This window comes from Luteimonas flava (assembly GCF_036584485.1).
GTDB lineage: Bacteria > Pseudomonadota > Gammaproteobacteria > Xanthomonadales > Xanthomonadaceae > Luteimonas > Luteimonas flava.
The window spans coordinates 1,084,662-1,140,571 of sequence record NZ_JAZHBM010000002.1; the positions used below are offsets into that span (position 1 = coordinate 1,084,662).

The window sequence follows — 55,910 nt, forward strand, 5'->3', positions numbered from 1 at the left end:
CCTGATGAGCGACCTGATCTGCGGGCTACCGCCGCGCTTCGACCCCGCGCCCTACGCGCCGGCGCGGTTCGCATGAGCGCTGCGCGACACGACGATTCCGCGCTGCTGCACTTCGACCTCATCGTCCTCGGCGGCGGCTCCGGTGGTCTCGCCGCGGCATTCCGCGCGGCCGAGCACGGCCAGCGCGTCGCGGTGCTAGAACCGCAGCCGCTCGGCGGCACCTGCGTCAACGTGGGCTGCGTGCCGAAGAAGGCGATGTGGCTCGCCGCCGACCTGCGCCTGCGCATGGGGCAGGCCGCGCGGTTCGGGTTCGATCTGCCGATTGACACGCAGGTCGCGTTCGACTGGCCGTCCTTCATCACCGATCGGCAGCGATACATCCACATGATCCACGAGAGCTACCGCACGCGACTCGATCGCGACGGCATTCTCGTGCTGCCTTCGCGCGGACGGCTGGCCGGGCGCGATCGCGTCGAGTGCGAAGACGGCACCTGCCTCACCGCGCCACACATCGTGCTGGCCGCAGGCTCGCATCCGCAGCGTCCCGACATTCCGGGCGCCGCGCTGGGCGCGATTTCCGATGACTTCTTCCGCTGGTGCGAAGCGCCGCCGCGCGTGGCGATCATCGGTGGCGGCTACATCGCCATCGAACTCGCGGGCGTGCTGCAGGCGCTCGGCAGCCAGGTCGACGTGTTCGTGCGCGAGCAGCGGCTGTTGCGCCAGGCCGACGCCGAACTCGTCGCGCAGCTGCAGGAGAACTATTGCCAGCAGGGTATCGATCTGGTGTTCGGCTACGGGCTCAAGGCCCTGCATCGCGACGACGACGGCCTGCGTCTCGAAGCCGAAGACGGCACGTCGCGCGGTGGCTACGACGAGGTCATGTTCGCGACCGGTCGCCGCCCCAATACCGCCGATCTCGGACTCGACACCGTCGGCATCACGCCCGATGCCGCCGGCAACATCCCGGTCGACGCCTGGCAGGCCACGCCCGCGCCGGGCGTGTACGCAGTCGGCGACATCTGCGGCTGCGGGCCGACCTTGACGCCGGTCGCGATCGCCGCCGCGCGCCGTCTGTGCGATCGCCTGTTCGGCGGCAAGCCGGACGCGAAGCTCGATGCCGACAACGTGCCGTCGGTGGTGTTCTCGCATCCGCCGCTGGCGATGGTCGGAATGACCGAAGCCCAGGCGCGCGCGCAGTACGGCGCCGACGTGCACATCTACCGCAGCAATTTCCGTCCGATGCGGGAGGCGCTGGCCGAATCGAGCCAGCGCAGCCTGTTCAAGCTGGTCTGCACCGGCGACGAGCGTCGCGTGCGCGGCATCCACCTGCTCGGCGATGCGGCCGACGAGATCCTGCAGGGCTTCGCGGTCGCCTTGAAGATGGGCGCGACCCTCGACGACCTGCACGACACGATCGCGATCCATCCCACCAGCGCAGAGGAAGTGGTGCTGATGCGCTGAGCGCCGGCGCGACCGGACCGCGCCTACAATGCGCCGATGCGCACCGACCTCTTCGACCTCCATCGCGGCGACGCGCCGCTGCTGATCAGCATCCCGCACAACGGCACGCACGTGCCCGATGCGATCGCCTCGCAATTGACGGACGAGGCACGTCGCGTGCCCGACACCGACTGGCACGTCGCCGATCTCTACGCGTTCGCACGCGAACTCGGCGCTTCGATGCTGGTGCCCACGCATTCGCGTTACGTCGTCGACCTCAACCGGTCCGAGGACGACGTCTCGCTGTATCCCGGCCAGAACACGACCGGTCTGTGCCCGGTGGTGCGTTTCGACGGCGGCCCGGTGTACCTGCCGGATGCAGCGCCGACGCCCGACGAGGTCACCGCGCGCGTCGACACCTACTGGCGCCCGTACCATGCCGCGCTCAGAGAGGAGATCGCGCGCCTGCGCGCCGCGCATGGCCGGGTCGTGCTGTGGGAAGCGCATTCGATCCGCGGCACCTTGCCGTTCCTGTTCGAAGGTCCGCTGCCTGATCTCAATCTCGGCACCGCCAGCGGCGCGAGCTGCAGACCGGAACTCGAAGCACGGATGACCGCGCGATTGCAGGCGCAGTCGACGTTCGGCTTCGTCGCCAACGGCCGCTTCAAGGGCGGCCACATCACCCGGCATTACGGACGACCGGAGACCGGCGTCGAAGCCGTGCAGTTGGAAATCAGCCAGCGCTGCTACATGGACGAGGACACCTTCGCCTGGGACGCGGCGCGCGCCGGCCGGCTGCAGCCAATTCTGCGCACGCTGATCGAAGATGCGATCGGCTATGCAACCGGAGATTCCCGCCGCGCATGAGCGCCACACGCGCCAGCGATGCCGAGTTGCTGCGTCCGTTCAAGCCGATGCTGTGGCTGGTCGCCGCCGCGGTGTTCATGCAGATGCTGGACACCACGATCGTCAATACCGCGCTGCCGTCGATGGCAGTCGATCTGGGCCAGTCGCCGCTGCGCATGCAGTCGGTCGTGGTCGCCTACGCGCTGACGGTCGCGATGCTGATTCCGGCATCGGGCTGGCTCGCCGACCGCTTCGGCACGCGGCGCCTGTTTGTCGCGGCGATCGTGCTGTTCTCCGCCGGCTCGCTGGCCTGCGCGCTGTCGCAGAATCTCGATGCGCTGGTGGCCTCGCGCGTGCTGCAGGGCGTCGGCGGCGCGATGATGATGCCGGTCGGGCGACTGGCGGTGCTGCGCGCGGTGCCGCGCACGGCGTTCCTCGCGGCGATGAGTTTCGTCACCGTGCCCGGCCTGATCGGCCCGCTGATTGGGCCCGCGCTCGGTGGCTGGCTGGCCGATGTCGCGTCCTGGCACTGGATCTTCCTGATCAATCTGCCGCTGGGTGTACTGGGCGCAATCGCGGCGCTGAAGTGGATGCCCGACCTGCGCGCACCGGTGTCGCGGTTCGACCTGCCGGGCTACGCGATGCTCGCGTTCGGCATGATCGCGATCTCGCTGTCGGTCGAAGCGCTGTCGGGCCACGCGGCGCGACATGCGGCCCTGGTCGTGCTGCTGGTCACCGGGCTCGCGGCGCTGGTCGCGTACTGGCTGCACGCCGCGCGCTCGGTCGCGCCGCTGTTTCCGTTGACGCTGTTCCGTACCCGCACCTTCAGCGTCGGCCTGCTCGGCAATCTGTTCGCACGCCTCGGCAGCAGCGGCATGCCGTACATGATTCCGTTGCTGCTGCAGGTCGCGCTCGGCTACCCGCCGACCCACGCCGGACTGATGATGATTCCCGTCGCGCTGGCCGGCATGTTCTCCAAGCGCATCGTCGTGCCGCTGGTGCAGCGCTTCGGCTACCGCAATGTGCTGGTGGTCAACACCGTATTGACCGGTCTGACGATGGCGAGCTTCGCGCTGGTCGACGTGGACCAGCCGACGTGGTTGCACATCGTCCAGTTCGCGATCTTCGGCGCGGTCAATTCGCTGCAGTTCACCGCGATGAACACCCTGGCGCTGCGTGATCTCGGCGGCCCGGAGGCGAGCGCCGGCAACAGTCTGCTGTCGATGGTGATGATGCTGGCGATGAGCCTGGGTGTGGCGACCGCGGGCGGGTTGCTCGGTGCCTTCAGTGGCGAGCCGGCCGGCGATGCGCCGGTGCTCGCGGCCTTCCGCTGGACCTTCGTCTGCGTCGGCGCGCTGACGCTGGCCTCGGCGGCGATCTTCGCCCAGCTCGGCCGCACCCATCGCATTCCCGGGCGCGTCGTCGAGACCAGCGATCAGGCCTGACGCGTTTCAGCGGTCGGCTTTGACCGCGCGCAGTTCCCACAGCAGATACGGCGCGCGCGGCGTGAACGCGCGACCGCGCAGCCAGCGCATCCAGCGGCGCAGGGCGCGCGCAGCGAGTTTGCGCGGGCCGTGATTCTGCGGCGAGCCGGGCAGGGCGCTGTAGGCCGCGCCGCGCTCGGTGCGGATCACCCGCACGATCTCGAAATGCCCATGGAAGCCGTACATCCGTCCGTCGGGCGCGGGCCCGCAGAAATACGCGTGGCTGTCGTCGGTGATGATGTTGACGTGGGTCGGGTCGACGAACGCATCTGTATGCGGGAACGCCGGCGTCAGCGCGTACAGCCGGCCGTCATGCGCGAGCACGCGCCAGATCTCGTTCATCAGCTCGATGAAAGGAAACCGCGTGCCGCCGTTCGCGTCGGGGAAGATCCGTGGCACGTGCTCGATGAAATCGTAGGCCGACACCGAGCCGAAGCTGCCGTCGGGATACGGAATCGGCGCGACGACCAGGTTCGCGGTGCGGTGTTCGTGGGCGACATCGCCGTCGGGCGCACGGATGTCGATGCCGCAGAGCTGGGCACGTCCGTAGGGATTGCGCGGGGCGTCGCCGCAGCCGAGATCGAGGTGTCGGTCGGGGACTGGCATCGGGTCAGTCTGCCGTCAGACGCGCATTCAGGCGTTACAGAACCGTTACCCGGGCATCCGGCGATGTCAGCCGGATCAGGCCGGCCACCACACCAGCAGCTGCAGCGCGAGCGGCACGGTGACGATCGCGAGCAGCGTCTGCAGCGTGATCAGCGAGGCCATCAACGGCGCATCGCCGCCCATCTGCCGCGCCATGATGTAGGCGTTGGATGCGGTCGGCAGCGCGGCGTAGAAGCAGGCGGCGCGGGTGACGTCGTCGTCGGCGCCCAGCACGCGGCAGGTCGCGACCGCGATCAGCGGCAGGGCCAGCAGTTTCAGTGTCGAGGTGATGCCGAGCGCCAGCGGGCGCGCCGCCGACCAGTTGAAATCGAGTCCGCCGCCGACGCAGATCAGACCCAGCGCAAGCGACGCGCTGCCGAGGATGTCGAGCCCGTTGCCGAGCGGTGCCGGCACCTGCAGGCCGACGAGATTCACCAGCGCGCCGGCGACCGTGGCGACGATGATCGGATTCTTCGCCAGCATCATCGCGATGCGCGCGGCGCTCACGCGCGTGCCGCCCCACCATGCCAGCGCGACGACGGCGACCACGTTGACCACCGGCAGGCAGATCGCCAGCGCCAGCATCACCAGTGCGGCCGTGGCGTCCTCGAACAGCAGGGACGCGACCGCGAGCCCGAAATAGGTGCTCGGACGCACGGCGCCCTGGATGATCGACGAGCGGCTCGGGTCGGGCAGGCGCGGGGCGAAGCGCAGGGCGATGACCAGCATTGCAACCATCGCCAGCGTCGGCAGCAGGGTCGCTGCGGTGAGATCGCGCAGCGCGCCTCCGGTGAATTCCAGCCGCGCAGTGTTGATGAAGAGCAGCGCCGGAAACGCGACGTAGAACGAGAACCACTCGATCGCCGGAAAGAACCCCTCGGGCGTCCAGCGGCTGCGTCGCAGCCAGACGCCGAGCAGGACGATCAGCAGAACCGGGATGGTGTAGTCGAGCATCGGTCAGGAGTGGCGATTGGACGTGGCAGCGTGATCCGTTGCCACGTCGCGGCGCGCCATCAGACTTCCAGTGTCGCCAGGTCGCCCTTGGTTTCCAGCCAGGCCTTGCGATCGCCCGCACGCTTCTTCGCCAGCAGCATGTCGACCAGCGAGCGCGTCTGCAGATCGTCGTCGATCGTCAGCTGCACCAGGCGGCGCGTGTCGGGATGGATCGCCGACTCACGCAGCTGCGAGGGGTTCATCTCGCCCAGACCCTTGAAGCGGGTCACGTTGATCTGGCCCTTGAGCTTCTCGCGCGCGATCTTCTCCAGCAGCAGGCGCTTCTCTTCTTCGTCGAGCGCGTAGAACACCTGCTTGCCCACGTCGACGCGGAACAGCGGCGGCATCGCGACGAAGATGTTGCCGGCCGCGACCAGCGCCGGGAAATGGCGCAGGAACAGCGCGCACAACAGCGTCGCGATGTGCAGGCCGTCGGAGTCGGCGTCGGCCAGGATCACGACCTTGCCGTAGCGCAGGCCGGAGATGTCCTCCTTGCCCGGATCGCAGCCGATCGCGATCGCCAGGTTGTGCACTTCCTCCGAGCCCAGCACCGAGGTGCTGGCGACCTCCCAGGTGTTGAGGATCTTGCCGCGCAGCGGGAGGATCGCCTGGAAGTCCTTGTCGCGCGCCTGCTTGGCGCTGCCGCCCGCCGAGTCGCCCTCGACGAGGAACAGTTCGGTGCGCGAGAGATCCTGGCTGATGCAGTCGGCCAGCTTGCCCGGCAGCGCCGGCCCCTGGGTGACCTTCTTGCGGACGATCTGCTTCTCGGTCTTGAGCCGCGCGCTGGCGCGGTCGATCGCGAGCTGGGCGATCTTCTCGCCCAGATCCGTGTGCTGGTTGAGCCACAGGCTGAAGGCATCGTGCGCGGCGCCCTCGACGAAGCCCGCGGCCTGGCGCGACGACAGCCGCTCCTTGGTCTGGCCGGAGAACTGCGGGTCGGTCATCTTCATCGACAACACGAAGGCGACGCGGTCCCAGACGTCTTCCGGCGCCAGCTTGACGCCGCGCGGCAACAGATTGCGGAAGTCGCAGAACTCGCGCAGCGCGTCGGTGAAGCCGGTGCGCAGGCCGTTGACGTGGGTGCCGTGCTGCGCGGTCGGGATCAGGTTGACGTAGCTCTCCTGCACCAGCTCGCCATCGACCACCCAGGCGACCGCCCAGTCGACGGTCTCGGTGTCCTTCTTCAGCGCGCCGACGAACAGCTCCGGCGGCAGCAGTTCGCGCTCGGCCAGTTCGCCCTTGAGGTAATCGCGCAGGCCATCCTCGAACAGCCACTGGTCGCGTTCGCCGGTCGCTTCATCCAGCAGCGTTACGGTCAGGCCCGGGCACAGCACGGCCTTGGCGCGCAGCAGATGCCGCAGTGCACGCACGCTGAACTTCGGGCTGTCGAAATACTTCGGGTCGGCCCAGAAGCGCACGCGGGTGCCGGTGTTCTTCTTGCCGACCGTGCCGACCACTTCCAGCGGCGACGCGCGGTCGCCATTTCGGAAAGTGATGCGGTGCTCGCTGCCGTCGCGCTTGATGTGCACTTCCACCAGCGTCGACAGCGCATTGACCACGCTGACACCCACGCCGTGCAGGCCGCCGCTGAAGGTGTAGTTCTTGTTGCTGAACTTTCCGCCGGCGTGCAGGCGCGTGAGGATCAGCTCGACGCCCGGGATCTTTTCTTCCGGGTGGATGTCGACCGGCATGCCGCGGCCGTCGTCGGACACTTCGCAGCTGCCGTCCTTGAACAGCGTGACGGCGATCTCGCGGGCGTGCCCGGCGAGCGCTTCGTCGACGGCGTTGTCGATGACTTCCTGCGCCAGATGGTTCGGGCGCGTGGTGTCGGTGTACATGCCGGGACGGCGCTTGACCGGATCCAGGCCGGAGAGGACTTCGATGTCGGCGGCGTTGTAGCGGGTGTTCATTCGATGCTGCGCGGCGGGAATCGGCGCATGTTAAAGGAATTGCCGATCCGCCGATTCCGGAGCGTGTCGCGGCGGGAAACAGCGCGATCCGCGCCACCGCCGCATGTAAGCGGTTGCAATGAAGTTAGCGCCGTGTGGACCCCCTGTAAGCAGGCCGTTGTTCAGTTGCGGGCCGGGTCGCGGTGGCTAGGTTCGAACCGTCGAGCAGAACCCGCCGACACCCTTCATCCGCCGCTCCGCGGCGGATGGTTTGCAAGACGCAACGCTGCTCCACTTTCGAATTCAAATCCGGAGAGTCCAATGAAGACCCGCAACGTACTGTTCGCCGCCATCGTCGCCACCGCCTTCGCCGCCCCCGCGTTCGCCCAGGATGCCTCGGTCGAGCAGCAGGCTCGCGACGCCCAGATCGCCGCGCAGCAGGCCGAGCAGGCGGCCCAGACCGCCGAGGCATCGGCGCAGGCCGCCGAAACCGCCGCCACCGAAGCCGACTACGCGACCGACGCCGTGAACGAGGCCTACGACGCGCAGGCCGACGCCGCCGTGCAGACCGCCGAGGAGCCGGTGCCGCAGGTCGAGGAAGAAGAGGAAGATCCGGCCTGATCCACGCGCCCGGCATCACCCACGGAACGCCCCGGTCAGCCGGGGCGTTCTGCTGTGCGGGCAGGCGTCGATGTGACGGGCCGGTGCGCAGGACCGGGCGCGGTTCGGCCGCAGCCTGTAGAATGGGGCTTTCCAGCGACCTGCTGTGCCCATGACGCCTCCTTCCAGTTCCATCACTCCGCTCGTGTTCGTGACCGGCGGCGTGGTCTCTTCCCTCGGGAAGGGCATCGCGGCCGCCTCGCTGGCGGCCATTCTCGAAGCCCGCGGCCTGCGGGTGACGATGATGAAGCTCGATCCCTACATCAACGTCGACCCCGGCACGATGAGCCCGTTCCAGCACGGCGAGGTCTACGTGACCGACGACGGCGCGGAAACCGATCTCGATCTCGGCCACTACGAGCGCTTCATCAATGTGCGCCTGTCGGGCAAGAACTCGATCACGACCGGCAAGATCTACGAGAGCGTGATCCGCAAGGAACGTCGCGGCGATTACCTCGGCGCGACCGTGCAGGTCATCCCGCACATCACCGACGCGATCAAGCGCGCCATCGACGAGGCCACGCAGGGTTACGACGTGGCCCTGGTCGAAATCGGCGGCACCGTCGGCGACATCGAATCGCTGCCGTTCCTCGAGGCGATCCGCCAGATCCGCACCGACCGCGGCAGCGACAAGGCCGTCTTCATGCATCTGACCCTGGTGCCGTACATCGCGGCCGCCGGCGAGCTGAAGACCAAGCCGACGCAGCACTCGGTCAAGGAACTGCGCTCGATCGGCATCCAGCCCGACATCCTGCTGTGCCGCAGCGAGCAGCCGCTGCCCGACGGCGAGCGCCGCAAGATCGCCTCGTTCACCAACGTGTCGGAGAAGGCGGTGATCTCGGCCGTCGATCTCGACAACATCCACAAGATTCCGATGTGGCTGCATGCGCAGGGCCTGGACGAGATCGTCGTCGAGCGCCTGCGCCTGGGCGACAAGGCCAAGCCGACTGCGGATCTTTCCGAGTGGATCGACGTGGTCAATGCGGTCGAACACCCGATCGACGAAGTGGTGATCGGCGTCGTCGGCAAGTACGTCGACCACAAGGACGCCTACAAGTCGGTCGGCGAAGCACTCAAGCATGGCGGCGTGCGCCAGCGCACCCGCGTCAGCCTGAAGTGGATCGAATCCCAGGACATCGAGCGCGACGGCGCCGCCGCGTGGCTCGGCGACGTGGACGGCGTGCTGGTGCCCGGCGGCTTCGGCGACCGTGGTTTCGAAGGCAAGGTGCTGGCCTCGCAGTACTCGCGCGAAACCGGCCTGCCGTATTTCGGCATCTGCTACGGCATGCAGGCCGCCGTCGTCGACGTGGCGCGCAACGTCGCCGGTCTCGAAGGCGCCAACAGCACCGAGAACGACAAGCAGTCGCCGCATCCGGTCATCGGCCTGATCACCGAATGGCGCACGCAGTCGGGCGATGTCGAGCGTCGCAGCGAAGACAGCGATCTGGGCGGCACGATGCGCCTGGGCCTGCAGGAACAGCGCCTCAAGCCCGGCACGAAGTCGCGCGAGGTCTACGGCCAGGATGTCGTCGGCGAGCGCCACCGCCACCGCTACGAATTCAACAACCGCTACCGCACCCAGCTCGAGGACGCCGGCCTGGTGATCGCCGCCAAGTCGATGGACGACCTGCTGGTGGAGATGGTCGAACTGCCGCAGCATCCGTGGTTCATCGCCTGCCAGGCGCATCCCGAATTCCTGTCCACGCCGCGCGGCGGCCATCCGCTGTTCATCGGCTTCGTGCGCGCCGCGCGCGAGAACAAGGCCGGCGGCGCGCTGCTCAAGGAGGCACACGCATGAAGCTCTGTGGATTCGAGGTCGGTCTCGACCAGCCGTTCTTTCTGATCGCCGGCCCCTGCGTCATCGAGTCGGAGCAGCTGCAGCTCGACGTCGCCGGCCAGTTGAAGGAGATCACGTCCGAGCTCGGCATCAATTTCATCTTCAAGTCGAGCTTCGACAAGGCCAACCGCACGTCCGGCACCAGCTTCCGCGGCCCGGGCATGGAAGAGGGCCTGCGCGTGCTGGCGGAAGTGAAGCGCCAGCTCGGCGTGCCGGTGCTGACCGACGTGCACGAATACACGCCGATGGACGAGGTCGCTTCGGTCGTCGATGTGCTGCAGACGCCGGCCTTCCTCGTGCGCCAGACCGACTTCATCAAGAAGGTCTGCGCGGCCGGCAAGCCGGTCAACATCAAGAAGGGCCAGTTCCTGTCGCCGTGGGACATGAAGCCCGTCGTCGAGAAGGCCAAGTCCACCGGCAACGACCAGATCATGGTCTGCGAGCGCGGCGCGAGCTTCGGCTACAACAACTTGGTCAGCGACATGCGCTCGCTGGCGGTGATGCGCGAGACGAATTGCCCGGTCGTGTTCGACGCGACCCACTCGGTGCAGCTGCCGGGCGGGCAGGGCAATTCCAGCGGCGGTCAGCGCGAGTTCGTGCCGGTCTTGGCGCGCGCTGCCATTGCGGTTGGCGTGGCCGGTGTGTTCATGGAAACGCACCCCAGGCCCGAAGAAGCGCTCAGCGACGGCCCGAACGCGTGGCCGCTGGGGCGCATGCGCGCGTTGCTGGAAACGATGCTGGAACTCGACGCCGTCACCAAGCGTGCCGGCTTCGCGGAAGCCGACCTCTGACCGGCTGGTGGCCCTGGCTGATCGCCTTGCTGTCTTGCGCGGCAGCGGTCGCCTTGGCCGTGCGCAGTGCCCGCAAGATCGCGGAGTCGGCCGTACCGGTCGCACGTGACGAGCCCTTGCTGCACACGGCGCGTGCGCGCGCCCAGGCGTCGATCGATGAGCTGCGTCCGCATGTCGGTTCGCCGCTGCAGGTCGGGGTGAAGATCCCGCTGCGTAACGCGGCCGGCGAGATCGAACACGTCTGGGGCACGCCTGAATCGCTCGATGCCGCATCGGTGACGCTGCGCATCGTCACGCCCTTCGTCGATGGCGCCCTGCCGTCCGAGCCGGTAACCGTTGCGGTCGCCGAGATCGAGGATTGGCAGGTGTTCCTCGACGACGGCCGTATCCTCGGTGGCTTCGGCACCCGTGCGCAGATGGCCGTGGCCCGCCGCGACGGCCATCCGATTCCCGAACACGTCCTGGCCCAGGAAGCGCGCTTCGTCGACGCCTGAGCACTCCCATTTTCCCGAACGAGACTTTCGACCCGACCATGACCGCCATCGCCAAGATCCACGCCCGCGAGATCCTCGACTCCCGCGGCAATCCGACCCTCGAAGCCGAAGTGACGCTGGAAGACGGCAGCTTCGGCCGTGCGATGGTGCCGTCCGGCGCCTCGACCGGCGCCCGTGAGGCGGTGGAACTGCGCGATGGCGACAAGACGCGCTATCTCGGCAAGGGCGTGCAGAAGGCCGTCGGCAACGTCAACGGCGCGATCGCCGAGGCGCTGAAGGGTTTCGATGCCGCCGACCAGGCGGGCCTCGACAAGCGCCTGATCGATCTCGACGGCACCGAAAACAAGGGCCGCCTCGGCGCCAACGCGCTGCTCGGCGTCTCGATGGCGAACGCGCATGCGCTGGCCGCGTCGAAGAAGATTCCGCTGTGGAAGCTGCTCGGCGGCGACCGCGCGCCGGTGCTGCCGGTGCCGATGATGAACATCATCAACGGCGGCGCGCATGCCGACAACAACGTCGATTTCCAGGAATTCATGGTGCTGCCGGTCGGCTTCTCGAGCTTCTCCGAGTCGCTGCGCGCGGGCACCGAAATTTTCCACGCCCTCAAGTCCGTGCTCAAGAGCCACGGCCTGAGCACGGCGGTCGGCGACGAAGGCGGCTTCGCGCCGGATTTCCGCAGCAACGTCGAAGCGCTCGACACGATCCTCGAGGCGATCGGCAAGGCCGGTTACGCCGCGGGCGACGACGTGCTGCTGGGTCTGGACGTCGCATCGAGCGAGTTCCACGACAACGGCAAGTACCACCTGGTCGGCGAGAACAAGCGCCTGACCGGCGAGCAGTTCGTCGACTTCCTCGCCGACTGGGCCGCGCAGTACCCGATCGTCACGATCGAGGACGGCATGGCCGAGGACGACTGGACCGGCTGGAAGCAGCTGACCGACCGCATCGGCGACAAGGTGCAGCTGGTCGGCGACGACCTGTTCGTCACCAACCCGAAGATCTTCAAGGAAGGCATCGATTCGAAGACCGCGAACGCGATCCTGATCAAGGTCAACCAGATCGGCACGCTGACCGAGACACTCGAAGCCATCGCGATGGCGGATGCGGCGGGTTACGCCGCGGTCGTGTCGCACCGTTCCGGCGAGACCGAGGACACGACGATCGCCGACATCGCGGTCGCCACCACGGCCACGCAGATCAAGACCGGTTCGCTGTGCCGCAGCGATCGCGTCGCCAAGTACAACCAGCTGCTGCGCATCGAAGAGGCTCTGGGCAGTGCTGCCCGGTACGCCGGCCGCGATGCGTTCGTGTCGCTGAAGCGCTGATTCCACAGGACATCGTCAATGCGCGCGTTGCTCGTCGTGCTGCTGGTGCTCGCCACGCTGCTGGCCTGGTTGCAGTACCGGCTGTGGTTCGGCGTGGGCGGGACCGAGCAGGTCGAGGAGCTGCGTGCCCGCGTCGAGACGCAGGCACGCCAGAACGAAGGCCTGGAGCAACGCAACGCCGCACTCGCGGCCGAAGTCGCCGACCTCAAATCCGGTGAGGCGGCGATCGAGGAACGCGCGCGTGGCGAGCTCGGCATGATCAAGCCGGGCGAAACCTTCTACCGCGTCGTCGACGATGCCCGCATTGCGCCGCTGCCGGCCGAGCACGCGCTCGATCCGGACGCGCAGCGCCGCGCGCAGGACCAGACGCCGTGAGCAACTGGGTGATCGTGCCGGCCGCCGGTCGCGGCAGCCGGTTCGGCGGCGCGGTGCCGAAACAGTTTCTCGAGGTGGGCGGGCGCAGCGTTCTGGCGCACACGCTCGACGCGCTCGCCGGGCATTCCGGCATCGGCGGCGTCGTGCTGGTGCTCGGTGCCGACGACGCACCGCTGCTGCCCGACGCCGTGCTGCACGGCAAGCCGCTGGTCCGCGCACCGGGCGGCGACAAGCGTGCGGCATCGGTGCTCGCCGGTCTGCATGCATTGCCCGAATCGGTCCGTCCCGACGACTTCGTGCTGGTGCACGATGCCGCGCGTCCGAACCTGCACGCCGACGATCTCGATGCGCTGCTCGAACGCGGCCGCATGGATCCGGTCGGCGCGATTCTCGCCGCACCCGTGCGCGACACGCTCAAGCGGGCAGGCGACGACGGCGGCATCGACGGTACCGAACCCCGCGAACGCCTGTGGCGCGCGCTGACCCCGCAGCTTTTCCGCCGCCTGCAACTGGGCCGCGCACTCGAAGCCGCCGACGTCGACGGCATCGCGGTCACCGACGAAGCCATGGCCATGGAGCGCCAGGGCGCGCGCCCGCTGCTGGTCGAAGGCCGCGAGGACAATTTCAAGATCACGACGCCGGCGGATTTCGCGCGCTTCGAGTTCGAGCTGTCGCGACGCAGATAAGGACTGGCCACGGATCTACGCAGATGCGCGCGGATCGAAGCGAAGCCTTCGTAGGTGCATCAGCCGCACCTGTGACTTGCCCACGTCCCAATCCGTGGCAAGCTGCCGTCCCGTTTTTCCCGCAGGTTTACCGACATGACCGCCACGCCTGATTTCCGCATCGGCCAGGGCTTCGACGTCCATGCCTTCGGCGATGGCGACCACGTGATGGTCGGCGGCGTCCGCATCCCGTTCGAACGCGGCGTACTCGCGCACAGCGATGGCGACGTCGCGCTGCACGCGCTGTGCGACGCGATGCTCGGCGCGCTCGCGCTCGGTGACATCGGCGTGCATTTCCCGCCGTCCGACGACCGCTGGAAGGGCGCCGACAGCCGTGCGCTGCTGCGGCATTGCAACGGGTTGCTCGCGGAGCGCGGCTGGCGCGTCGGCAATGCCGACGTCACCGTGATCTGCGAGCGGCCGAAGATCGGCCCGCACGCGTCGGCGATGCGCACGGCGATCGCCGACGATCTCGGCATCGCGCTCGACTGCATGTCGATCAAGGCGACCACCAGCGAACGCCTCGGCTTCACCGGTCGCGGCGAAGGCATCGCCGCGCAGGCGGTGTGCCTGCTGGTGCGCGATGGCGGCTGAGCCGGACGAGAGCGCCGATCGCGCGGCCGGCATGCTAACCGCGCACGGCGCGCCGGTGCTGTCGGCGACGATCCGCCAGCATCCGTCGGATTTCCGCGTCGACGAGATCGACGGCTTCGAGGCCAGCGGCGCGGGCGAACATCTGCTGCTGACGATCGAGAAGACCGGCATGAACACCGCATTCGTCGCGCGCCTGCTCGCGCAGTGGGCGGATGTCGACGGCCGTGCGGTCGGCTACGCCGGCCTGAAGGATCGGCACGCACTGACGACGCAGCGCTTCACCGTGCAGCTGCCGGGCCGCGACGCACCCGATAGCGCCGCGCTCGAAGCCATGGCCACGGGTCACGGCCAGTCGCTGCGCGTGCTTGCGCAGGCACGCCATGCGCGCAAGCTGCCGCGCGGCGCGCTGGCGGGCAACCGCTTCGTGCTGACGCTGCGCGATGTCGTCGGCGATGTCGCGGCGATCGAGGCGCGTCTGCAGACGATCGCCACGCGCGGCGTGCCGAACTATTTCGGCGAACAACGCTTCGGTCACGACGGCGGCAACATCGACAAGGCGCTGCGCATGTTCGCTGCGCCGCGCCGGCGCATGGACCGCGACCAGCGCGCGATGCTGCTGTCGGCCGCACGCTCGGCGCTGTACAACCGCGTGCTCGCGGCGCGCGTCGATGCCGGCGACTGGAACACCGGTCTCGATGGCGAGGTGTGGATGCTCGACGGCAGCCGCAGCGTGTTCGGTCCCGAACCGGTCAGCGCCGAGCTCGACGCACGCGTCGCCGCGCAGGACATCCATCCCACCGCGCCGCTGTGGGGCCGCGGCGCGCTGCGCAGCACGGGCGACGCACTCGCACGCGAAACCGCGGCGCTCGACGATCCGCAGTCGCTGGCATTGCGCGAGGGTCTGGAAACCGCCGGCCTGTCGCAGGAACGTCGCGCGACACGCCTGCAGCCGGGCGAACTGCAGTGGCGCTGGCAGGCGCCGGACCAGCTGCAGCTGTCGTTCGTGTTGCCGGCCGGCTGCTACGCGACCTCGGTGCTCGCCGAACTCGGCACCATCGGCAATGCCGCCGCCCGTCGGCCGGCACCGGACGCGCCGACCGGCGGTTGATCGGCCCGCGCGGCGCGGGTGTATAGCGCAGGGGCAGGTACCGCAACGGCGGCGCGCCTGCGCCGAGCCAGTCGCCGCGGAGTCCGACCATGCCGTCCTTCCTCCGAACCACACTCGTCCTGTCGGCCTGCGCGCTGGCGGCCTGCGCCAGCAGTTCGCCACGCCTGGCGGATGCACCGCCCCTTGAGGTGCGGATGCAATCCGTGGAGCCGCTGCGGATCACGACCGACGATGCCTACATCGCCAAGGTCAACCGCGAGGCGCAGCGCCGCGGCCTGCAGGTGCAATGGATCAATCCGCCGGTGCGGCGGAACGACTGATCGCCGTCAACCGGCGACGCGCAGCGCGGGATCGCTGATTTCCAGACCGCGCAGGATCACGCCGGCGTGGGTGCGGTTGCGCGCGCCGAGTTTCTCGAAGATCGCCGACATGTGCGCCTTGATCGTGCGTTCCTGCACGTCGAGGCGATCGGCGATCTGCTTGTTGAGCAGCCCCTCGGCGACCAGACGCAGCACCCGGAACTGCTGCGGCGTCAGGCTCGCGAAGCGCGCGGCGAGATCCATGTCCGCAGGCGCCGACTGCGCGCGTGCGACCGCGCCGCGCAGCGCAGGCGGCAGCCACTGCTCGCAATCGAGCACCGCGCGGATCGCTGCGCGCAGTTCGTCGAGGCCGGCGCTCTTGGGGATGTAGCCGGCGACGCCGTGATCGAGCGCGCGGCGCACCACCAGCGGGTCTTCGTTCGCCGACACCAGCACCACCGCCACGGCCGGGAACTGCGCGCGGATCGCGGCCAGCCCGGCCAGTCCGTGGTTGCCGGGCATGTGCAGGTCCAGCAGCACGAGGTCGATGTCGTCCTCGTGCTCCAGCGCTTCGAGCACGCCGTCGAGCGTCTCGGCCTCGCGCGTGGTGACGTCGGGCGCCGCATCGGCTGCCGCGCCGCGCAGGGCGGCGCGGAACAGCGGGTGGTCGTCGGCGATCAGCAGCTTGGGCATTCGGGGGCCGGATGGAATTCGGAATCGGGATTCGGGCGCGGTGGCTGCCAACGATGGCGTCGAATCCGTGCCCGGATGCGAGCGCCACACTAGCAAGCCCGGGCGGGGCGCGCGGCTGGTACCAAAGTACGATGGCCGCTGGCGAACGCGCTGCTACGGTGCCTGCATGACCAAGATCCGCATGCTCCGGCCGCTGTGCCTCGCCACCCTCGCGCTTTCGCTCGCCGCCTGTGCCGGCAGTGCGACGCGCACCGATCCTGCCTCGATGCGCGGAGACGACGCCACGATGTTCAGCGCCCAGCGCACCAGCCTCCACCGGGGCGACGACGATCTGCTGACCGCCGGCCTCGGACCGGCAGGCCTGCAGGCGATGACGCCGCCGACCTTCGCCGATCCCGAGCATCCGCGCGCCGACGAAGCACGGCGTCGTGCGCTCTGGGCGAACTGGCGCGGCATCGCCGATCTCGCGCCGGGCGGCGGCTACGGCACGCTCTACGGCAGTCTGGCGCCCGTACCGGGTCGCGAGTTCCACGCGCTGGCCACCGTGCCCGGTGCGTCGCAGCCGCATCGCGTGCTGGTGCAGGTCCCCGACGACTTCGACCGCACGCGCCGCTGCATCGTGGTCACGGCGTCGTCCGGTTCGCGCGGCATCTACGGCGCGATCGCCGTCGCCGGCGCCTGGGGCCTGCCGAAGGGCTGCGCCGTGGCCTACACCGACAAGGGCGCCGGCACCGATTACTTCGATGCCGATGCGGGCATCGGCGTCTCGACCGACGGCACGCCATCCACCGATCGCACGCAGGCCGTCTTTGCGCCGGAAGGCGCGGGGCAGGGCGTCGCGTTCAAGCATGCGCATTCCGGCGACAACCCCGAGGCCGACTGGGGCCGCCACGTCCGCCAGGCCGCCGAATTCGCACTGCAGGCGCTGGGCGAGGCGTATCCGGACGATGTGCCGTTCGATTTCGACAGCACCCGCGTCATCGCGGTCGGCATCTCCAATGGCGGTGGCGCGGTACTGCGCGCGGCCGAACTCGAAGGCGACTGGCTCGATGCCGTGGTCGCCGGCGAGCCCAGCATCCACGTCGACGCGCCGGGCGCGCGTTCGCTCTACGACTACACCACCGAAGCCGCGTTGCTGATGCCCTGCGCGCTGCTCGCCGTCGACAACCTGCCGCAGCCGCCATTGACCGCGCAGGTCGCGCCGCTGTGGACCGCGCGCTGCGCCTCGCTGCGCGCGGTCGGTCTGGTCGAAGGCGACGACGCTGCGGCGCAGTCGCGCTCGGCACTGGAAATCCTGCGCACCCACGGCTGGACCGACGGTGCGCTGCGCGCGGGCGCCCTGTCGGCGGGCTTCGACCTGTGGCGCGCGATCGCCGCGACCTACGCTTCCGCGTATGGACGCTTCAATGCGGACGCGCATCCCTGCGGATTTCGCTACGCGGCGCAGGGCCCGGACGGCAGTCCGCGTCCGGCGACCGCGACCGAACGCGCGACCTGGTGGAGCGACGGCAGCGGCATTCCGCCGGGCGCGGGTGTCGGCCTCGTCGACACGCGCATGGCGGGTGCCGATCCGCTGCTGCCCGGTCTGCAATGCCTGCGCGCGCTCAACGACGGTGACGATGCGGCCGCGAAGCGGGTGCAGGCCGGCATCGCCGAGACGCAGGTCGGCCTGCCGCGCGCAGGTCTGCCGGTCGTGGTGGTCCATGGCACCGACGACGGCCTGATCCCCATGGCGTTCACCAGCACGCCGTATGTCGGCTGGGCGCAAGCGGCCGGGCGCGACGTGCGCCTGTGGCAGGTTGCCAATGCGCAGCACTTCGACGGGTTCCTCGGCCTGCCGGACTACGCCGCGCGCTATGTGCCGCTGCTGCCATACGTGTACGCCGCGCTCGACCGCGTCGACGCGCATCTCGACGGCAAGAGCGCACTGCCGGGGGACGCCGCGATTCAGACCACGGCGCGTGGCGCAGGCAAGCCGCTTGACGCCGCCCACCTCGCGATCCCCCGCTGACGATCCCCCGCTGACGGACTGACGTCTGACGCCCTTTCCCGACGGCAAATGCTTGCAGCGTTCATGCGTTAGTAGTAATACTACTCATCATGGACCTGACCCAGACCCAGCACGCGATTCTCGAAATGATCGGCGAGCGCATCGCGGCCGAAGGCATGCCGCCTTCGCAGACCGAGATTGCCCGCGCGTTCGGCTTCAGCGGCGTGCGCGCCGCGCAATACCACCTCGATGCCCTGGAAGCCGCCGGCGCGATCGAGCGGGTGCCGGGCCGGGCACGTGGCATCCGCGTGCTGGTCCCGGTGCAGCAGGCGCAGCACGCGCTGGCCCTGGGCGCCACGCCCGGCGATGCGCTCCGCCTGCCGGTCCTCGGGCAGGTCGCCGCCGGTGCGCCGATCGGTGCCGACATCGGTTCCGACGATTACCTCGTCCTCGACCGCGTGCTGTTTTCGCCGTCGCCCGACTATCTGCTCAAGGTCAAGGGCGATTCGATGCGCGACGAGGGCATCTTCGAAGGCGACTTGATCGGCGTGCACCGCACCCGCGATGCGCGCTCGGGCCAGATCGTCGTCGCCCGTGTCGATGACGCGATCACGGTCAAGCTGCTGAAGATCGGCAAGGACCGCATCCGGCTGATGCCGCGCAATCCCGATTACGCACCCATCGAGGTGCTGCCCGACCAGGACTTCGCGATCGAAGGCCTGTACTGCGGGCTGGTCAGGCCGAACCGTTGAGCGCCTTGCCACGGCGGCGCACGGGATGCGGGGTGTTTCCCGACCGGCATCCGCGTCGCGCGCCGCTGACCGGCGCGCATCCACCCACTTAATTTGATGTCCTCCCTGCAGCGTCGCAGCCTGTGCGACCTGCGATTGCGAGGATGCATCCACCAGACCGGAACACGAATGACGAGGACCACCACGATGGACGAGAACAAGAAGCGCGCGCTCTCCGCAGCCCTGAGCCAGATCGAGAAGCAGTTCGGCAAGGGCTCGGTGATCCGCATGGGCGACCGCGTGTCGGAAGTGGTCCCGGTGATCCCGACCGGTTCGCTGCAGCTTGATCTCGCACTCGGCATCGGCGGCCTGCCGCGCGGCCGCGTCATCGAGGTCTACGGCCCGGAATCGTCGGGCAAGACCACGCTGACCCTGCAGACGATCGCGCAGTGCCAGAAGATGGGCGGCGTCGCGGCGTTCATCGACGCCGAGCATGCGCTGGATCCCACGTACGCCGCGAAGCTCGGCGTCAACGTCGAGGATCTGCTGGTCTCCCAGCCCGACACCGGCGAGCAGGCGCTCGAGATCGCCGACATGCTGGTGCGCTCGAACTCGGTCGACATGGTCGTCATCGACTCGGTCGCCGCACTGACCCCGCGCGCCGAAATCGAAGGCGAGATGGGCGACCAGCTGCCGGGCCTGCAGGCCCGTCTGATGAGCCAGGCGCTGCGCAAGCTGACCGGCAACATCAAGCGCAGCAACTGCATGGTGTTCTTCATCAACCAGCTGCGCATGAAGATCGGCATCATGATGCCGGGCCAGAGCCCCGAGACCACGACCGGCGGCAACGCGCTGAAGTTCTACGCCTCGGTCCGCCTCGACATCCGCCGCATCGGCGCGATCAAGAAGGGCGACGAGATCATCGGCAACCAGACCCGCATCAAGGTTGTCAAGAACAAGATGGCGCCCCCGTTCAAGCAGGTCATCACCGAAATCCTCTACGGCGAGGGCATCAGCCGCGAGGGCGAGCTGATCGACATGGGCGTCGAGGCCAAGCTGATCGAGAAGGCGGGTGCTTGGTACAGCGCGGGTGACGAGCGGATCGGACAGGGCAAGGAAAACGCCCGCCAGTACCTCAAGGACAACCCGGAAGTGGCCGCGCGCATCGAGGCGGGCATTCGCGAGAAGCTGCTGCCGGCAGCCGTGCTGGCGGCCGCAGCGGCGGGCAATGAAGAAAACGACGACGACTGAGCCGGTCGCGTCGGGCCTGCCCGGCGGCGGCGAACCGCATGACACGGACCTGCCGGCTGGCGGGTCCGTGGAACGCCTCGACGCGGCCGCGTCCGGGTCGACTGTCGAGGGTGACGCGCCTGCCACGGGCAGGCGCAGGAAACGCCGCGAACTGACGCCCGCCCAGCGGGCGTTGTCGTTGCTGGTACGGCGTGAGCATTCGCAACCCGAACTCCTGCGCAAGCTCGCCGCGCGCGGCATCGAGCCCGAGGCCGCCGCCGATGCCGTCGAACGCATGCGCGAGGCCGGCTGGCAGGACGACGGCCGCTTCGCCGCGAGCCTCGCCCGCAGCCGGGCCACGGGCGGCCACGGCCCGTTGCGGATCGAGGCCGAACTGGCCACGCATCGGCTCGATGCGGGCAGCATCGCTGCCGCCTTTGAATCGCTGGCCGCCGACGGCGAGGCCGACTGGCCGCAGCGCGCACGCGATCTGCTCGAACGCCGTTACGACGTGGCCGGGTTCGCGGACGATCCGGCACTGCGGCGCAAGGCCGTGGATTTCCTGCTGCGTCGCGGGTTCGACGGCGAGACCGCCTATGGCGCGGTCCGCGCGTTGCGGGACGATCGAGGCGCCGTGTAGCACGCGCGCGGGTTGCGCCGGTCCAGCGGCGCGCGTGGCCCCCGGACGGCCTGCTACCCTTTGCGGCTGTGGGCACCGCTCCGGACCTGCACCCGTTTACTAGCGGGCGCGCACGGCTGCCGGGGATGCCCTTACTCCCTCCAGCACGTCCGTCACGCCAGGCCCATGACCACGCAGACCCCCACCAGCACCGCCCAGATCCGCAGCGACTTCCTCGAGTTCTTCAAGGGCAAGGGCCACACCATCGTGCCGTCGGCGCCGCTGGTGCCCGGCAACGATCCCACGCTGCTGTTCACCAACTCCGGCATGGTGCAGTTCAAGGACGTGTTCCTGGGCGCCGAAAAGCGCAGCTACGTGCGCGCGGCCGACGTCCAGCGCTGCCTGCGCGCGGGCGGCAAGCACAACGATCTCGACGTCGTCGGCTACACCGCGCGTCACCACACGTTCTTCGAGATGCTCGGCAACTGGTCGTTCGGCGACTACTTCAAGAAAGACGCCATCGCCTGGGCGTGGGAACTGCTGACGCAGGTCTGGAAGCTGCCGGCCGATCGTTTGCTGGTCACCGTCTACCAGACCGACGACGAAGCCTACGCGCTGTGGCGCGACATGATCGGCATTCCGGAAGACCGCATCGTCCGCATCGGCGACAACAAGGGTGCGCCGTTTGCCTCCGACAATTTCTGGCAGATGGCCGACACCGGTCCCTGCGGCCCCTGCACCGAGATCTTCTATGACCACGGCCCCGCGCACTTCGGCGGCCCGCCGGGCTCGCCCGACGAGGACGGCGACCGCTTCATCGAAATCTGGAATCTGGTCTTCATGCAGTTCGACAAGCAGTCCGACGGCACGCTGGTGCCGCTGCCTGCGCCGTGCGTCGACACCGGCATGGGGTTGGAACGCCTTGCTGCGATCCTGCAGGGCGTGCACAGCAACTACGAGATCGACCTGTTCCAGGCCCTGATCCGTAAGGCCGGTGAACTCACCGGCACGCAGGATCTCGAAAACAAGTCGCTGCGCGTGATCGCCGACCACATCCGTGCCTGCAGCTTCCTGATCGTCGACGGCGTACTGCCGTCCAACGAAGGTCGCGGTTACGTGCTGCGCCGGATCATCCGCCGCGCACTGCGCCACGGCTGGATGCTCGGCGTGCGCCAGCCGTTCTTCAGCGCGATGGTCGCCACGCTCGACGACGTGATGGGCGAGGCGTATCCGGAACTGCGTGAGAAGCGCGACCTGGTCGAGCGCGCGCTCAAGGCCGAAGAGGAGCGCTTCGCCGAGACGCTCGACGCCGGCATGCGCATCTTCGACGACGTCGCTTCGCGCAGCAGCGGCGCGATTCCGGGCGAGGATGCGTTCCGCCTGTACGACACCTATGGCTTCCCGCTCGATCTCACCCAGGACATCGCGCGCGAGCGCGGCCTCGAGGTCGACATGCCGGGCTTCGACGCCGCCATGCAGCGCCAGCGCGAGACCGCGCGCGCGGCCGGCAAGTTCACCTCGAGCGCCGGCCTGTCGGCCGATCTCGTCGCCCAGCTGTCGCCGACCGTGTTCGTCGGCGACGACCAGAACGAAGCCGATGGCCTGCAAATTCTTGCGCTGCTCGTCGACGGGCGTCCGGTCGAGTCCGCATCGGCCGGCGACGAGGTCGTTGTGATCCTCGACCGCACGCCGTTCTACGGCGAGTCCGGCGGCCAGGTCGGTGATACCGGCGTGCTCGAAGCCGGCGGTGTGCGTTTCGAAGTCGACGACACGCAGAAATTCGCGGGCCAGTTCCACGGCCACGTCGGCCGCCTGGTGTCGGGCACGCTGCAGCGCGGTGGTCAGGTGCGCGGCGCGATCGATGCCGCACGCCGCGGCACCATCGTGCTCAACCACAGCGCGACGCATCTGCTGCACGGCGCGCTGCGCGATCTGCTCGGCACGCACGTCGCGCAGAAGGGCTCGCTGGTCGCGCCCGAGCGCCTGCGTTTCGACTTCTCGCATTTCCAGCAGGTGACGACCGACGAACTCGCCGAGATCGAACGTCGCGTCAACGTCGAAGTGCGCGCCAACCATCCGGTCAGCATCGAGCAGATGGACATGCAGTCCGCGCTCGATTCCGGCGCGATGGCGCTGTTCGGCGAGAAGTACGGCGAGCGCGTGCGCGTGGTGACGATGGGCGAATCGGTCGAGTTGTGCGGCGGTACGCACGTCGACCGCACGGGCCGCATCGGCCTGTTCAAGCTCGTGTCCGAAGGCGGCGTGTCGTCCGGCGTGCGCCGTATCGAAGCGCTGACCGGCCAGGCCGCACTCGATCATGTGCGCAGCGACGAAGAGCGCATGCGTCAGGCGGCCGGTCTGCTCGGCGGCACTGCCGGCGAAGTCGGCGAGCGTCTGCGTGCGCTGCTCGATCGCCAGAAGCAGCTCGAGCGCGAGCTCGAATCGCTGAAGGCCAAGGCCGCCAGCGGCGCGACCGCCGACCTCGGCGCGTCGGCTGTCGACGTCGACGGCATCAAGGTCGTCGCCGCGCGCATCGAAGGCCTCGATGCCAAGGCACTGCGGGATGCGGTGGATCGCCTCAAGCAGCAGCTCGGTGACGTCGTCGTGCTGCTGGCCGGCACGAGCGACGGCAAGGCGGCGCTGGTCGCCGGCGTCGGCGGCGCCGCGACCGGTCGCGTCAAGGCGGGCGAGCTGCTGTCGCACGTCGCGGCGAAAACCGGCGGCAAGGGCGGCGGTCGACCCGACATGGCACAGGGCGGCGGCGAAGACGGTCCTGCGTTGCTCGCGGCGCTCGGCGACGTCCGCCAGTGGGTCGCCGAACGCCTCGGCTAAGCGGGCGCTAAACGCCCGTCCCCGGTTGTTGACCGGCCGCCCGGCAGGGGACATGCTTCACGGCCTAACGAGGTCTGTAATCGGTTTCCAAGGTCGAGAACGGTCCGAATACAGTCCACGCCGGCGCGTCGAAACGGGCCGGTTCCAGGAGATTGCTATGCTGATTTTGACCCGCCGCGTCGGGGAGACGCTGATGATTGGTGACCAGGTGTCGGTCACCGTATTGGGCGTCAAGGGCAACCAGGTGCGCATCGGTATCACCGCACCCAAGGACGTCGCCGTGCACCGCGAGGAGATCTATCAGCGCATCCATCGCGAAGGCGATGGTGTCGACGCGCAAGAAGATTTGCCGCAGACGCCCTGAGCCGTTATCCTTCGCACCGCGTTCGGCGCTTGCGTCGAACGTGTTGCTTCGGAGAGTTGCCCGAGTGGCTGAAGGGGCTCCCCTGCTAAGGGAGTATGGGGCTTAAAACTCCATCGAGGGTTCGAATCCCTCACTCTCCGCCACTGCTCGAATTTGATCGGATTTCTTCGGAAATCGCAGAGAAAAATTCTGGATAGTGGTTGACGAAGCAAACGTTTTGCTAGAAAATTCCGCTTCTGTTCAAGGCGCCCGTAGCTCAGTTGGATAGAGCACCAGGCTACGAACTTGGGGGTCGGAGGTTCGAATCCTTCCGGGCGCACCAGAACAACGAAGAGGCCAGCGAGCGATCGCTGGCTTTTTTGTTGCGCGCGTGTTTTTGCCGGGACGTGTGCGTCGGTTTCGATCCACTACGCATCTCGCGATTGGCGGACGCCGCACGGTGCATTGGCCTGCGACCGCGGCGGCGCGATGCATCTTCGAGGGCATGGATCACGTGCCGTACGCGGCGCTCCCGTCGACGAGTGGCGGGCGCGACGAAATATGCGCGCGCGTTGCATGTCGGTGCAGAGGCGGGTCTCGATGCGTCGTGGTGAACATGCATCGCTGACGCCACCGCATGCGAAGCGCGTCAGCTCGCCGGAATTGAGCGTCGGACACCGGGATTGCGGACGCGACGCTGCGACGCGATCGACCCGCTCCAGGCGGGCACCGCTTTACGACAGCCTGGAGGGCGGGTCATCCATGCACGCCGCGCATCCGGGCGCAGCGCAGCGACGCGCTAGAGTCGCGCGTCCACCGCGTCCGCAGGCAGCACGGCCTTGACGTCGAAGAGCACCGCGCCCGGTTTGCCGAACGCGCGCATGCCATCCGCGCCCAGATCGCGGAACTGGGTGTGTGCGACCGCGAGGATGATCGCGTCGTAGGCGCCGGTCTCCGGCGTGCCGATCGGCGTGAGCCCGTACTCGTGCTGCGCGTACGCCGCCGCGACCCACGGGTCGTGCACGTCGACGTCGATGCTGTAGCTCTGCAGTTCGCGCACCACGTCGATCACGCGCGTGTTGCGCAGGTCCGGGCAGTTCTCCTTGAACGCCAGGCCCAGCACCAGCACGCGTGCGCCGGCGGTCTGGATGCCGCGCTGTTGCATCAGCTTCACCACGCGCTGGGCGACGTGCAGGCCCATGCTGTCGTTGATGCGGCGGCCGGCGAGGATCACTTCGGGGTGGTAACCGATCTCCTGCGCCTTGTGCGTCAGGTAATACGGATCGACGCCGATGCAGTGTCCGCCGACGAGACCCGGGCGGAACGGCAGGAAATTCCACTTCGTGCCCGCGGCTTCGAGCACTTCGTGCGTGTCGATGCCGAGGCGGTCGAAGATCAGCGCGAGCTCGTTGACCAGGGCGATGTTGACGTCGCGCTGGGTGTTCTCGATGACCTTGGCCGCTTCTGCCACGCGGATGCTCGACACGCGATGCGTGCCGGCTTCGACGATGTCGCGATACAGCGCGTCGACGAAACCGGCTGCCGCGTCGCTGGAACCGGCGGTGACCTTGAGCGTGTTCTCCAGCCGGTGCTGCTTGTCGCCGGGATTGATGCGTTCGGGGCTGTAGCCGACGTGGAAATCGTCGCGATACCGCAGGCCCGACACGGCTTCGAGAATCGGCACGCAGATCTCTTCCGTCGCGCCCGGATACACGGTCGACTCGAAGATCACCACGCCACCGCGCTGCAGGGCGGCGCCGACCGCGCGACTCGAGGCTTCCAGAGCCGACAGGTCGGGCCGCTTGTAGGCATCGACCGGCGTCGGCACGGTGACGATGTGTACGTTGCAGCTTGCGAGATCGGTCGCGTCGGCGCTGTAGCGCAGACGCGCGGCCGCGCGCAGTTCGTCGGGCGACAGTTCGCGGGTGTGGTCGTCGCCGCGCTGCAGACCGGCCACACGCGTCTGGTCGATGTCGAAGCCCAGCGTCGCGTGGCGGCGGCCGAATGCGACCGCGAGCGGCAGGCCCACGTAGCCGAGGCCGATGACGGCGATGCGGATGTCGTCGCGTGCGGGCAGCGGTGCGGTCATGCAGGAGAGGCTCGTTGGTCGATCGACGCAGTGTAGCGGACGCTTGCGCGCGGCCTCAGGTGTCGGCGAGCCAGGCGGCGATCGCGTCCGGCGTGCGCATCCACGCGAAATGGTCGGCCCTCGCGCTCAGGCGCGCGGCGTCGAACCCCTCGATCGCGACATCCGCGCTGCCGAGCTTGCCGAGCAGGAAACGCAGCGACGACGGCGGGCCGAGCCAGTCGTCGCCGAGCCAAGCCGCGCGGACGGGCACCTCGACACGCGCCATCGACGTATCGATATCGACATCGATGCCGGCTGCCCCATAACGCCCGCGCAATCCGCTGCGCGTCCAGTCGGCGATCACGCCGCGTGATTCGTTGCCGGCGAAACGCAGCCGGCGGCCCGGCAGCACACCGCGCGTGCGCGCGAGCCACGCCATGAAGCGGTACAGCGGCGGCAGCATGTAGCGCACACGCGGCGGAAACGCGCGCCAGTAGGGCGCGCCGCTGGCGACCAGCCATAGCGCGTCGGCCGCATCGGGCTGCAGCGCGAGATGACAACAGGCGAGCTGACCACCGAGGCTGTGCCCGCCGACGATGCGCGACGCACCCGGCACGGCGGCGTCCAGCGCCGCTTCGCTGCGTGCGATGTCCCCCAGCAGTTCGCGGTAGCCCCAGTCGTGCGCGCGGCCGGCGCGCAGGCTGCTCGAGCCGATGCCGCGCCATTCGTGCAGGCCGACGGCGATGCCGCGCGCCGCCAGCGCATCGGCGAACGGCAGGTAATGCTTCGCCGGCACGCCCATCGCCGGCAGCCACAACAGCCGGCGCGTCGGGGCATCGGGCACGCGCAGGATCAGTTCGAAGCGATGGCCATCGCCGCTGTCGAGCGGCTCGACGCGCGCGGCCGCCGTGCTCACGACGCGAGCGGGCCCAGATGGCCGAGCACGCTGACCGCGCTGCGTCCGGGGCGGTAGGCGTCGCGCATCGCGCGGTGCACGTAGTCGATGCCGGCGCGGCACGCAGTCGCGGCGTCGTCACCCAGCGCGAGGCGCGCGGCGATCGCCGACGACAGCGTGCAGCCGGTGCCGTGGCCGTCGATGTCGAGCCGCGGCGCGCGATGCGCGAAGGTCGTGTCTGCATCGGCGTAGCGATCCACGACCTCGTCGCCCTCGTCGAGATGGCCGCCCTTGAGCAGCACACCGTGCGCGCCGAGCGCGCGTAGTGCCGCGAGTGCGGCTTCGGCGTCGGCGCCTGCAGCGATGCGGCGGCCGAGCAGCAGCTCGGCTTCCGGCAGGTTCGGCGTCAGCACGCGAGCGCGTGGAATCAAACGCGTGCGCAGCGCGCCGAGCGCGTCGTCGTCGAGCAGCTTCGCGCCCGAGGTCGCGATCATTACCGGGTCCAGCACCACCGGCACGTTAGGAAACAGCGCCAGCGCGTCGGCCACGGCGTCGACGATCTCCGCGGTCGCGAGCATGCCGATCTTGACGCTGCGCACGTCGAAGTCGTCGAAGCACGCATCGAGTTGCGCGCGCAGGAACGCGACCGGCGGCGCATGCACTGCGGTGACGCTGCGGGTGTGCTGCGCGGTGAGCGCGGCGATCGCGGACAGGCCGTGCACGCCGTGCGCGGCGAAGGTCTTGAGGTCGGCCTGGATGCCGGCGCCACCGCCGGAATCGGAACCGGCGATCGTGAGCACGGACGGCGGGCGGGGCGCGGACGGTTTGGTCATGCGCACATTGTGCAACAGCGATCGGCGCGGAACGCGGCGCACACGCATCGACCGGCCGCGTGTGCGGCCGGCCGTGCGCGGGTCAGAGCACTTCGGACGCGAAGTCGGCCAGGCGCGAACGCTCGCCCCGACGCAGCGTGACGTGCGCGCTGTGCGCCCAGTTCTTGAAACGGTCGACCGCGTAGGTCAGGCCCGATGTCGTCTCGGTGAGGTAGGGCGTGTCGATCTGTTCGACGTTGCCCAGGCACACGATCTTGGTGCCGGGACCGGCGCGGGTGATCAGCGTCTTCATCTGCTTGGGCGTGAGGTTCTGCGCCTCGTCGAGGATCAGATACCTCGACAGGAACGTGCGCCCGCGCATAAAGTTCATCGAGCGGATCTTGATGCGCGAGGCCAGCAGATCATTGGTCGCCGCGCGGCCCCAGCTGCCGCCTTCCTGGTTGTGCGTGAGCACTTCGAGGTTGTCGGTCAGGGCGCCCATCCAGGGCGTCATCTTTTCTTCTTCCGTGCCTGGCAGGAAGCCGATGTCCTCGCCCACGCTGACCGTTGCGCGGGTCATGATGATCTCGCGGTAGCGCTGCTGGTCCATCGTCTGCGCCAGCCCTGCCGCGAGTGCGAGCAGCGTCTTGCCGGTACCGGCAGTGCCGAGCAGGGTGACGAAGTCGACTTCGGGATCCATCAACGCGTTGAGCGCGAAATTCTGCTCGCGGTTGCGCGCGTTGATGCCCCACACCGCGTGCTGGCTGTGGCGGAAGTCGTCGACGATCTGCAGCGTCGCGCGGCCGTCCTCCACCCGGGTTACGCGGAATTCGGATTCCTCGTCGCCCGGCAGGTACAGGAACTGGTTCGCGTACCAGCCGTCGTCTTCCGACACGGCGAGGTCGTAGTACGTGCGGCCCTTGTCGGTCCACGACCGCAGATCCTTGCCGTGGATCGTCCAGAAATCCGCGGGCAGCGCGGTCGCGCCGGTGTAGAGCAGGCTGAAATCGTCGAGCGCGCGGTCGTTCTCGTAGTCCTCGTTCGGAATGCCGGCGATCGCCGCCTTGATCCGAAGGTTGATGTCCTTGGAGACGAACACCACCGGGTAGTCAGGCTCGGTGCGCACCAGATCGAGGATCGCGCCGAGAATGCGGTTGTCGGGCGCGGCGGCGCCGAACGAGGTCGGATCCTCGGTCGGCGTGGTGGTCTGGAAGCGCAGCTTGCCGACGCTCTGTGCACCCCGCAGTTGCAGGCCCTGGGGGCGCAGCAGCGGCAGGCCGGTGGCGATCTGGTCGCTGCCTGCCGCTTCGATCAGTTCATTGAGGAACCGGCTGACCTGGCGCGCGTTGCGGCTGGCTTCGCTGGTGCCCTTCTTGCCGTTGTCCAGCTCTTCGATCACCTGCATCGGCAGGTAGACATCGTGCTCCTCGAACTTGAACAGCGCCGTGGGGTCGTGCATGAGCACGTTGGTGTCGAGAACGTAGACGCGCTTGCCTTTGGTCATCATCGTCAGTCGGCGTTCCGTGTTGGAGAAGGGATGACGGAAGTGGAGCCTGTGTCGCACACGCACGGCCGCGCCGCCGTGACCCGCGATGCGGGACGGCGAGCGGCAAGTTCGGAAATACCCGTCACTGCGACTGCGCAGCCTGCAGTGCGTCGAGGACGGCCTGCGCATGGCCCGGCACGCGGACCTTGCGCCACTCGACCGCGATACGGCCGTCGGGATCGATCAGGAACGTGCTGCGCTCGATGCCGAGCACGGTCCGGCCATACATGTTCTTTTCGCGGATCACGTCGAACGCGCGACACAAGGCTTCGTCCGCGTCGCTGACCAGCGGAAACGCGAAGCCCTGTTTGGCGCAGAAATTGTCGTGCGATTTCACCGAATCGCGCGAGACGCCCAGCACGTCGGCGCCGAGCGCCTGGAACTGCGGCAGCAGCGCGCTGAAATCCAGGCCCTCGGTCGTACAACCGGGCGTGGAATCCTTCGGGTAGAAGTAGAGGACGAGCCAGCGTCCGGCGTGGTCGGCCAGTGTGGCCTTCGCGCCGCCCGACAGCGCCAGCGGCAGCCGCAGGGTGGCGTTTGCGAGCTTCTTGCGTGTTCCGCTCATCGTTCGAACGGTCGTTCCATTGCGACGGTCGTGATCACAATGCGCGCGAGTTCCTGCTTTCGCAAGCGTCCGCGCGCACCGGATCAGAACTTCATCGGATCCATGATCGCGTCGAGGTTCAAGTGGTCGCAGAACTCGAGGAAATCGTCGCGCAGCGCGGCGATGTGCATGTTCGCCGGGATGCCGATCGTGATCTGCGCCGAGAACATGTCCGCGCCGGTCTGCATCGCGCGATACCGCGAAGAATGCAGGCTTTCGATCGTGATGCCCTGGCGGTCGAAGAAGTCGGCCAGCTGGAACAGGATGCCGGCCTTGTCCGCCGCGACCACTTCCACGACGTAGGGCAGCAGGTTCGACTGGATCGGCTTCGGGCCGGTGCGGTACCACACCAGCTTCAGGTCTTCCTCGCGCTCCAGGCGCGTGAGCATCGCTTCGAGCTTGGCGACCGCATCCCACGGGCCGTTCGCCAGCGCCGTCACCGAGACGTCCCGGCCCACCGTCGACAGGCGCGTGTCGACCAGATTGCAGCCGCTGTCGGAGATGCGACGCGACACCGACAGCAGCGGCGAGGCCGGATGCGTGGTGTACGCGTTGATCAGCAGGTAATTCTCGTTCGGCGAGGGCCGGGCAGCGGTGTCGGAATCGGTCAAGGGGGCGTCCGCGGCGGGAAATCTGTTCGACTGCGAGGGTCGATGGCGACTGGAGGGTGAACGGCGGTCCGGTCGGGGCCGGATGCGGCGGCCAGCATACTTGCCCGCGCTTCGTGGCCGCAAGTAACATCGGCCAGCTTTTCCGGGCCAAACCGCGCGTTTCCCGGCCTCCTCGTTTCTCTGCGACCGCGCCGCGGCCGCCCATCGGACTCCCATCTTGCGACTCTCAGGCAGCATCACCGCACTCGCCACGCCCTTCGACGCCACCGGTGCACTCGACCGCGCAGCGTGGAAACGGTTGGTCGAGTGGCAGCTGGCGGCCGGTACGCAGGGACTCGTGGTCGCGGGTTCGACCGGCGAAGCCGCGACGCTGGAAGACGATGAATACGAATGGCTGGTCCGCAGCGCGGTCGAACTGGCCGGCGGCCGCGTGCCCGTGCTCGCCGGTACCGGCCTGTCGGCGACGTCGAAGACGATCGCCGCGACGCAGCGGCTCGCGCAGCTCGGCGCGGATATCGCACTCGTCGTGGTGCCGGCCTATGTGCGGCCGACCCAGGCCGGCCTGATCGCGCATTACCGCGCGGTGGCCGATGCCGGCGGCCTGCCGGTGCTGCTCTACAACGTGCCCGGCCGCACCGGCACCGACATGCTGCCCGAGACCGTCGCCGAGCTGGCGAAGCACCCGCGCATCGTCGGCATCAAGGAAGCGCACAGCGGCGCGGAGCGCATGCAGGCGCTGCTCGCCCTGCAGAGCGAGACGTTCGCGGTGCTCAGTGGCGACGATCCGACCGCCGCGCGCGCGATGCTCGCCGGCGCCGATGGTGTGATCTCGGTCGTGTCGAACCTCGTGCCAGGCGCGTTCCGCAAGCTGTGCGATCTGGCCCGCAACGGCCAGGCCGACGCCGCACACGACTGGGACGCGCGCCTGCAGCCGCTGCACGTGTTCTGCGGCATCGAACCCAACCCCATTCCCGTCAAGGCGGTGCTGAGCAGACAGGGCCTCGGCCATGGCCTGCGTCTGCCTTTGACGACACTGGCCCAGGCGCATGATGCGCAGGCCGACGATGCGACGCGACTCGCGGCGGACCTCGAAACGTCCTGCCGTGCCCGCGCCGCCTGATTTCCCAGGAGATTCCACGATGCGTCCACCCCGTTCCTCCATGCGCTATCTCGCCATTGCCGTCGTCGCGGTCGCAGTCGTGGGCACCAGCGGCTGCCGCTGGTTCAAGAAGGACAACGCGCTGTACGCGCAGAGCCCGGAAACCCGTCCGCTCGAAGTGCCGCCGGATCTCGACCGTCCGCGGACCGACGGTGCGATGGCGCTGCCGGAAGCCACGACGTCGGTCACCCGTTCTGGCACCGCGGCGGTGCCGGCCGATTCGAACGTGTCCTTCAGCGCCACCGGCGCGCGCGACGCGGTGTTCGCACAGGTCGGCGAAGCGCTGGCCGCGACCGACGGCGTGACCGTCAACAGCCGCTCGCAGGTGCTGGGCACCTACGACGTGTCCTATGCCGGCAGCCAGTTCCTGGTGCGCGTGGCCTCCCAGCAGGGCGGCGCCGTGGTGTCGGCCGTCGATCCGCGCGGCGTGGCCGCGACCGGCGATGCGCCGGTGCGTCTGATCGCCTCGCTGCAGGCGGCGCTGGCGCAGTAAGACGGGTCGACGGCGTTCGCGGTCCGGACGTCGTCGATCCCCGGATACGGAAACGGGCGCCTCGGCGCCCGTTTTTTTTCGTCGTGCGAGCGCGCTGCGCGGATCAGCGCTCCAGCAGCGGCAGCTTGTCCGGCTTGCCTTCCCAGTCCTTGGCATCGGCCAGCGCATCTTTGCGCGTGGTGATGACCGGCCACGCCTTGGCCAGATCGGCATTGAGCGCGACGAACGCTTCCTGGCCCGCCGGCACGTCGTCCTCGGGATAGATCGCGTTGATCGGGCATTCCGGCTCGCACAACGTGCAGTCGATGCACTCGTCGGGATCGATGACGAGGAAGTTCGGCCCTTCGTGGAAGCAGTCCACCGGGCAGACTTCGACGCAGTCGGTGTATTTGCACTTGATGCAGTTTTCGGTGACGACGAAAGGCATGGAATTCGGATCGGGCGGGGCGGCGACGGGCTGCAGTTTAAGGCAGCGCCCGCGGCGCCGGTGCGAAGTGTTCGCATTTGCCGGGAAAGCGTGTGCGTTGCGTTGCGCTGCGTGGGGTCGGGTCGGGTCGGAGGATGACGTGCGACGGTGTCCCGCGTCCGGCGCGAACTCGAAGTCACGGCCAGGATCGATCGCGGTCGCAGAGATGTCGTCGACCGTGCCGCAGGTCCGAGGCCGTGTGACAACGGGTTGCGATCGCTGACCCGTCTGCCGCCGGCGGTCAGGTGCATTCCGCCGAGCGGGCGCGCATGTCGGCGGAGGACGCTTCGGGTGGGCCGCCGTCCCGCATCCTTCGCCGGCCGGCGGCGGTGCACCACGCGCGCAAACGCAGACAGCCCACGCCTTGCGGCATGGGCTGTCTGCTTCGATATGGTGCTCCCTACGGGATTCGAACCCGTGTTTTAGCCTTGAGAGGGCCACGTCCTGGGCCTCTAGACGAAGGGAGCTGGGTGCCGCGAGCGGCTCCGGTTGGACGACCGGCCTGCAAACGCGTCTAAGACGTGTGCAGCTTGCTAGTATATCAGGCTTGCTGGCGCCGCAACGGCCGCCTGAGAATTTTTTCAGACTTGATGCATACCGATTCCGCTCCGATTCAAAGCGCCGTGTCCGCCGACCTGCGAATCATTCCGCGCGACCAGCACACCATCTCGCGGCGGCAGATCAGCCAGAACGCGCTGCGCGTGCTGTACCGCCTGCACGAGGCCGGTCACGAGGCCTATCTGGTCGGCGGGGCGGTGCGCGATGTGCTGGTCGGTCTGACGCCGAAAGACTTCGACATCGCGACCGACGCGACGCCGGAGCAGGTCAAGGGACTGTTCCGCAACTGTCGCCTGATCGGTCGCCGGTTCCGTCTGGCGCACGTCGTGTTCGGCCGCGAGATCATCGAGGTCGCCACGTTCCGCGCCAACGTCGACGACGGCAGCGGCGACCGCGAGATCCACGATGGCGGTCGCCTGCTGCGCGACAACGTCTACGGCACAATCGAAGACGACGCGGTGCGCCGCGACTTCACCGCCAACGCCCTGTATTACGCGATCGCCGATTTTTCGGTGCGCGATTACACCGGTGGATTCGAGGACGTGCAGAACCGCGTCATGCGCCTGATCGGCGATCCCGACACGCGCTATCGCGAAGACCCGGTGCGCATGCTGCGTGCAGTGCGTCTGGCGGCCAAGCTCGGTTTCACGATCGAGCCCGGTACCGCGGCGCCCATTCCGCGCCTGGCTCCGCTGCTGGCCGAAGCCGCGCCCGCGCGCCTGTTCGAGGAATGCCTGAAGCTGTTCCTGTCCGGACACGCGGTCGCCAGCTTCGAAGGCCTCGAGCGTCACGGTCTGCTGTCTGCGCTGTTCCCCGAATCGGCCGCCGCGCTCGCCAGCAACCGCAGTGGCGCCTTGCGCGCGATGGTGCTCGCGGGCCTGGCATCGACCGATGCCCGCATCGCCGCGGGCGATCCGGTGTCGCCGGCGTTCCTGTTCGCGACCTTGCTGTGGCCGGCGTTCTGCCGCGCCTGGATGAAGCTGCAGGCCGATGGCGTGCAGCCGGTCGAAGCGCAGCGCCGCGCGGCCGATCGCGTCACGCTGCATCAGGTGACCACGGTCGCGCTGCCGCGTCGCTTCTCGTTGCCGATGCAGGAGATCTGGCTGCTGCAGGCGCGCTTCCCGCTGCGCCAGCGCAAGCGCGTCACGCGCACGCTGTCGCATCCGCGTTTCCGCGCCGCGTTCGATTTCCTGGTGCTGCGCCAGACCGCGTCCGATGCGCATGCCGCCGACGTCGCGTTCTGGGAAGAAGCCCAGCACGATCCCGACCACGCGATCGCGCTGTATCCGGGCGAGGACGAGGCGGGTGGCAGCGACGACGCACCGCGTCGCCGTCGACGGCGACGTCGTACGCCGGCCGCGGCTGGATGACCCCGCGCGCCCCGCGGAGCGGGCAGGGCGGCGCCCGTACATGAGCGTGCGCGCCTGGGTCGGACTCGGCGGCAATCTGGGCAATGTGCCGCAGGTGCTGCGCGACGCGGCGTCGGCGCTGTCGGCCTTGCCCGGCATCCGGGACCTCCGGCTGTCGTCGCTGTACCGCACGCCGGCCTGGGGCCGTACCGACCAGCCCGATTTCGTCAACGCGGTCGCGGTGTTCGACACCGAGCGCGCGCCGATGGATCTGCTCGACGCGCTGCTCGACATCGAACGTCTGTTCGGTCGCACCCGCAGCGACGAGGCCGGCGACCAGTGGGGCCCGCGCACGCTGGACCTCGATCTGCTGCTCTACGGCGACGCCGTGATCACGCTGCCGGGACTGACCGTTCCGCATCCGCGCCTGCATCAGCGCGCATTCGCGCTCGTGCCCCTGCTGGAACTCGACGCCGCCATCGTGATTCCACGCATCGGCGCGGCCATCGAGGCGCTCGTGCACGTGGATCGTGCCGGCATCGAAGCGCTGCCCTGATCGCGCGTGGGGCCATCGTTCGCTGATCCGCGGCGACGCACTGCGCGGCGCGTCGATGCCGGCGCGCGCGACCGCCACTTCGGCATTGGTGCGACACTAAGGCGATGAACACTTCATCTTCCGCGCCGGTCACCGTGCCCGCGCTGTTCGAGGCCCGCGCCGCCGGTCGCCGGCTCGCGATGCTGACCGCCTACGACGCCGGCTTCGCCCGCACTTTCGATGCCGCCGGCGTGGACCTGCTGCTGATCGGCGATTCGCTCGGCATGGTGGTGCAGGGGCACGGCTCGACGCTGCCGGTCACCGTCGACGACATCGCGTATCACACCGCCTGCGTGGCGCGCGGCGTACAGCGCGCGCTGATCGTGGCCGACCTGCCGTTCCAGGCCGACGCGACGCCCGAGCGCGCCCTCGACGCGTCGACGCGGCTGCTGCAGGCAGGCGCCGGCATGGTCAAGCTGGAAGGCGCGACGCCGAACAAGTGCGAGGTGGTGCGTTTTCTCGTCGAACGCGAGATTCCGGTCTGCGCGCATCTCGGCCTCACGCCGCAGTCGGTGCTGCGTTTCGGCGGGTTCAAGATCCAGGGCCGTGGCGATGCGGCAGCGCAGGCGCTGCGCGACGACGCACGTGCGATCGCCGACGCCGGCGCGACGCTGATCGTGCTCGAAGGCGTGCCGGCTGCGCTCGCCGCCGAAATCACCGCGTCCTCGCCGGTGCCGACGATCGGCATCGGTGCCGGCCCGGATTGCGACGGCCAGGTGCTGGTGCTCCACGACATGCTGGGTCTCGACAGCGGCCATCGCCGGCCGAAATTCGTGCGCGATTTCCTCGTCGATGGCGGCTCGGTCGCCGGCGCCGCGCGCGCCTACGTCGACGCGGTGCGCGACGGCAGCTTTCCCGGTCCCGAGCACTCCTACAAGTAACGGCTCGCTGCGTCGGCGGGCGACGATGCGTGCCCTGTGACGACCGGCAGCGATGGGCGCGCTGACGCGCGACGCCGCCGATCTGCGAAAATCGGCGCCTCCCTATTGCCGGATCCGCCGTGATCGACACCGTCCATGACCTCGCCGCGCTGCGCGCGCGGATCGCCGACTGGAAGCGCGCGGGCCTGCGCATCGGTCTCGTGCCGACGATGGGCAATCTGCATGCGGGTCATTTCTCGCTGGTCGCGGCATTGCGCGCGCGCGTGGATCGCGTGGTCGCGAGCGTGTTCGTCAATCCCACCCAGTTCGGCCCGAACGAGGACTTCGCCCGCTATCCGCGCACGCCGGACCAGGACGCGCAGGGTCTCGCCGCGGCCGGCTGCGATCTGCTGTGGCTGCCGTCGGTCGAGGCGATGTATCCGCTGGGCCTGCACAACACGGTGACCGTGCGCGTGCCGGGCGTGACCGAGGTGCTCGACGGCGCGCACCGCCCCGGCCACTTCGACGGGGTAGCGACCGTGGTCGCGCGTCTGTTCAACCAGGTGCAGCCCGACGTCGCCGCATTCGGGCGCAAGGATTACCAGCAGCTGGCGGTGATCGCGCATCTGGTCGCCGATCTCGCGTTTCCGGTGGAACTGCTCCCCGTCGCGATCGCACGCGAGTCCGACGGTCTGGCGATGAGCTCACGCAACCAGTATCTCGACGCCGATGCGCGCACTCGCGCGCCGGCGATGCAGGCGGCGCTGCGCGCACTGCGCGACGCGATGCAGGGCGGCGCGTCCGCGGCCGACGCGGCGGCCGAGGCCGCTGTGGCCCTGCGCGAGGCCGGCTTCGTGGTCGATTACGTCGAGGTGCGTGCCCCCGACCTGTCGGCCCATGTCGACGGCCAACAGGCGGCCGTCGCGCTGGCCGCGGCGCGCCTGGGCGCCACGCGCCTGATCGACAACCTCGAATTCAGCATCGACGGGACGCCGTCGGCCCGCTGAATCTCCCGTCGCCGCGCCGGGCGGCGATGTTGCGATGCCGCAGATGGTCCCTATACTTCGCGGTTCCTGCGGGCTTCCCGCGTTGTCCGATGCCGTGATCCGGCCGCATCCGTCATGCAACTCACCCTGCTGAAAGCCAAGATCCACCGCGCCTCCGTCACCCACGCCGAGCTGCATTACGAAGGCTCGTGTGCGATCGACGGCCGTCTGCTCGACCTGTCGGGCATCCGCGAGTACGAGCGCATCGAGATCTACAACATCAACAACGGCGAGCGCTTCGCGACCTACGCGATCCGCGCCGACGTCGGCAGCGGCATCATCTCGGTCAACGGCGCGGCTGCGCACAAGGCCGGCGTCGGTGATCTGGTGATCATCTGCGCCTACGGCGCGCTGGACGAAGCCGAAGTGGCCAAGTTCAAGCCCAAGCTGGTGTACGTGGACCGCGACAACCGCATGACCCACACCAACGATTCGATTCCCGCACAGGCCGCCTGATGACGACAGCGGCGCGGCGGATCATCGATACGCTGGCGCCGCACGCGCGTCGCCTCGATTCGGCGCGCATCGCCGACCTCGTCGACGCCGATGCGGCGCGCCCGCACGACTTCGCGCTGCGCATCGGCGGGCTTTACGCCAGCTTCGCGCGCCAGCGGTTCGATCGCGACGCGCGTGACGCGCTGGTCGCGCTCGGTGATGCCGCGGCGCTGCCGCAGGCGTTCCGCGCGCTGTTCGACGGCGCCATCGTCAACACCTCGGAAAATCGGCCGGCGCTGCACGTCGCGCTGCGGTCCGCGCTGTCCGACACCGCGATCGCGCGTGACGCGCATGCACAGGCCGCCGAAGCGCGCGTGCGCATGGCGGAACTGGTCGCGCAGCTCGAAGCGTCCGACGTCACCGACATCGTCAATGTCGGCATCGGCGGTTCGGATCTCGGCCCGCGTCTGGTGGTCGACGCGCTGAAGGATTTCGGCACCGGTCGCTTCCGCGTGCATTTCCTGACCAACGTCGACGGCAGCGACGCGCAGCATCGTCTGGCAAGGCTCGATCCGGCGAAGACCGCCGCGATCCTCGTGTCCAAGACCTTCGGCACACAGGAAACCCTGCTCAACGGCGCGGTCGTGCGCGACTGGCTCGGCGGCAGCGAACGCCTGTACGCGGTCAGCGCCAACGTGCCGCGCGCCGAAGCCTTCGGCGTCGCGCCCGAGCGTGTGCTGCCGATGTGGGACTGGGTCGGGGGTCGTTATTCGCTGTGGTCGGCGGTCGGTTTCTCCATCGCACTCGCCGTCGGCATGGACGGGTTCGAGGCGCTGCTCGCCGGCGCCGCCGACATGGACGCGCATGCGCTGCAGGCGCCGATCGGCGAGAACCTGCCGCTGCTGCACGCGCTGACGGGCGTGTGGAACCGCAATGCGCTCGGCCTCGCCACGCATGCCGTGCTGCCCTACGACGAGCGCCTCGCGCTGCTGCCCGCCTATCTGCAGCAGCTGGTGATGGAGAGCCTCGGCAAGTCGATCACGCCCGATGGCGAGGCCGTCGGCATCGATACCGTGCCGGTGCTCTGGGGCGGGCCGGGCACCAACTCGCAGCACAGCTTCTTCCAGGCGCTGCACCAGGGCACGCAGACCGTGCCGGCTGATTTCATCGGCGTGGTGAATCCTGCGCATCCGCATGCGGACAACCACGCTGCGCTGCTGTCGAACCTGCTCGCGCAGACCGAAGCGCTGGCCAACGGGTATTCGGCCGACGATGCGCAGAAGTCGTATCCCGGCAACCGTCCGTCGACGCTGCTGCTGCTCGATCGCCTCGATCCGCGCAGCCTCGGCGCGCTGATCGCGCTCTACGAGCACAGCGTCTACGCGCAGTCGGTGCTGTGGGGCATCAACGCGTTCGACCAGTGGGGCGTCGAGCTCGGCAAGCGCATTGCCGGCGAACTGATGCCGGCGGTGCAGGGCGATGACGTGGCGGTGGCCGATCCGGTCACGCGCGCGCTGCTGGACGAGATCCGCGCGCGTCGCGCGCGCTGATCGACTCCTGTGGGAGCGCGCTTGCGCGCGCGCCGCTTCCGCGGGAGAGCACCTTCGCGCGCAAGCGCGCGCCCACAGGCATCAAGCGACGCCGTGGCGTCCCAGCGCCCACTCCACATGCTCGTCCACCAGCGCATCGCCGCTGTGCCGGCGCGTGCGTAGCGCGGCGATGGTGTCCGGCGTCGTCGGTGCATTGCCGAGCGCGACGGCGAGATTGCGCAGCCAGCGGCGATGGCCGCTGCGCCGGATCGGCGAGCCTTCGGTGCGCTGCAGGAATTCATCCTCGTCCCAGGCGAACAGCTCGGCCAGGCTCGCGGTGTCGAGGTGGTTGCGCGCGCGGAAGTCGGGCTCGTCGGTGCGCTTGGCGAACTTGTTCCAAGGGCAGACCAGCTGGCAGTCGTCGCAGCCGAAGATGCGGTTGCCGATCAGAGGGCGCAGCGAGACGTCGATCGCGCCTTCGTGCTCGATCGTCAGATAGGCGATGCAGCGACGCGCATCGAGCCGATGCGGCGCGATGATCGCGCGCGTCGGGCAGACGTCGATGCAGCGCACGCAGGTGCCGCAATGCGCGGTCGCCGGCGGATCGACCGGCAGCGGCACGTCGACGTAGATCTCGCCGAGAAAGAACCAGGAGCCACCGTTCTTGTCGATCAGGCAGGTGTGTTTGCCGATCCAGCCCAGGCCCGCATTGCGTGCGAGGGCGCGTTCCAGCACCGGCGCCGAATCGACGAACACCCGATGGCCGAACGGGCCGATTTCCTCGGCGATGCGATGCGCGAACTTCTGCAGCCGGTTGCGCATCAGCTTGTGATAATCGCGGCCCAGCGCATAGCGCGCCACGTAGGCGCGGCTGCCGTCTGCGAGTGTGTCCCAGGCGCTGTCGTCGTCGTTGCGGCCGTAGTCGAGACCGACCGACAACACGCGCACGGTGCCCGGCAGCAGCTCGTCCGGACGCGCACGCATGTCGCCGTGGCGTGCCATCCAGTCCATGGTGCCGTACAGGCCCTGCGCGAGCCAATCGCGCAGATGCGCTTCGTCCTCGCGCAGGTCGATGCCGGCGATGCCGCAGCGCTGGAAGCCCATCTCGCCCGCGATCGCCTTGATGCGCGCGGCGAGCGCGTCAGGCAATGCTGTTGTTGGAACGGCGGTGGCGGCTGGGGGCATCACGATGCGCGAAGTATAGAATCCGCGCGATGAGCGCTTCCTGTGCCACGCCTGCGTCCGGCGCTTCGCTGCCGGGCACCCCGCTGTTCGACGCGGCCGCGCTGCGCGCGATCGAGGCCGCGGCGCTCGCTGGCGCAGATGACACCACCGTGCTGATGCAACGGGCGGGGCAGGCCGCTTGGCGCACACTGCTCGCGCAGTGGCCACAGGCGCGGCGCATCGTCGTGGTCTGCGGGCCTGGCAACAATGGCGGCGATGGTTACGTGCTTGCGACACAGGCGCTGGCGTCGGGGCGCGACGCGGTCGTCGTCCGGCTCGCATCGCATGCACCGCGGACCGATGCGGCGCAGGCGATGTGCGCCGCGTTCGAGGCCGCCGGCGGCCGGATCCTCGTGTTCGACGGCGCGTTGCCGGCTGCCGACCTCGTCGTCGACGCGGTGTTCGGCATCGGCCTGTCGCGCGCACCCGACGACGCGACCGCTGCATTGATCGACGCGATCAACGCTGCCGGCGTGCCGGTGCTCGCATTGGATACGCCCAGCGGCCTGTCCGGCGATCGCGGCAGTGCGGACGGCGTCGCCGTGCGCGCGACGCGCACGCTGCAGTTCCTCGCGCCGCAGATCGGTCTGCAGACCGGCGATGGCCCGGATCATGCCGGTGCGCTGTCGCTGGACACCCTCGGCGTCGATGCGCGCTGCTTTGCGGACGCGCAGGCGCAGGCGCGCCGGATCGACGCGCATGATCTCGCGCACTGGCTGCGGCCGCGTCCGCGCAATGCGCACAAGGGCAGCCACGGTCGCGTGCTGTGCATCGGTGGCGATCACGGCACCGGTGGGGCAGTGCTGCTTGCCGCCGGTGCCGCGTTGCGCGCCGGCGCCGGACTGGTGGAAGTCGCCACCCAGGGCGTGCATGTCGCGCCACTGCTCGCGCGCTGGCCCGAGGCGATGGTCCGGCGCACCGACAACGTTTCGGCGCTGGCCGGCGCCCTCGAGGCCGCCGATGTCATCGCACTCGGTCCGGGCCTCGGCCAGGGCAGTTGGGGCCACGCGCTGTTCGACGAAACGCTCGACGCGGCCAGCGCTGCCGGCACGCCGCTGGTGCTCGATGCCGACGCGCTCAATCTGCTTGCCGCGCGTCCGCGCGCGTTGCCGGCGGGCGCGATACTCACCCCGCATCCGGGCGAAGCCGCGCGGTTGCTCGATTTCGATACCGCCGCGATCCAGCGCGATCGGCCGGCCGCGGTGCGCGCACTCGCCGCGCGCTGGAACGCCGTCGTCGTGCTCAAGGGCGCGGGCACCCTGGTCTGCGCGCCCGGCGGACTGCCGTGGCTCGTCGCCGCCGGCAATCCGGGCATGGCCACCGGCGGCATGGGCGATGTGCTGACCGGCGTGATCGCCGCGCTGCGCGCACAGGGACTCGACGCCGAACACGCGGCCGCCTGCGGCGCCCTGCTGCACGCCGTGGCCGGCGACACCGCCGCGCGCACGTCCGGCGAACGCGGCCTGTTGCCGGGCGACCTCATCGACGTGCTGCGCGCCTGCGCGAATCCGGAACCGAACCCATGATCCGACGCCATCTTCCCGACGACGCGGCAACCCGCCTGCTCGCCGAACTTCTCGCCGCGCATCAGCCGCGCGGCGCCGTCGTGCATCTGCAGGGCGATCTGGGCGCCGGCAAGTCCACGCTGGCGCGCGCCTGGCTGCGCGCGCTCGGCGTGACCGGCACCGTGCGCAGCCCTACCTACACCCTCGTCGAGCGCTATCCGGTCGAGGGAGGTGAGGCCCTGCATCTGGATCTGTACCGGATCGGCGATGCCGGCGAACTCGATTTTCTCGGGCTCGACGATATCGACGCCGAGCTGTGGCTCATCGAGTGGCCAGAGCGCGGCGCCGCGGCGCTGGCGCCCGCCGATCTGGAGATCCACCTGGCCATCGACGGCGCGGGCCGTTCGGTCGAACTCGTGCCCGACGGGCAGGGCGGTAACGCTTGGCTGGCCGCACTTCTCGACGATCCCCGTTTGTCGACGCTTCCTGAACCGAAACCATAGGAAGGATCTGCAGGCCACGGATTTGAAAGGGAAAACGGCTTGCAATGTTCCAAGTGCGGTGATTGACTAGCCGCCATGCGTATCCGGGGGATCAATCTGTCTCAGCTCACGTTGGCGGTCGCCCTGATCGCCGCGCTGTGCTGGAACCTTGCCTACGGTGCCGAGCTGCGCGGCGTCGACGTGCGCTCCGGTGCCACCGGCACGCGCGCCGAGCTCAAGCTCGACGCCCGCGCCGAGTATTCGGTGATCTCGCTCGCCAATCCCGACCGCCTGGTCGTCGATCTGCCCGGCACCCGTCTGCGCACGACGGCAATGCCCGCCGGCGCGGGCACGATCAAGTCCGTGCGCAGCGGCCAGCCGGTCGCCGGCACCACGCGCATCGTGTTCGACCTGTCCTCGTCGGTGAAGGCGATGCCGCCCCGGCTCGAAGACAGCCCGGACGGCCCCCGGCTCGTCATCGAATGGCCCGGCGACGGCGCGGCCGATCCGATCGCGCGGATCGCCGCCTCGACCGCGTCGACGCCTGCCGCCGGCACTGCCCCGGCTGCAGCGCCCGCGGCCGATCCTGCATTGGCCTCGAACGATGCGACCTCGCGCCTGATTTCCAGCATGGGCCCGCAGCAGGGGCCTGCGCCGTCCGCGCCCGTCGCGGCCACCGCGCAGGCTCCGGTCACGCAGTTGCCGCCCGCGCCCATTCCCACGCCGCCGCCTGCCGTGCAGCGCGAAATCGCGCCCGCGCCGCAGGTGCCGATGCCCGCAGCGGTGGGCCCCGGCATGCGTCCACTGGTCGTCGCGATCGATCCCGGACATGGCGGACGCGATCCCGGTGCCATCGGTCCGGCGGGTACGCACGAGAAGAACGTCGTGCTGGCGATCTCGCGCGAACTCGCGCGCCAGATCAACGCCACGCCAGGCATGCGCGCGCATCTGGTGCGCGACAACGACAGCTACATCGAGCTGCCGCAGCGTGCAGCGCGCGCCCGCCGGGCCAAGGCCGACATGTTCGTATCGATCCATGCCGACGCCGCGCACAACCGCGCCGCGTACGGCTCGTCGGTCTACACCCTGTCCACGCGCGGCGCGTCGTCGCAGCAGGCGCGCTGGCTGGCGGATCGCGAGAACAGCGCCGATCTGGTCGGCGGCGTGTCGCTGTCGCAGGACACGCTGTCGAACGTGCTGCTGGAAATGGCGCAGAGCGGTCACATGCGCGCCTCGCAGGATGCCGCGACGCACGTGCTCTCGGGTCTGCGCAACGTGGGCAAGACGCACAAGGCAAACGTCGAGTACGCGAATTTCTCGGTGCTGCGCAACGCCGACATGCCGGCGATGCTGGTCGAGACCGGCTTCATCTCCAACGCCGAGGAAGAGCAGCGTCTGCTCGATCCCGCGCACCAGCGCCGTCTCGCCAGCGCCGTGCTCAACGGCATCAATACCTACTTTACCGCGCAACCGCCGCCGGGCACGCTGTATGCCGCGCGCGCGGCGGCTGGGGCCGATGCGGGCGTGGCGGCCGGCGGCAGCCCCTGATCGACCGGGCCCGACGCCCGAGCCGGTATCATCCACGTTGATTCCTGCCGCGACGCGCCTGCGTCGCCGATGCCCACGTGCCGATCCGCCAGCTGCCCGACATCCTCGTCAACCAGATCGCCGCCGGCGAAGTGGTCGAACGCCCTGCGTCCGTGGTCAAGGAACTCGTCGAGAACGCGCTCGACGCCGGCGCCCTGCGCGTCGACATCGATCTCGAAGAAGGCGGCGTCCGCCTGATCCGCATCCGCGACGACGGCGGTGGCATTCCGCCCGAAGAACTGCCGCTGGCCGTGCAGCGTCACGCGACCAGCAAGATCGGTTCGCTCGACGACTTGGAAGCCGTGGCGACACTCGGCTTCCGCGGCGAGGCATTGCCGTCGATCGCATCGGTGAGCCGCTTCTCGCTGATCTCGCGCCGCGAGGACGAGGCTCACGGCTCCGCGCTGGAGGTCGAGGGCGGACGCGTGGGCGACGTCACGCCGCGCCCGCACCCGCGCGGCACGACGGTCGAAGTGCGCGATCTGTTCTACAACGTGCCCGCACGCCGCAAGTTCCTGCGCGCCGAACGCACGGAGCTCGGCCACATCGAGGAATGGCTGCGCGCGCTGGCGCTGGTGCGGCCGGATGTCGAACTGCGCATCAGCCACAACGGCAAGGCATCGCGTCGCTACAAGGGCGACGAGGATCTGTTCTCCGGCGCGCGCCTGGTCGAAACGGTCGGCCGCGAGTTCGCCGACAACGCGCTGCGCATCGATCACAGCGCCGCGGGTCTGCGCCTGCACGGCTGGATCGCCAAGCCCGCGTACTCGCGTGCGAGCGCGGATCAGCAGTACCTCTACGTCAACGGCCGCGCAATCCGCGATCGCAGCGTGGCGCACGCAGTGAAGCAGGCCTTCGCGGACGTGATGTACCACGGTCGCCAGCCGGCCTATGTGCTGTTTCTCGAACTCGATCCGACGCGCGTCGACGTCAATGTGCATCCCGCGAAGCACGAAGTGCGTTTCCGCGACGCACGGCTGATCCACGATTTCGTCTACCGCACGCTGCACGAAGCCCTGGCCGATACGCGCGCCGGGCAGACGCATCACGCGGCGGCGGATGCCGCGATGACGGCGTTCGCGGCAGTGCCGGCCTCCGGTGCCGCATCGATGCCCGACTGGTCGCGGCCGATGCCGCAGCCGAATCTGGCGTTGCGCGTGGACGAAACGCGCGCGGCCTATGCCGGGCTCTACGGACCGACGCCGGCGCAGATCGCCTCGGGCGCAGACGTGTGGACACCGTCGCCGATGGCGCCCGACGCCGCGGTCGACGAGAGCGGCGCACTGGTGCCGCCGCTCGGCTACGCGGTCGCGCAGCTGCACGGCATCTACATCCTGAGCCAGGCGGCAGACGGCATGATCGTCGTCGACATGCACGCCGCGCACGAACGCATCGGCTACGAAAAGCTCAAGACCGCACACGACGGCGAAGGCGTGCGCACGCAACCGCTGCTGGTGCCGCAGACGGTCGCGGTGTCCGAGCGCGAAGCCGATGTCGCCGAAGCCGAATCCGCGACGCTCGCCGAGCTCGGCTTCGAAGTCTCGCGCGCCGGTATCCAGTCGCTGCTGCTGCGCGGCGTGCCGGCGCTGCTCGCGCAGGGCGACACCGAAGCCCTGCTGCGCGACGTACTGACCGATCTCCGTGAGCACGGCGAGAGCCTGCGCGTGCGCTCGGCGCGCGACGAACTGCTGTCGACGATGGCCTGCCACGGCGCGGTACGCGCCAACCGGCGTTTGACGGTGCCGGAAATGAACGCCTTGTTGCGGCAGATGGAAGCCACCGAACGTTCCGGGCAATGCAATCATGGTCGTCCGACGTGGGCGCATTTCCCGCTCGCCGAGATCGACCGCTGGTTCCTGCGAGGACGCTGACATGCTGCGATGGCGCCACTGCTGCACGATCGGACTGGTGGCATTGCTGGCCGCCTGCGGCGAGACGTCCGCGCCCGAAGATCCATCCGCGCGCGCGGACGCCGCGCGACGTGACGTGATGTTCTCGGCGCAGACCCGCGTCTGGCAGGACACGCGCCGCGCGGAGCTGGTCGCGCCCGATGGCTGGCTGAGCCTGATCGGCCTGCATCGCATCGAACTGAAATCGCATTTCATCGGCAGCGGCGAGACGGCCGGCATCCGCCTGTCGATGGGGCCGGACAAGCTCGGCCTGCTGCAATCCGACGACGGCGCGTACGCGTTCACGCCCGAGCGCGGTGTCGCGGTGACGCTCGATGGCGCGCCGGTGCGCGGCCGCGTGTCGCTGCGGACCGACGCCGATGCAGCGCCCAGCGTGCTGGGATTCGACGAGGGCAAGGGTGCGCTGACGCTCATCGAACGTGGCGGATCGGCGTTCGTGCGCGCACGCCACGAAGACGCGCCCACGCGACGGCGCTTCACCGGCATCGAGTACTGGCCGACCGCGCGCGACTGGCAGGTCGATGCGGAGTTCGTGCCGGCGGCGGCCGGTGCGACGCTGCCGATCGCCAATATTCTGGGCATGGTCGAGGACACTCCGACGCCGGGCTCGGTCGCATTCGAACGCGACGGCACGCGCTACACGCTGCAGGCGATCGACGGTGGCGACGGTACGCTGTTCCTGATCTTCGCCGACCGTACCAGCGGCCACGGCAGCTACAGCGCCGGACGGTATCTCGATGCGCCGGCGCCGGGCAGCGATGGCCGGCTGCAGATCGACTTCAACCGCGCCTACAACCCGCCGTGCGCGTTCACCGCGTTCGCAACGTGTCCCCTGCCGCCAGCCGGCAACCGCCTCGATCTCGCGATTCCTGCGGGCGAGAAGGTCTACGTACCCGCGACCACGGTATGACCCCGAACTCCGAACAGGACCGCTCCCGCATGCGTCGATCCGCACCGATCCGTTTCCTCCGCTCGTGTGCCGTGGTGGTCTGCCTGCTCGCGGGCGGCGCGAGCCAGGCCGAACTGCCGTTGCTGGAGGCCCCCGCGACGCTGCTCTCGCCGGTCGTCGTGCCGGCCGATGGACGCCAGGAAACGCCTGCGATCGGCTACGGCGCGCTGGCCTCCGCACCGGTACCGCTGCTGTGGCGGGTGAGCGGCGAGCACGGCGCGCTGTATCTGCTCGGCTCGTTCCATTTCCTCACGCCTGCGGACTATCCGTTGTCGGAGGACGTTGCGCGGGTGATCTCCGGCGCAGGCGAAGTGGTGTTCGAACTCGCGGCCGAGGAACTGCATTCGCCGACGCTGGGCCTGCAGATGATGCAAGCCGGCCTGCGCAGTGACGGCAGCCAGCTCGACGACGAGCTCCCCGCGCAGACGGCCGAGCAATTGCGCGCGTGGGCGAATGCCAATGCGGCGTCGCTGCAGGGCGCAGGCGGCGCGTCCAACCTGCAGCTGTTCGAGCCTTGGTTCGTCTCGCTGCTGGTGACGACCACCGAACTCGGCCGTTTCGGCCTCGAGGCGAAGCTGGGCATGGACGCGCAACTCGCGCGTCAGGCCCAGGCCGCCGGTACGCCGACCGCCGGACTGGAATCGGCCCAGCAGCAGATCGAACTGCTCGACGGCATGGGCCGCGTCGAACAGACGCAGATGCTGCAGGAAGCGCTGGAGCAGGCGGGCGCAGGTCCTGAATCGATCCAGGCCCTGCACCAGACCTGGCGCGCCGGCAACGCGGACGCGCTGTGGCAGGAGATGGGCCTCGACATGCAGGCGCGTTTCCCGGCGCTCTACGCGCGCATCAACACCGAGCGCAACGACGCCTGGTTGCCCAAGCTCGAACAGATGCTGCAGCAGCAGGGCGACATCCTCGTCGTCGTCGGTGCACTGCACCTGGTCGGGCCCGACGGTGTCGTCGAGAAGCTCGCGGCGAAGGGGTACGCGGTCGAGCGCGTGTGTTCGGCCTGTGCGCCGGCCGATGCGACGTTGCCTGCGACGCCCGCACCGATGCAGCCCGAACCGGGCATCTGACGCTCTGGCCGTCTAGGCGGCCGCGACCATCTCGATGCAGTCCACCGGACACGCCGGCACGCACAGCGCGCAGCCGGTGCAGGCATCGACGAGCACGGTGTGCATCAGCTTCGAACCGCCGACGATCGCGTCGACCGGGCAGGCCTGGATGCATTTGGTGCAGCCGATGCAATCGGCCTCGATGACCAGCGCGACCGGCGGCGCTGCGTGGTGCTCGCCGCGTTCGCGGTCGAACGGCAGCGCAACGGTCTCGAGTGCGCGGGCGAGCGCGCGTGCGCCGGCATCGCCGCCGGGTGGACAGCGATCCACGCCTGCCTCGCCGCGTGCCATCGCGTCAGCATAGGGACGACAGCCGTCGAAGCCGCACTGGCCGCACTGGGTCTGCGGCAACAGGCGGTCGAGACGCTCGACAAGGGACGGCGGCATGCGTGGCAGTCGGCTGGGCGTGCGGGCTGGGCAGGGTTTGCGGCGATGCCGCGCCGGCTCAGCGGACCGGCATGCCCGGCTGCGCGGCGGCGTCGGCATCCAGCAGTGCGAGCGCGCCGCCGTCGAAGCCGGCCGACAGGATCATGCCCTCGCTGATGCCGAAGCGCATCTTGCGCGGGGCGAGATTGGCGATGAACACCACGTTGCGGCCGACCAGCGTGTCCGGCTCGCCGTAGCTCGCGCGGATGCCGGAGAAGATCTGGCGCGTGCCGAGATCGCCGGCGTCGAGTTCGAAGCGCAGCAGCTTGTCCGAACCGTCGACGAACTCGCAGGCGACGACCTTGCCGATGCGCAGATCGAGCTTCGCGAAATCGTCGATCGAGATGTGCGCCGGCGCATCCGCGTCAGCGGCGTTCGCGGGCGTCGCGACAGGTGATTCGACCGACTTTTTCGGTGCGGCGGGCGCGGCCGGTGGGGCGGCGAGGGTGTCCTTGGAGGCATCGGTCATGGCGTCGATCTGCTTGGGGTCGATTCGGGTGAAGAGCGGGGCATAGGGTTGGATGACGTGGCCGAGCAGCGGCGCGTCCAGCGCGGCCCACGTGTCGGCCGGCGCGGCGAAGAACGCATCGACGTCGCGCGACACGCGCGGCAGCACCGGCCGCAGCGCCGTCGCCAGCACGCGGAACAGGTTCAGGCCCTGGGTGCAGACAGCCTGCAGTTCGGCGTCGCTGCCATCCTGCTTGGCGATGACCCACGGCTTGCGGTCGTCGATGTAGCGGTTGGCCTCGTCGGCCAGCGCCATCACCTGACGCAGCACACTGGCCGGTTCGTTGCGCGCATAGGATTCGCGGATCGGCGCCAGCGCTTCGACGAAACGCGCGTAGGTCTCCGGCTCCGGCAACGCGTCGGCCAGACGGCCCTCGAAGCGCTTGCCGATGAAGCCGGCGCAGCGGCTGGCGAGGTTGACCAGCTTGCCGACCACGTCGCTGTTCACGCGCGCGATGAAGTCGCCGAGGTTGAGGTCGAGGTCATCGACACCGCCCGAGGATTTCGCCGCGAAGTAGTAGCGCAGTGCCTCGGGATCCAGGCCCTGCTCGAGATACGTGCGCGCCATGACGAAGGTGCCGCGCGACTTCGACATCTTCGCGCCGTCGACGGTCAGATAACCGTTGACGTGCAGCCGCGTCGGCGCGCGCAGCCCGGCGCCGTGCAACATCGCCGGCCAGAACAGGCCGTGGAAATTGACGATGTCCTTGCCGATGAAGTGGTGCAGTTCGGCGCCGCCCTCGGGCGCGAGCCACGCATCGAAATCCAGGCCTTCGCGTGCGCACAGCGCCTTGAAGCTGCTGAGATACCCGATCGGCGCGTCCAGCCAGACGTAGAAGAACTTGCCCGGGTGACCCGGAATCTCGAAGCCGAAATAGGGCGCATCGCGGGAGATATCCCACGCGCGCAGGCCGCCTTCGCCATCGAGCCATTCGGCCAGCTTCGCCTTGACGCCGGACACGGCGACATCGCCCGCCAGCCACTCGCGCAGGAAGGCTTCGAAATGGCCGAGCTCGAAGAAGAAGTGCTCCGACTCGCGCACTTCCGGCGTCGCGCCGCTGACCACCGAGACCGGATCGATCAGATCGCTCGGCGAGTACGTGGCGCCACAGTGTTCGCAGTTGTCGCCGTACTGGTCCGGCGTGCCGCACTTCGGGCAGATGCCCTTGACGTAGCGGTCCGGCAGGAACATGCCGCGCACCGGATCGAACAGCTGCGCGACATCGCGACGCGCGATATGACCGCCCGCGTCGAGACGTGCGTAGATCGTCTCGACCATCGTGCGATTGCCCGCCGAATGGGTCGAGTCGTAGTGATCGAAGTCCACGCCGAACGCCGCAAAATCGCGCTCGTGGCCCACCTGGATGTCCGCGATGAAGGCTTCGGGCGTCGTTCCCGCCTTCTCGGCCGCCAGCATGATCGGCGTGCCGTGCGTATCGTCAGCGCAGACGAAGCGCGCCGTGTCTCCGTCCATGCGCCGCGCCCGCACCCAGATGTCGGCCTGGATGTAGCCGACCAGATGACCGAGATGCAACGGCCCGTTCGCATAGGGCAGGGCGGTGGTGACGAGCAGCGTGCGCGACATGGGGCGAGGCTTGGAAGAGCGGGCGGAGCGGGATTATCGCATGGGGATTGGCGCAGGCTTTCGTTGGCGCCGCGGAGTCCCAAGGTCTGCCGTCAGCCGGCACAACAACGGTGATCGATGCTTTCCCGGTGATCGGGCGCCGCAGGGCATGACGGTTGCGCGATCCGCGCGCGAGGGCACGTCGCGCGCAGTGACAGGGTGCGTGGCATCGATGCAGGCCGGTGGACCTCATCGCTCTCGTCGGGGCGAGGGGACGATCTCTACCATCGGAAAAACAAAAAGGGCCCGGCAGTTGCCGGGCCTTTTATTTACATATGCGACGCCGATGTCACTCGCGCTGCCAGACCTGCTCGCGACAGATGAACGCAATGCAGCCCGACACGCCGATGCGGTTGGCATCGAGCATCTTGGCCTTGGACTTGTAGGTCTTGCCGTTGGCCGGATCGAGAATCGTGCCCCCCGACCACTCGCTACCGTCCGGCTTGAGATCCCACAGGATCGTCATGCCCGTGATCGGCTGATTCCGACGCGTGCCGCTGCATTTGTCGCAGACCGGATTCGGACCACGATCGGACTGCAGCACCTGCGCCACACGGCCACTCAGCGTACCGTTTGCCGCCTGCGTGATCTCGACGATCGACTTCACCCGACCGGTCTCGTCGTCGATGGTCTTCCAGCGGCCGACCGGGGACTGGGCGGCGGCGACCATCGACGCGAGCATCAGAGGCATCCCCACCACGGCCACCAGCCACATCTTCTTCCTGTTCAACATTTCGATCCCTCCCTCGAAGCTGCGACCAGCACAGCGCCTGCGCAGATGGCGGAGTTATAGCCGATCCGGCGATGCCTTGCGTGCCGCGGCGCGCACCGTTCAGCCGCCAGCTGCCGCGCGGTGGCAAGCAACGCAAAAAGGCCCCGCTTTCGCGGGGCCTTTGCCGATCTCAATATGGATTACTGACCGAACCGATACTTGGCCTCAAGGTAAATGGAGCGGCCGTACGGGTTGTACAGATAGTTGTTGTAGGGAGTCGTGCTGGTGCCAGGGTAATTCTGCGCCTGGAAGTCGGGAGACTTGTCGAACACGTTGTTGACCAGAACCGCGAACGTCAGATTGTCCAGGGCTCGCCAGTTCACGCTGAGGTTGTAGGTGGTGTATCCGCCCCACTTGCCTGCACGTTCGCCCGACGGGTGGACGTAGTCATAGCCACCACCCGCATAGGCGAGATAGTTCGGCGTCGAGCCGATCCGGTTGGCATACAACGTCGTGGTCCAGTCCCCTTTGTTCCACGCAACGGACGCATCGGTGCGGGTCTTCGCGAACGAGTCGTAGATCCACATCGCTTCCGGGTCACGCAACAGATCAAGTGCGTCTTCGCCCGGCTGCGTCACCAACGTGTGTTCGAGATTGTTGGTGTAGTTGGCTGCGAATGCGAAATCGCCGACCGAACCCGCGTTCAGGAGGTAGTTCGCACTTGCTGTCAGGGCGCGCAGCTTCTGGGACGCGATGTTCACCTTCGGAGTGAACACCGCATCCAACTGGCCGGTTGCACTCCGTCGGACCCAGTCGGCAACGTTGTCACACGAGGTCACCGGTGCTCCGCCCGTATCGCCTGTCTGGCAATAGTATTCGCTGAGAAGCAACTGGTCTCCGGTCAGGCGCTTGACCTCGTTGCGGATGTCCCAGCTGAAGTAATCGACCGACAGGGACAGGTTATTGAACGGTGCCCAGACGAAACCCGCATTCCAGACATCGGCAGTGATCGGCTCGAGATCGGTATTGCCCGACTGCTGGCCGAAGTACTGGACGCTGTCATAGAGGCAATCATCGGTGTCTGCAGGCGTGAAGCCATCCAGCGAACAACGGTAGTAGTCGGTGTTGTACGCGTAGTAACCGCTGACGCCCTGGAAGACGTCCGCAAGCGACGGTGCACGGAAAGCAGTGCCGTATTTGCCGCGCACGAGCAGGCTCTCAATCGGGCGGTATTCGACACCCAGGCTGTACGTCGGCTTGTCGACGGTGGTTCCGCCGATGTCGAATGCATCGTAACGACCTGCGAGGGTGACTGTCAGAGGATCGAAGACCGGCAAGCGGAGTTCGCTTGTGACGGCGTAGCGGGTGCGGCGCCCTGCGCCATTGACTGATGTCTGGCCCCAGATCTCGGATTCGAGGGTGTCGGGATCTTCGAGCATGCGTGCATCGGGCGAGTAATCCCACCCCTCGTTGCCCGCCTCTGCCACGACCGCGAAGCCGGCGTCGCCTCCGGGCAGCGAAAACAGCGAACCGTTGGTGAACTGGACATGGGCGAGGTTGTTCCAAGTCCGCGACTCGCTGTTGACGAATCCTGTGAACGATGCAAAGTCATTCGGCGAGATCGGGCTGTAGAACGCCGCGTAGTCAGGGCGGAAGATCGGATAGAAATCGTAGAACGGATCTACGCCGAGCTGCGGGCCCAGCACGTTTTCTTCGAACCAGCTGTTGATCGGGTCAGCGAAGCGAACCCAGCTGCGTTCTGTGAGCTTGTACTCCGCGCGGGACAGGTAGGCATCGTAGTCCCAGTTGCCCAGAACGCCATTGGCGCCGATCGTGACCGTGTAGGCCTTGTTGCGATCGGTGTTGAGAATGTCCTCGTAACCCCGGCCGCCGATGTCCTCAGGCGCGAATCCGCGCTGCAGGTTCACCAGCTCGCCGATATCCGGATCATAGAACGCGCCATAACTCGCGCCCGTACCCCACCACGTGTAGCCCGCGCCCGTGGCGTACTGCGTCTCTTCGTAATTGCCCAGGACCTCGGCGTAGAGCTGGGTGCCTTCGTTCAGGTCGAAGGTAGTGTAAGAGTAGAGCTGAGTGCTTTCTTTTCCGTTGCGGAGCGTGCGATAGCCCGGCGAAGCGAACGAGCCGCAATACTCGCCAAAGCCTTCGCGGGTCTGCTTTCCGGTGGTGCCGCCGAACTGGCCAGTGGTGTTGGCGCAGTCGTTGGGATCGGTGAAATAGTAGCCATTGGTGATGGCATCCAGCACCACGAAGTCACGACCAGCGATCGGCGCCGAGTAGCCACGCGTGTTGTACTCGCGCGTCAGATCACGCTGGTAACCCCAGATCGGATCACGCTGCTCGACCTGCAGGCCGAACAAAGAGCGCAGTCGACCGTCCGCGGTACCGAAACTATCAGCAAATGTGAAACGCGTGCTTGCGCCGCCGCCGTCCGGAAACCAGCCGCCGCGAACGGTGAACTCGCCGCCGTCGATGTCCTTCTTCAGGATTACGTTGACCACGCCAGCAATCGCGTCGGAGCCGTAGAGAGACGATTGGCCACCCGGCAGGATTTCGATTCGTTCCACCAGCGCAACCGGGATGCCACTGATGTTGTTGAACGTATCGGAGCCGTTGTACAGCGCCGGATAGTTGGACATCGGCCGACCGTTGATGAGGTACTTGGTGTACCCGGGGTCGAGGCTGAACATGCCTGCCGCTTCGGCGCCTTGCGTGAAGGACGCGGAAGTCTGGCCGCCTTGCAGGCCACCGGTAGAGAACGTCGACTGTTGAAGAATGTCGGCCACGCTCTGGAAGCCGCGCAGCTGGATGTCTTCTGCACTGACAACGGTGACGGGGGTAAACGTTTCGATCTGGGACTGGGGGATCAGCGATCCGGTGACGGTCACCTTGTCCAGAGTCGTCGCCTGATCGCTGCCGGACTGCGCGCTTTCCTGTGCAAATGCTGCGAAGGGGATCAACAAGGCAGTGGCGAGTGCGGACGTCAGCCGGTGCCGAGAGAGGGATTGCGATGAAATCATTGAATTTCCTATGGAGCGTGGATCTACCACGTATGAACAAAACGTTCTGTACGAACGTGCTTTTTTTTAACATCAATTTGACGTTCGTGTCACGTCTGAGTGCGGATTCGGCAAAGATTGCGGCGATGAATCCAATCGAATCGTGGTGAACTAAGCGCGTTGGGGAGACAATGGGAGCTCCGAGTACCGACCCTGCAATGACTACTCGAGTCGCTTCCCACGCCGTGCAAGGCGCGCTGCTTCCACATCCCCGCATCCGCAACATCATCGCCATCGGCTCCGGCAAGGGCGGCGTCGGCAAATCGACCACCGCGGTGAACCTCGCGCTTGCGCTCGCGGCCGAGGGCGCGCGGGTCGGGGTGCTGGACGCCGATGTGTACGGGCCGAGCATTCCGATGATGCTGGGCCTGTCGGGCAAGCCGGACAGTCCGGATGGCAAGTCGATCCTGCCTATGCATGCCCATGGCATCGAGGCGATGTCGATCGGGCTGCTGGTCGACCAGGACACGCCGATGATCTGGCGCGGGCCGATGGCGACTTCGGCACTGACGCAGTTGCTCAACGACACGCTGTGGGGTGGGGACGACGCGCTCGACTATCTGCTCGTCGATCTGCCGCCCGGAACCGGCGACATCCAGCTCACGCTGGCGCAGAAGATTCCGGTCGCCGGCGCGGTGATCGTGACCACGCCGCAGGACGTGGCAACGCTCGATGCGCGCAAGGCGCTGAAGATGTTCGAGAAGGTCGAGGTCGCGGTGCTCGGGCTGGTCGAGAACATGGCCCAGCACGTGTGCTCGAACTGCGGACACGTCGAGCATCTGTTCGGCGACGGTGGCGGCCAGCGCATGGCGACGCAGTATGGCGTGCCGTTGCTGGGCTCCTTGCCGCTGGAGATCGGCATCCGTGCGCAGGGCGATGCCGGTGTGCCGATCGTCATCGCCTCGCCGGATTCGCCTGCCGCGCAGGCCTATCGCGCCACGGCACGGCGGCTGGTGGAAGAACTCGAGAAGCGGCCGCGGGCGCCGATGTCGATTTCCGCGTCGCTGGTCTGACGGCGCTGCCGCGGCGGGGTGACGCAGGCGGGCTGGGCGGCGACAATGCGCGTCCAGGCCGCCGCGCCGCAGGAACCCCACGATGAGCATCAAGAGCGACCGCTGGATCCGCCGCATGTCCGAGCAGGGCATGATCGAGCCCTTCGAGCCGGGCCAGGTGAAGCAGGACCCCGCCGGCCAGCGCATCGTCAGCTACGGCACGTCGAGCTATGGCTACGACGTGCGCTGCTCGCGCGAGTTCAAGATCTTCACGAACATCAATTCGACGATCGTCGATCCGAAGCATTTCGATCCCGGCAGCTTCGTCGACATCGAAGCCGACGAATGCATCATTCCGCCGAATTCTTTCGCGTTGGCGCGCACGGTCGAGTACTTCCGCATCCCGCGTGACACGCTGGTCGTGTGCCTGGGCAAGAGCACGTACGCGCGCTGCGGGATCATCGTCAACGTGACCCCGCTCGAACCGGAATGGGAAGGCCACGTCACGCTGGAATTCAGCAATACGACGCCGCTGCCGGCGCGCATCTACGCCAACGAAGGTGTCGCGCAGATGCTGTTCTTCCAGTCCGATGCCGACGACGTGTGCGAGACCTCGTACAAGGATCGCGGCGGCAAGTACCAGGGCCAGCGCGGTGTGACGCTTCCGCGCACCTGATCGTTCGAACCCATCACGCAAGGACGCTGCGATGCACGAGACGAATCCCTACCAGGCGCCGACCGCGCAGCTGCAGACCGATGATGGCGAGCAGCTCGCCGAGCGCGGCACGCGTCTGGGTGCCGTGCTGATTGATGGCGTGATCGGTCTGG

Annotated in this window: 53 protein-coding genes and 3 tRNA genes (2 of these 56 cut by a window edge); 39 read left to right on the forward strand and 17 right to left on the reverse strand. The window is 68.3% G+C overall.

What is annotated here, in order from left to right; all coding sequences use genetic code 11:
• The 4 genes in view from V3391_RS11905 to mdtD are tightly spaced (at most 36 nt apart) and all read left to right on the forward strand, a layout consistent with a single transcriptional unit that may run on beyond the window.
• Window positions 1-76 carry the 3' portion of an NAD(P)/FAD-dependent oxidoreductase gene (locus tag V3391_RS11905; protein WP_332078616.1) on the forward strand. It extends 1,172 nt beyond the left edge of the window, so 76 of the gene's 1,248 nt are visible here — the last part of the coding sequence; its start codon lies off the left edge, out of view; it ends in the stop codon at window positions 74-76.
• The gene (gene gorA / locus V3391_RS11910) at window positions 73-1,461 is read left to right on the forward strand and encodes a glutathione-disulfide reductase (protein ID WP_332078617.1); all 1,389 of its coding nucleotides are present in this window, start codon (window positions 73-75) and stop codon (window positions 1,459-1,461) included. The genes V3391_RS11905 and gorA overlap by 4 nt, the downstream gene beginning before the upstream one ends.
• 36 nt (window positions 1,462-1,497) lie before the next feature.
• Complete coding sequence (gene hutG / locus V3391_RS11915) at window positions 1,498-2,307, forward strand: N-formylglutamate deformylase (protein WP_332078618.1); 810 nt, start codon at window positions 1,498-1,500, stop codon at window positions 2,305-2,307.
• Window positions 2,304-3,731 (forward strand): multidrug transporter subunit MdtD, encoded by a 1,428-nt coding sequence (gene mdtD, locus V3391_RS11920; protein WP_332078619.1) that lies wholly within the window; start codon window positions 2,304-2,306, stop codon window positions 3,729-3,731. The genes hutG and mdtD overlap by 4 nt, the downstream gene beginning before the upstream one ends.
• A gap of 6 nt (window positions 3,732-3,737) precedes the next feature.
• Here the strand turns inward: mdtD and V3391_RS11925 are convergent, their stop codons facing one another.
• The 3 genes from V3391_RS11925 to parE form a co-directional block, all read right to left on the reverse strand.
• Entirely contained in the window at window positions 3,738-4,376 is a 639-nt protein-coding gene (locus V3391_RS11925) for a methyltransferase domain-containing protein (RefSeq protein ID WP_332078620.1), read from the reverse strand.
• A gap of 75 nt (window positions 4,377-4,451) precedes the next feature.
• Entirely contained in the window at window positions 4,452-5,369 is a 918-nt protein-coding gene (locus V3391_RS11930) for an AEC family transporter (protein WP_332078621.1), read from the reverse strand.
• Between the two features lie 59 nt (window positions 5,370-5,428).
• Window positions 5,429-7,318: a DNA topoisomerase IV subunit B gene (gene parE / locus V3391_RS11935; RefSeq protein ID WP_332078622.1), complete on the reverse strand. Its 1,890-nt coding sequence runs from the start codon at window positions 7,316-7,318 to the stop codon at window positions 5,429-5,431.
• 300 nt (window positions 7,319-7,618) lie between these two features.
• On the opposite strand from parE, the gene V3391_RS11940 reads away from it, so the two are divergent.
• The 10 genes from V3391_RS11940 (at window position 7,619) to V3391_RS11985 (ending at window position 15,526) form a co-directional block, all read left to right on the forward strand.
• Window positions 7,619-7,918: a hypothetical protein gene (locus tag V3391_RS11940; RefSeq protein WP_232136976.1), complete on the forward strand. Its 300-nt coding sequence runs from the start codon at window positions 7,619-7,621 to the stop codon at window positions 7,916-7,918.
• A gap of 172 nt (window positions 7,919-8,090) precedes the next feature.
• Entirely contained in the window at window positions 8,091-9,755 is a 1,665-nt protein-coding gene (pyrG, locus tag V3391_RS11945; protein WP_332078746.1) for a CTP synthase, read from the forward strand.
• Window positions 9,752-10,585 carry a 3-deoxy-8-phosphooctulonate synthase gene (kdsA, locus tag V3391_RS11950; RefSeq protein ID WP_332078624.1) on the forward strand — a complete coding sequence of 278 codons (834 nt, stop codon included), beginning with the start codon at window positions 9,752-9,754 and terminating at the stop codon, window positions 10,583-10,585. The genes pyrG and kdsA overlap by 4 nt, the downstream gene beginning before the upstream one ends.
• Window positions 10,586-10,644: 59 nt before the next feature.
• Window positions 10,645-11,079 carry a hypothetical protein gene (locus V3391_RS11955; protein WP_332078625.1) on the forward strand — a complete coding sequence of 145 codons (435 nt, stop codon included), beginning with the start codon at window positions 10,645-10,647 and terminating at the stop codon, window positions 11,077-11,079.
• Window positions 11,080-11,117: 38 nt separating this feature from the next.
• Window positions 11,118-12,404 (forward strand): phosphopyruvate hydratase, encoded by a 1,287-nt coding sequence (eno, locus tag V3391_RS11960; protein WP_332078626.1) that lies wholly within the window; start codon window positions 11,118-11,120, stop codon window positions 12,402-12,404.
• An 18-nt stretch (window positions 12,405-12,422) separates the two neighbouring features.
• Window positions 12,423-12,779: a cell division protein FtsB gene (ftsB, locus tag V3391_RS11965; protein ID WP_332078627.1), complete on the forward strand. Its 357-nt coding sequence runs from the start codon at window positions 12,423-12,425 to the stop codon at window positions 12,777-12,779.
• Complete coding sequence (ispD, locus tag V3391_RS11970) at window positions 12,776-13,465, forward strand: 2-C-methyl-D-erythritol 4-phosphate cytidylyltransferase (protein ID WP_332078628.1); 690 nt, start codon at window positions 12,776-12,778, stop codon at window positions 13,463-13,465. Before ftsB ends, ispD begins: the two co-directional genes overlap by 4 nt.
• Before the next feature lie 135 nt (window positions 13,466-13,600).
• Window positions 13,601-14,098 (forward strand): 2-C-methyl-D-erythritol 2,4-cyclodiphosphate synthase, encoded by a 498-nt coding sequence (gene ispF, locus V3391_RS11975; protein ID WP_332078629.1) that lies wholly within the window; start codon window positions 13,601-13,603, stop codon window positions 14,096-14,098.
• Window positions 14,088-15,206: a tRNA pseudouridine(13) synthase TruD gene (gene truD / locus V3391_RS11980; RefSeq protein WP_332078630.1), complete on the forward strand. Its 1,119-nt coding sequence runs from the start codon at window positions 14,088-14,090 to the stop codon at window positions 15,204-15,206. The genes ispF and truD overlap by 11 nt, the downstream gene beginning before the upstream one ends.
• Before the next feature lie 89 nt (window positions 15,207-15,295).
• Window positions 15,296-15,526, forward strand: coding sequence for a hypothetical protein (locus tag V3391_RS11985; protein WP_332078631.1), 231 nt, complete (start codon window positions 15,296-15,298; stop codon window positions 15,524-15,526).
• A 6-nt stretch (window positions 15,527-15,532) separates the two neighbouring features.
• Here the strand turns inward: V3391_RS11985 and V3391_RS11990 are convergent, their stop codons facing one another.
• Window positions 15,533-16,198, reverse strand: coding sequence for a response regulator transcription factor (locus V3391_RS11990; RefSeq protein ID WP_332078632.1), 666 nt, complete (start codon window positions 16,196-16,198; stop codon window positions 15,533-15,535).
• 166 nt (window positions 16,199-16,364) lie between these two features.
• Here V3391_RS11990 and V3391_RS11995 point away from each other — a divergent pair, with 166 nt between their 5' ends.
• The 8 genes from V3391_RS11995 (at window position 16,365) to V3391_RS12030 (ending at window position 24,286) form a co-directional block, all read left to right on the forward strand.
• Window positions 16,365-18,209 carry a 3-hydroxybutyrate oligomer hydrolase family protein gene (locus tag V3391_RS11995; protein WP_332078633.1) on the forward strand — a complete coding sequence of 615 codons (1,845 nt, stop codon included), beginning with the start codon at window positions 16,365-16,367 and terminating at the stop codon, window positions 18,207-18,209.
• Window positions 18,210-18,298: 89 nt separating this feature from the next.
• Complete coding sequence (gene lexA, locus V3391_RS12000) at window positions 18,299-18,940, forward strand: transcriptional repressor LexA (protein ID WP_232149877.1); 642 nt, start codon at window positions 18,299-18,301, stop codon at window positions 18,938-18,940.
• Between the two features lie 186 nt (window positions 18,941-19,126).
• Complete coding sequence (gene recA, locus V3391_RS12005; RefSeq protein ID WP_332078747.1) at window positions 19,127-20,170, forward strand: recombinase RecA; 1,044 nt, start codon at window positions 19,127-19,129, stop codon at window positions 20,168-20,170.
• The gene (locus tag V3391_RS12010; RefSeq protein ID WP_332078634.1) at window positions 20,148-20,789 is read left to right on the forward strand and encodes a regulatory protein RecX; all 642 of its coding nucleotides are present in this window, start codon (window positions 20,148-20,150) and stop codon (window positions 20,787-20,789) included. Before recA ends, V3391_RS12010 begins: the two co-directional genes overlap by 23 nt.
• Window positions 20,790-20,954: 165 nt before the next feature.
• Entirely contained in the window at window positions 20,955-23,600 is a 2,646-nt protein-coding gene (gene alaS / locus V3391_RS12015) for an alanine--tRNA ligase (RefSeq protein WP_332078635.1), read from the forward strand.
• A gap of 157 nt (window positions 23,601-23,757) precedes the next feature.
• Window positions 23,758-23,964 (forward strand): carbon storage regulator CsrA, encoded by a 207-nt coding sequence (csrA, locus tag V3391_RS12020; RefSeq protein ID WP_332078636.1) that lies wholly within the window; start codon window positions 23,758-23,760, stop codon window positions 23,962-23,964.
• A gap of 50 nt (window positions 23,965-24,014) precedes the next feature.
• Window positions 24,015-24,107 (forward strand) — tRNA-Ser (locus V3391_RS12025).
• 102 nt (window positions 24,108-24,209) lie between these two features.
• A tRNA-Arg gene (locus V3391_RS12030) sits at window positions 24,210-24,286 on the forward strand.
• Between the two features lie 456 nt (window positions 24,287-24,742).
• On the opposite strand, the gene V3391_RS12035 is transcribed toward V3391_RS12030, so the two are convergent.
• The 6 genes from V3391_RS12035 to V3391_RS12060 all read right to left on the reverse strand — a co-directional run bounded on the left by V3391_RS12035 (window position 24,743) and on the right by V3391_RS12060 (window position 30,479).
• Window positions 24,743-26,032, reverse strand: coding sequence for a nucleotide sugar dehydrogenase (locus V3391_RS12035; protein ID WP_332078637.1), 1,290 nt, complete (start codon window positions 26,030-26,032; stop codon window positions 24,743-24,745).
• 55 nt (window positions 26,033-26,087) lie between these two features.
• On the reverse strand, window positions 26,088-26,927 hold the full coding sequence (locus V3391_RS12040; protein ID WP_332078638.1) for an alpha/beta hydrolase family protein: 840 nt from the start codon (window positions 26,925-26,927) through the stop codon (window positions 26,088-26,090).
• Entirely contained in the window at window positions 26,924-27,739 is an 816-nt protein-coding gene (thiD, locus tag V3391_RS12045; protein ID WP_332078639.1) for a bifunctional hydroxymethylpyrimidine kinase/phosphomethylpyrimidine kinase, read from the reverse strand. Before thiD ends, V3391_RS12040 begins: the two co-directional genes overlap by 4 nt.
• Before the next feature lie 82 nt (window positions 27,740-27,821).
• Window positions 27,822-29,222 (reverse strand): PhoH family protein, encoded by a 1,401-nt coding sequence (locus tag V3391_RS12050; protein ID WP_332078640.1) that lies wholly within the window; start codon window positions 29,220-29,222, stop codon window positions 27,822-27,824.
• Window positions 29,223-29,346: 124 nt separating this feature from the next.
• On the reverse strand, window positions 29,347-29,829 hold the full coding sequence (locus V3391_RS12055) for a peroxiredoxin (RefSeq protein WP_332078641.1): 483 nt from the start codon (window positions 29,827-29,829) through the stop codon (window positions 29,347-29,349).
• A gap of 83 nt (window positions 29,830-29,912) precedes the next feature.
• The gene (locus V3391_RS12060; protein WP_332078642.1) at window positions 29,913-30,479 is read right to left on the reverse strand and encodes a glycine cleavage system transcriptional repressor; all 567 of its coding nucleotides are present in this window, start codon (window positions 30,477-30,479) and stop codon (window positions 29,913-29,915) included.
• Window positions 30,480-30,696: 217 nt separating this feature from the next.
• Between V3391_RS12060 and dapA the strand changes: the two genes are divergently transcribed.
• Window positions 30,697-31,599, forward strand: a complete 903-nt coding sequence (dapA, locus tag V3391_RS12065; RefSeq protein WP_332078643.1) for a 4-hydroxy-tetrahydrodipicolinate synthase — start codon at window positions 30,697-30,699, stop codon at window positions 31,597-31,599.
• Between the two features lie 19 nt (window positions 31,600-31,618).
• Entirely contained in the window at window positions 31,619-32,131 is a 513-nt protein-coding gene (locus V3391_RS12070) for a hypothetical protein (protein WP_332078644.1), read from the forward strand.
• A 103-nt stretch (window positions 32,132-32,234) separates the two neighbouring features.
• Here V3391_RS12070 and fdxA read toward each other — a convergent pair whose 3' ends face one another.
• Entirely contained in the window at window positions 32,235-32,558 is a 324-nt protein-coding gene (gene fdxA, locus V3391_RS12075; RefSeq protein ID WP_232116506.1) for a ferredoxin FdxA, read from the reverse strand.
• A gap of 430 nt (window positions 32,559-32,988) precedes the next feature.
• A tRNA-Glu gene (locus tag V3391_RS12080) sits at window positions 32,989-33,064 on the reverse strand.
• Between the two features lie 123 nt (window positions 33,065-33,187).
• Between V3391_RS12080 and pcnB the strand changes: the two genes are divergently transcribed.
• The 6 genes from pcnB to pgi all read left to right on the forward strand — a co-directional run bounded on the left by pcnB (window position 33,188) and on the right by pgi (window position 38,990).
• A complete protein-coding gene (gene pcnB / locus V3391_RS12085; RefSeq protein WP_332078645.1) occupies window positions 33,188-34,525 on the forward strand; it encodes a polynucleotide adenylyltransferase PcnB in 1,338 nt (445 codons plus the stop codon).
• Window positions 34,526-34,565: 40 nt separating this feature from the next.
• Entirely contained in the window at window positions 34,566-35,060 is a 495-nt protein-coding gene (folK, locus tag V3391_RS12090) for a 2-amino-4-hydroxy-6-hydroxymethyldihydropteridine diphosphokinase (protein ID WP_332078646.1), read from the forward strand.
• Between the two features lie 104 nt (window positions 35,061-35,164).
• Window positions 35,165-35,980: a 3-methyl-2-oxobutanoate hydroxymethyltransferase gene (gene panB, locus V3391_RS12095; RefSeq protein ID WP_332078647.1), complete on the forward strand. Its 816-nt coding sequence runs from the start codon at window positions 35,165-35,167 to the stop codon at window positions 35,978-35,980.
• 119 nt (window positions 35,981-36,099) lie between these two features.
• Window positions 36,100-36,966, forward strand: coding sequence for a pantoate--beta-alanine ligase (gene panC / locus V3391_RS12100; protein ID WP_332078648.1), 867 nt, complete (start codon window positions 36,100-36,102; stop codon window positions 36,964-36,966).
• A 114-nt stretch (window positions 36,967-37,080) separates the two neighbouring features.
• Window positions 37,081-37,461, forward strand: a complete 381-nt coding sequence (gene panD / locus V3391_RS12105; RefSeq protein ID WP_232136944.1) for an aspartate 1-decarboxylase — start codon at window positions 37,081-37,083, stop codon at window positions 37,459-37,461.
• Window positions 37,461-38,990, forward strand: coding sequence for a glucose-6-phosphate isomerase (pgi, locus tag V3391_RS12110; RefSeq protein ID WP_332078650.1), 1,530 nt, complete (start codon window positions 37,461-37,463; stop codon window positions 38,988-38,990). Before panD ends, pgi begins: the two co-directional genes overlap by 1 nt.
• A gap of 81 nt (window positions 38,991-39,071) precedes the next feature.
• Here pgi and queG read toward each other — a convergent pair whose 3' ends face one another.
• Window positions 39,072-40,154: a tRNA epoxyqueuosine(34) reductase QueG gene (gene queG / locus V3391_RS12115; RefSeq protein WP_332078651.1), complete on the reverse strand. Its 1,083-nt coding sequence runs from the start codon at window positions 40,152-40,154 to the stop codon at window positions 39,072-39,074.
• 29 nt (window positions 40,155-40,183) lie between these two features.
• On the opposite strand from queG, the gene V3391_RS12120 reads away from it, so the two are divergent.
• The 6 genes from V3391_RS12120 to V3391_RS12145 all read left to right on the forward strand — a co-directional run bounded on the left by V3391_RS12120 (window position 40,184) and on the right by V3391_RS12145 (window position 47,702).
• Window positions 40,184-41,719, forward strand: coding sequence for an NAD(P)H-hydrate dehydratase (locus tag V3391_RS12120; RefSeq protein WP_332078652.1), 1,536 nt, complete (start codon window positions 40,184-40,186; stop codon window positions 41,717-41,719).
• The gene (gene tsaE / locus V3391_RS12125) at window positions 41,716-42,201 is read left to right on the forward strand and encodes a tRNA (adenosine(37)-N6)-threonylcarbamoyltransferase complex ATPase subunit type 1 TsaE (RefSeq protein ID WP_332078653.1); all 486 of its coding nucleotides are present in this window, start codon (window positions 41,716-41,718) and stop codon (window positions 42,199-42,201) included. Before V3391_RS12120 ends, tsaE begins: the two co-directional genes overlap by 4 nt.
• 75 nt (window positions 42,202-42,276) lie before the next feature.
• Window positions 42,277-43,728, forward strand: a complete 1,452-nt coding sequence (locus V3391_RS12130; RefSeq protein ID WP_332078654.1) for an N-acetylmuramoyl-L-alanine amidase — start codon at window positions 42,277-42,279, stop codon at window positions 43,726-43,728.
• 77 nt (window positions 43,729-43,805) lie between these two features.
• Window positions 43,806-45,638, forward strand: a complete 1,833-nt coding sequence (gene mutL, locus V3391_RS12135) for a DNA mismatch repair endonuclease MutL (RefSeq protein ID WP_332078655.1) — start codon at window positions 43,806-43,808, stop codon at window positions 45,636-45,638.
• Between the two features lies 1 nt (window position 45,639).
• A complete protein-coding gene (locus tag V3391_RS12140) occupies window positions 45,640-46,587 on the forward strand; it encodes a DUF1684 domain-containing protein (protein WP_332078656.1) in 948 nt (315 codons plus the stop codon).
• Window positions 46,588-46,616: 29 nt separating this feature from the next.
• Window positions 46,617-47,702: a TraB/GumN family protein gene (locus V3391_RS12145; RefSeq protein WP_332078657.1), complete on the forward strand. Its 1,086-nt coding sequence runs from the start codon at window positions 46,617-46,619 to the stop codon at window positions 47,700-47,702.
• 12 nt (window positions 47,703-47,714) lie between these two features.
• Here V3391_RS12145 and rnfB read toward each other — a convergent pair whose 3' ends face one another.
• From rnfB to V3391_RS12165, 4 genes are all read right to left on the reverse strand, one after another.
• Window positions 47,715-48,128 carry an Rnf electron transport complex subunit RnfB gene (rnfB, locus tag V3391_RS12150; RefSeq protein WP_425497243.1) on the reverse strand — a complete coding sequence of 138 codons (414 nt, stop codon included), beginning with the start codon at window positions 48,126-48,128 and terminating at the stop codon, window positions 47,715-47,717.
• 58 nt (window positions 48,129-48,186) lie between these two features.
• Window positions 48,187-50,259 carry a methionine--tRNA ligase gene (metG, locus tag V3391_RS12155; protein ID WP_332078658.1) on the reverse strand — a complete coding sequence of 691 codons (2,073 nt, stop codon included), beginning with the start codon at window positions 50,257-50,259 and terminating at the stop codon, window positions 48,187-48,189.
• 328 nt (window positions 50,260-50,587) lie between these two features.
• On the reverse strand, window positions 50,588-51,013 hold the full coding sequence (locus tag V3391_RS12160) for a DUF2147 domain-containing protein (RefSeq protein ID WP_332078749.1): 426 nt from the start codon (window positions 51,011-51,013) through the stop codon (window positions 50,588-50,590).
• 197 nt (window positions 51,014-51,210) lie between these two features.
• Window positions 51,211-54,051, reverse strand: coding sequence for a TonB-dependent receptor plug domain-containing protein (locus V3391_RS12165; RefSeq protein ID WP_332078659.1), 2,841 nt, complete (start codon window positions 54,049-54,051; stop codon window positions 51,211-51,213).
• 197 nt (window positions 54,052-54,248) lie between these two features.
• Between V3391_RS12165 and apbC the strand changes: the two genes are divergently transcribed.
• The 3 genes from apbC to V3391_RS12180 all read left to right on the forward strand — a co-directional run.
• The gene (apbC, locus tag V3391_RS12170; RefSeq protein ID WP_332078660.1) at window positions 54,249-55,103 is read left to right on the forward strand and encodes an iron-sulfur cluster carrier protein ApbC; all 855 of its coding nucleotides are present in this window, start codon (window positions 54,249-54,251) and stop codon (window positions 55,101-55,103) included.
• Window positions 55,104-55,185: 82 nt separating this feature from the next.
• Window positions 55,186-55,758 carry a dCTP deaminase gene (dcd, locus tag V3391_RS12175; RefSeq protein WP_232117224.1) on the forward strand — a complete coding sequence of 191 codons (573 nt, stop codon included), beginning with the start codon at window positions 55,186-55,188 and terminating at the stop codon, window positions 55,756-55,758.
• A 31-nt stretch (window positions 55,759-55,789) separates the two neighbouring features.
• On the forward strand, window positions 55,790-55,910 hold the beginning of the coding sequence (locus V3391_RS12180) for an RDD family protein (RefSeq protein WP_332078661.1). Its footprint extends 389 nt past the window's final position; only the first 121 of its 510 coding nucleotides appear in the window; the start codon lies at window positions 55,790-55,792; the stop codon falls past the right edge of the window.

Coding starts and splice junctions, on each gene's coding strand:
- gorA (WP_332078617.1), top strand. CDS start 73: ATGAGCGCTGCGCGACACGACGATTCCGCGCTGCTGCACTTCGACCTC.
- hutG (WP_332078618.1), top strand. CDS start 1,498: ATGCGCACCGACCTCTTCGACCTCCATCGCGGCGACGCGCCGCTGCTG.
- mdtD (WP_332078619.1), top strand. CDS start 2,304: ATGAGCGCCACACGCGCCAGCGATGCCGAGTTGCTGCGTCCGTTCAAG.
- V3391_RS11925 (WP_332078620.1), bottom strand. CDS start 4,376: ATGCCAGTCCCCGACCGACACCTCGATCTCGGCTGCGGCGACGCCCCG.
- V3391_RS11930 (WP_332078621.1), bottom strand. CDS start 5,369: ATGCTCGACTACACCATCCCGGTTCTGCTGATCGTCCTGCTCGGCGTC.
- parE (WP_332078622.1), bottom strand. CDS start 7,318: ATGAACACCCGCTACAACGCCGCCGACATCGAAGTCCTCTCCGGCCTG.
- V3391_RS11940 (WP_232136976.1), top strand. CDS start 7,619: ATGAAGACCCGCAACGTACTGTTCGCCGCCATCGTCGCCACCGCCTTC.
- kdsA (WP_332078624.1), top strand. CDS start 9,752: ATGAAGCTCTGTGGATTCGAGGTCGGTCTCGACCAGCCGTTCTTTCTG.
- eno (WP_332078626.1), top strand. CDS start 11,118: ATGACCGCCATCGCCAAGATCCACGCCCGCGAGATCCTCGACTCCCGC.
- ftsB (WP_332078627.1), top strand. CDS start 12,423: ATGCGCGCGTTGCTCGTCGTGCTGCTGGTGCTCGCCACGCTGCTGGCC.
- ispF (WP_332078629.1), top strand. CDS start 13,601: ATGACCGCCACGCCTGATTTCCGCATCGGCCAGGGCTTCGACGTCCAT.
- truD (WP_332078630.1), top strand. CDS start 14,088: ATGGCGGCTGAGCCGGACGAGAGCGCCGATCGCGCGGCCGGCATGCTA.
- V3391_RS11985 (WP_332078631.1), top strand. CDS start 15,296: ATGCCGTCCTTCCTCCGAACCACACTCGTCCTGTCGGCCTGCGCGCTG.
- V3391_RS11990 (WP_332078632.1), bottom strand. CDS start 16,198: ATGCCCAAGCTGCTGATCGCCGACGACCACCCGCTGTTCCGCGCCGCC.
- V3391_RS11995 (WP_332078633.1), top strand. CDS start 16,365: ATGACCAAGATCCGCATGCTCCGGCCGCTGTGCCTCGCCACCCTCGCG.
- lexA (WP_232149877.1), top strand. CDS start 18,299: ATGGACCTGACCCAGACCCAGCACGCGATTCTCGAAATGATCGGCGAG.
- recA (WP_332078747.1), top strand. CDS start 19,127: ATGGACGAGAACAAGAAGCGCGCGCTCTCCGCAGCCCTGAGCCAGATC.
- V3391_RS12010 (WP_332078634.1), top strand. CDS start 20,148: ATGAAGAAAACGACGACGACTGAGCCGGTCGCGTCGGGCCTGCCCGGC.
- alaS (WP_332078635.1), top strand. CDS start 20,955: ATGACCACGCAGACCCCCACCAGCACCGCCCAGATCCGCAGCGACTTC.
- csrA (WP_332078636.1), top strand. CDS start 23,758: ATGCTGATTTTGACCCGCCGCGTCGGGGAGACGCTGATGATTGGTGAC.
- V3391_RS12035 (WP_332078637.1), bottom strand. CDS start 26,032: ATGACCGCACCGCTGCCCGCACGCGACGACATCCGCATCGCCGTCATC.
- thiD (WP_332078639.1), bottom strand. CDS start 27,739: ATGACCAAACCGTCCGCGCCCCGCCCGCCGTCCGTGCTCACGATCGCC.
- V3391_RS12050 (WP_332078640.1), bottom strand. CDS start 29,222: ATGACCAAAGGCAAGCGCGTCTACGTTCTCGACACCAACGTGCTCATG.
- V3391_RS12055 (WP_332078641.1), bottom strand. CDS start 29,829: ATGAGCGGAACACGCAAGAAGCTCGCAAACGCCACCCTGCGGCTGCCG.
- V3391_RS12070 (WP_332078644.1), top strand. CDS start 31,619: ATGCGTCCACCCCGTTCCTCCATGCGCTATCTCGCCATTGCCGTCGTC.
- fdxA (WP_232116506.1), bottom strand. CDS start 32,558: ATGCCTTTCGTCGTCACCGAAAACTGCATCAAGTGCAAATACACCGAC.
- pcnB (WP_332078645.1), top strand. CDS start 33,188: ATGCATACCGATTCCGCTCCGATTCAAAGCGCCGTGTCCGCCGACCTG.
- folK (WP_332078646.1), top strand. CDS start 34,566: ATGAGCGTGCGCGCCTGGGTCGGACTCGGCGGCAATCTGGGCAATGTG.
- panB (WP_332078647.1), top strand. CDS start 35,165: ATGAACACTTCATCTTCCGCGCCGGTCACCGTGCCCGCGCTGTTCGAG.
- panD (WP_232136944.1), top strand. CDS start 37,081: ATGCAACTCACCCTGCTGAAAGCCAAGATCCACCGCGCCTCCGTCACC.
- pgi (WP_332078650.1), top strand. CDS start 37,461: ATGACGACAGCGGCGCGGCGGATCATCGATACGCTGGCGCCGCACGCG.
- queG (WP_332078651.1), bottom strand. CDS start 40,154: ATGCCCCCAGCCGCCACCGCCGTTCCAACAACAGCATTGCCTGACGCG.
- V3391_RS12120 (WP_332078652.1), top strand. CDS start 40,184: ATGAGCGCTTCCTGTGCCACGCCTGCGTCCGGCGCTTCGCTGCCGGGC.
- tsaE (WP_332078653.1), top strand. CDS start 41,716: ATGATCCGACGCCATCTTCCCGACGACGCGGCAACCCGCCTGCTCGCC.
- V3391_RS12130 (WP_332078654.1), top strand. CDS start 42,277: ATGCGTATCCGGGGGATCAATCTGTCTCAGCTCACGTTGGCGGTCGCC.
- V3391_RS12140 (WP_332078656.1), top strand. CDS start 45,640: ATGCTGCGATGGCGCCACTGCTGCACGATCGGACTGGTGGCATTGCTG.
- V3391_RS12145 (WP_332078657.1), top strand. CDS start 46,617: ATGCGTCGATCCGCACCGATCCGTTTCCTCCGCTCGTGTGCCGTGGTG.
- rnfB (WP_425497243.1), bottom strand. CDS start 48,128: ATGCCGCCGTCCCTTGTCGAGCGTCTCGACCGCCTGTTGCCGCAGACC.
- metG (WP_332078658.1), bottom strand. CDS start 50,259: ATGTCGCGCACGCTGCTCGTCACCACCGCCCTGCCCTATGCGAACGGG.
- V3391_RS12160 (WP_332078749.1), bottom strand. CDS start 51,013: ATGTGGCTGGTGGCCGTGGTGGGGATGCCTCTGATGCTCGCGTCGATG.
- V3391_RS12165 (WP_332078659.1), bottom strand. CDS start 54,051: ATGATTTCATCGCAATCCCTCTCTCGGCACCGGCTGACGTCCGCACTC.
- apbC (WP_332078660.1), top strand. CDS start 54,249: ATGACTACTCGAGTCGCTTCCCACGCCGTGCAAGGCGCGCTGCTTCCA.
- dcd (WP_232117224.1), top strand. CDS start 55,186: ATGAGCATCAAGAGCGACCGCTGGATCCGCCGCATGTCCGAGCAGGGC.